This window comes from Bifidobacterium sp. UTCIF-39 (genome assembly GCF_006408715.1).
In the GTDB taxonomy this organism is placed as follows: Bacteria; Actinomycetota; Actinomycetes; order Actinomycetales; family Bifidobacteriaceae; genus Galliscardovia; species Galliscardovia tissieri.
Map to the genome: position 1 here is coordinate 1 of NZ_JEOG01000022.1, position 55,439 is coordinate 55,439.

General features: G+C 62.0%; 46 protein-coding genes. 18 read left to right on the forward strand and 28 right to left on the reverse strand.

Translation table 11 applies throughout. The features are described 5' to 3' along the window. Positions 1-124: 124 nt before the first annotated feature. The 7 genes from EP30_RS08800 to EP30_RS08830 all read left to right on the forward strand — a co-directional run bounded on the left by EP30_RS08800 (position 125) and on the right by EP30_RS08830 (position 6,665). On the forward strand, positions 125-811 hold the full coding sequence (locus tag EP30_RS08800; RefSeq protein ID WP_140557953.1) for an urease accessory protein UreE: 687 nt from the start codon (positions 125-127) through the stop codon (positions 809-811). Positions 812-892: 81 nt separating this feature from the next. Beyond that, a complete protein-coding gene (locus tag EP30_RS08805) occupies positions 893-1,747 on the forward strand; it encodes an urease accessory protein UreF (protein ID WP_140557955.1) in 855 nt (284 codons plus the stop codon). 99 nt (positions 1,748-1,846) lie between these two features. Then, positions 1,847-2,455, forward strand: a complete 609-nt coding sequence (gene ureG, locus EP30_RS08810) for an urease accessory protein UreG (RefSeq protein WP_140557957.1) — start codon at positions 1,847-1,849, stop codon at positions 2,453-2,455. 103 nt (positions 2,456-2,558) lie between these two features. After that, positions 2,559-3,578: an urease accessory protein UreD gene (locus EP30_RS08815; RefSeq protein WP_140557959.1), complete on the forward strand. Its 1,020-nt coding sequence runs from the start codon at positions 2,559-2,561 to the stop codon at positions 3,576-3,578. A 181-nt stretch (positions 3,579-3,759) separates the two neighbouring features. Further along, positions 3,760-4,293: an FMN-binding protein gene (locus tag EP30_RS08820; RefSeq protein ID WP_181160854.1), complete on the forward strand. Its 534-nt coding sequence runs from the start codon at positions 3,760-3,762 to the stop codon at positions 4,291-4,293. Between the two features lie 21 nt (positions 4,294-4,314). Next, positions 4,315-5,250 carry an FAD:protein FMN transferase gene (locus EP30_RS08825; RefSeq protein WP_181160855.1) on the forward strand — a complete coding sequence of 312 codons (936 nt, stop codon included), beginning with the start codon at positions 4,315-4,317 and terminating at the stop codon, positions 5,248-5,250. 92 nt (positions 5,251-5,342) lie between these two features. Continuing rightward, entirely contained in the window at positions 5,343-6,665 is a 1,323-nt protein-coding gene (locus EP30_RS08830; RefSeq protein ID WP_140557966.1) for a hypothetical protein, read from the forward strand. An 88-nt stretch (positions 6,666-6,753) separates the two neighbouring features. On the opposite strand, the gene ureC is transcribed toward EP30_RS08830, so the two are convergent. The 8 genes from ureC to EP30_RS08870 form a co-directional block, all read right to left on the reverse strand. Further along, complete coding sequence (gene ureC, locus EP30_RS08835) at positions 6,754-8,478, reverse strand: urease subunit alpha (RefSeq protein ID WP_140557968.1); 1,725 nt, start codon at positions 8,476-8,478, stop codon at positions 6,754-6,756. A gap of 21 nt (positions 8,479-8,499) precedes the next feature. After that, complete coding sequence (gene ureA, locus EP30_RS11175) at positions 8,500-9,180, reverse strand: urease subunit gamma (protein WP_094663853.1); 681 nt, start codon at positions 9,178-9,180, stop codon at positions 8,500-8,502. Positions 9,181-9,761: 581 nt separating this feature from the next. After that, complete coding sequence (locus EP30_RS08845; RefSeq protein ID WP_258185443.1) at positions 9,762-10,463, reverse strand: ATP-binding cassette domain-containing protein; 702 nt, start codon at positions 10,461-10,463, stop codon at positions 9,762-9,764. A gap of 226 nt (positions 10,464-10,689) precedes the next feature. Beyond that, the gene (gene urtD, locus EP30_RS08850) at positions 10,690-11,661 is read right to left on the reverse strand and encodes an urea ABC transporter ATP-binding protein UrtD (protein WP_258185444.1); all 972 of its coding nucleotides are present in this window, start codon (positions 11,659-11,661) and stop codon (positions 10,690-10,692) included. Next, complete coding sequence (urtC, locus tag EP30_RS08855) at positions 11,658-12,806, reverse strand: urea ABC transporter permease subunit UrtC (protein WP_140557970.1); 1,149 nt, start codon at positions 12,804-12,806, stop codon at positions 11,658-11,660. Before urtC ends, urtD begins: the two co-directional genes overlap by 4 nt. Positions 12,807-12,879: 73 nt before the next feature. Continuing rightward, on the reverse strand, positions 12,880-13,764 hold the full coding sequence (gene urtB, locus EP30_RS08860) for an urea ABC transporter permease subunit UrtB (RefSeq protein ID WP_140557971.1): 885 nt from the start codon (positions 13,762-13,764) through the stop codon (positions 12,880-12,882). Between the two features lie 16 nt (positions 13,765-13,780). Next, positions 13,781-15,127, reverse strand: a complete 1,347-nt coding sequence (urtA, locus tag EP30_RS08865) for an urea ABC transporter substrate-binding protein (RefSeq protein WP_219846808.1) — start codon at positions 15,125-15,127, stop codon at positions 13,781-13,783. Positions 15,128-15,752: 625 nt separating this feature from the next. After that, positions 15,753-17,315, reverse strand: a complete 1,563-nt coding sequence (locus EP30_RS08870) for a dicarboxylate/amino acid:cation symporter (RefSeq protein WP_140557972.1) — start codon at positions 17,313-17,315, stop codon at positions 15,753-15,755. Between the two features lie 303 nt (positions 17,316-17,618). Between EP30_RS08870 and EP30_RS08875 the strand changes: the two genes are divergently transcribed. Continuing rightward, positions 17,619-19,397, forward strand: a complete 1,779-nt coding sequence (locus EP30_RS08875) for a glycoside hydrolase family 13 protein (RefSeq protein ID WP_140557973.1) — start codon at positions 17,619-17,621, stop codon at positions 19,395-19,397. A gap of 107 nt (positions 19,398-19,504) precedes the next feature. On the opposite strand, the gene hemC is transcribed toward EP30_RS08875, so the two are convergent. The 4 genes from hemC to hemB all read right to left on the reverse strand — a co-directional run bounded on the left by hemC (position 19,505) and on the right by hemB (position 23,782). Beyond that, positions 19,505-20,515 carry a hydroxymethylbilane synthase gene (gene hemC, locus EP30_RS08880; RefSeq protein ID WP_140557974.1) on the reverse strand — a complete coding sequence of 337 codons (1,011 nt, stop codon included), beginning with the start codon at positions 20,513-20,515 and terminating at the stop codon, positions 19,505-19,507. Between the two features lie 181 nt (positions 20,516-20,696). Continuing rightward, positions 20,697-21,746 (reverse strand): LacI family DNA-binding transcriptional regulator, encoded by a 1,050-nt coding sequence (locus tag EP30_RS08885; RefSeq protein WP_140557975.1) that lies wholly within the window; start codon positions 21,744-21,746, stop codon positions 20,697-20,699. 121 nt (positions 21,747-21,867) lie between these two features. Next, the gene (locus tag EP30_RS08890) at positions 21,868-22,764 is read right to left on the reverse strand and encodes a uroporphyrinogen-III synthase (protein WP_140557977.1); all 897 of its coding nucleotides are present in this window, start codon (positions 22,762-22,764) and stop codon (positions 21,868-21,870) included. A 13-nt stretch (positions 22,765-22,777) separates the two neighbouring features. After that, positions 22,778-23,782 (reverse strand): porphobilinogen synthase, encoded by a 1,005-nt coding sequence (hemB, locus tag EP30_RS08895; protein ID WP_140557979.1) that lies wholly within the window; start codon positions 23,780-23,782, stop codon positions 22,778-22,780. Between the two features lie 254 nt (positions 23,783-24,036). On the opposite strand from hemB, the gene cobA reads away from it, so the two are divergent. Continuing rightward, the gene (gene cobA / locus EP30_RS08900) at positions 24,037-24,843 is read left to right on the forward strand and encodes a uroporphyrinogen-III C-methyltransferase (protein WP_140557981.1); all 807 of its coding nucleotides are present in this window, start codon (positions 24,037-24,039) and stop codon (positions 24,841-24,843) included. Then, a complete protein-coding gene (locus tag EP30_RS08905; protein WP_140557983.1) occupies positions 24,840-25,337 on the forward strand; it encodes a bifunctional precorrin-2 dehydrogenase/sirohydrochlorin ferrochelatase in 498 nt (165 codons plus the stop codon). The genes cobA and EP30_RS08905 overlap by 4 nt, the downstream gene beginning before the upstream one ends. 258 nt (positions 25,338-25,595) lie before the next feature. On the opposite strand, the gene EP30_RS08910 is transcribed toward EP30_RS08905, so the two are convergent. The 10 genes from EP30_RS08910 to EP30_RS08955 form a co-directional block, all read right to left on the reverse strand. Continuing rightward, positions 25,596-26,027: a hypothetical protein gene (locus EP30_RS08910; protein WP_140557986.1), complete on the reverse strand. Its 432-nt coding sequence runs from the start codon at positions 26,025-26,027 to the stop codon at positions 25,596-25,598. 43 nt (positions 26,028-26,070) lie between these two features. After that, positions 26,071-27,552, reverse strand: coding sequence for a YeiH family protein (locus EP30_RS08915; RefSeq protein WP_140557988.1), 1,482 nt, complete (start codon positions 27,550-27,552; stop codon positions 26,071-26,073). 441 nt (positions 27,553-27,993) lie between these two features. Continuing rightward, the gene (locus EP30_RS08920) at positions 27,994-28,734 is read right to left on the reverse strand and encodes an ABC transporter ATP-binding protein (protein ID WP_140557990.1); all 741 of its coding nucleotides are present in this window, start codon (positions 28,732-28,734) and stop codon (positions 27,994-27,996) included. Positions 28,735-28,818: 84 nt separating this feature from the next. Continuing rightward, positions 28,819-29,709, reverse strand: coding sequence for an ABC transporter permease (locus tag EP30_RS08925; protein WP_140557993.1), 891 nt, complete (start codon positions 29,707-29,709; stop codon positions 28,819-28,821). A gap of 6 nt (positions 29,710-29,715) precedes the next feature. Next, positions 29,716-30,783, reverse strand: coding sequence for an aliphatic sulfonate ABC transporter substrate-binding protein (locus EP30_RS08930; RefSeq protein ID WP_181160856.1), 1,068 nt, complete (start codon positions 30,781-30,783; stop codon positions 29,716-29,718). 369 nt (positions 30,784-31,152) lie between these two features. Then, positions 31,153-32,841 (reverse strand): ABC transporter ATP-binding protein, encoded by a 1,689-nt coding sequence (locus tag EP30_RS08935; RefSeq protein ID WP_140557999.1) that lies wholly within the window; start codon positions 32,839-32,841, stop codon positions 31,153-31,155. Beyond that, complete coding sequence (locus EP30_RS08940) at positions 32,838-33,749, reverse strand: ABC transporter permease (protein ID WP_094663819.1); 912 nt, start codon at positions 33,747-33,749, stop codon at positions 32,838-32,840. The genes EP30_RS08935 and EP30_RS08940 overlap by 4 nt, the downstream gene beginning before the upstream one ends. A 1-nt stretch (position 33,750) precedes the next feature. Continuing rightward, positions 33,751-34,716 (reverse strand): ABC transporter permease, encoded by a 966-nt coding sequence (locus EP30_RS08945; protein ID WP_140558002.1) that lies wholly within the window; start codon positions 34,714-34,716, stop codon positions 33,751-33,753. An 18-nt stretch (positions 34,717-34,734) separates the two neighbouring features. Then, positions 34,735-36,402, reverse strand: coding sequence for an ABC transporter substrate-binding protein (locus tag EP30_RS08950; protein WP_140558004.1), 1,668 nt, complete (start codon positions 36,400-36,402; stop codon positions 34,735-34,737). Between the two features lie 95 nt (positions 36,403-36,497). Next, on the reverse strand, positions 36,498-38,186 hold the full coding sequence (locus EP30_RS08955) for an amidohydrolase (protein WP_140558007.1): 1,689 nt from the start codon (positions 38,184-38,186) through the stop codon (positions 36,498-36,500). Positions 38,187-38,717: 531 nt separating this feature from the next. Between EP30_RS08955 and EP30_RS08960 the strand changes: the two genes are divergently transcribed. Together EP30_RS08960 and EP30_RS08965 are read left to right on the forward strand one after the other, a co-directional pair. Beyond that, entirely contained in the window at positions 38,718-41,198 is a 2,481-nt protein-coding gene (locus EP30_RS08960) for a pyruvate formate lyase family protein (RefSeq protein ID WP_140558009.1), read from the forward strand. A 177-nt stretch (positions 41,199-41,375) separates the two neighbouring features. After that, positions 41,376-42,410 (forward strand): glycyl-radical enzyme activating protein, encoded by a 1,035-nt coding sequence (locus tag EP30_RS08965; protein WP_219846811.1) that lies wholly within the window; start codon positions 41,376-41,378, stop codon positions 42,408-42,410. Positions 42,411-42,529: 119 nt separating this feature from the next. On the opposite strand, the gene EP30_RS08970 is transcribed toward EP30_RS08965, so the two are convergent. The 4 genes from EP30_RS08970 to EP30_RS08985 all read right to left on the reverse strand — a co-directional run bounded on the left by EP30_RS08970 (position 42,530) and on the right by EP30_RS08985 (position 46,687). After that, complete coding sequence (locus tag EP30_RS08970; protein ID WP_140558012.1) at positions 42,530-43,312, reverse strand: ABC transporter ATP-binding protein; 783 nt, start codon at positions 43,310-43,312, stop codon at positions 42,530-42,532. A 15-nt stretch (positions 43,313-43,327) separates the two neighbouring features. After that, positions 43,328-44,416, reverse strand: coding sequence for an ABC transporter substrate-binding protein (locus tag EP30_RS08975; RefSeq protein WP_140558014.1), 1,089 nt, complete (start codon positions 44,414-44,416; stop codon positions 43,328-43,330). A gap of 193 nt (positions 44,417-44,609) precedes the next feature. Continuing rightward, positions 44,610-45,509, reverse strand: coding sequence for an ABC transporter permease (locus tag EP30_RS08980; RefSeq protein ID WP_094663805.1), 900 nt, complete (start codon positions 45,507-45,509; stop codon positions 44,610-44,612). Further along, the gene (locus EP30_RS08985) at positions 45,506-46,687 is read right to left on the reverse strand and encodes an iron-containing alcohol dehydrogenase family protein (RefSeq protein ID WP_140558016.1); all 1,182 of its coding nucleotides are present in this window, start codon (positions 46,685-46,687) and stop codon (positions 45,506-45,508) included. The genes EP30_RS08980 and EP30_RS08985 overlap by 4 nt, the downstream gene beginning before the upstream one ends. Before the next feature lie 364 nt (positions 46,688-47,051). On the opposite strand from EP30_RS08985, the gene EP30_RS08990 reads away from it, so the two are divergent. Next, positions 47,052-48,398: an aminotransferase class III-fold pyridoxal phosphate-dependent enzyme gene (locus EP30_RS08990; protein WP_140558019.1), complete on the forward strand. Its 1,347-nt coding sequence runs from the start codon at positions 47,052-47,054 to the stop codon at positions 48,396-48,398. A gap of 568 nt (positions 48,399-48,966) precedes the next feature. Here EP30_RS08990 and EP30_RS08995 read toward each other — a convergent pair. Beyond that, entirely contained in the window at positions 48,967-49,947 is a 981-nt protein-coding gene (locus EP30_RS08995) for an NAD(P)/FAD-dependent oxidoreductase (protein WP_140558021.1), read from the reverse strand. A gap of 353 nt (positions 49,948-50,300) precedes the next feature. Here EP30_RS08995 and EP30_RS09000 point away from each other — a divergent pair, with 353 nt between their 5' ends. From EP30_RS09000 to EP30_RS09020, 5 genes are all read left to right on the forward strand, one after another. Further along, positions 50,301-51,932, forward strand: a complete 1,632-nt coding sequence (locus EP30_RS09000; RefSeq protein WP_094663795.1) for a nitrite/sulfite reductase — start codon at positions 50,301-50,303, stop codon at positions 51,930-51,932. Continuing rightward, entirely contained in the window at positions 51,932-52,378 is a 447-nt protein-coding gene (locus EP30_RS09005) for a flavodoxin domain-containing protein (RefSeq protein WP_140558024.1), read from the forward strand. The genes EP30_RS09000 and EP30_RS09005 overlap by 1 nt, the downstream gene beginning before the upstream one ends. A gap of 119 nt (positions 52,379-52,497) precedes the next feature. Then, entirely contained in the window at positions 52,498-53,202 is a 705-nt protein-coding gene (locus tag EP30_RS09010) for a sirohydrochlorin chelatase (RefSeq protein ID WP_140558026.1), read from the forward strand. Between the two features lie 56 nt (positions 53,203-53,258). After that, entirely contained in the window at positions 53,259-53,693 is a 435-nt protein-coding gene (locus tag EP30_RS09015; RefSeq protein WP_094663915.1) for a DUF4235 domain-containing protein, read from the forward strand. 117 nt (positions 53,694-53,810) lie between these two features. Next, positions 53,811-54,596 (forward strand): nitroreductase family protein, encoded by a 786-nt coding sequence (locus EP30_RS09020; RefSeq protein ID WP_140558029.1) that lies wholly within the window; start codon positions 53,811-53,813, stop codon positions 54,594-54,596. A 403-nt stretch (positions 54,597-54,999) separates the two neighbouring features. On the opposite strand, the gene EP30_RS11180 is transcribed toward EP30_RS09020, so the two are convergent. After that, a complete protein-coding gene (locus tag EP30_RS11180) occupies positions 55,000-55,251 on the reverse strand; it encodes a hypothetical protein (RefSeq protein ID WP_094663787.1) in 252 nt (83 codons plus the stop codon). Positions 55,252-55,439: the final 188 nt, after the last annotated feature.

Sequence of the window (55,439 nt, forward strand, 5' to 3'; positions counted from 1 at the left end):
TTTCCCCGTTACACGCATGTTTTTTTGAGCATTATTCTTGGCCGCGAAATGTGATGACAGCCGGCCGCGCACGCACGGCATGACTGTCGGGATACGGTGCGGATTTTCCGCGAAAGGCGGCGTCATGATCGCGAACAGCATCAGCGGCAACATCATCGAGAATCCTCCGAAGGACGGCAAGCTGAGCGTGCCAATCGACTTCGAATGGTTCGAGACCGACAAGAAGCGCATGGCCAAGGTGGCGGAGGACGGCACCGAGTTCGGCGTGATGGTCGGCCGCACGATCAAGGACGGCGATGTGCTGGCCGAGACGGGCGACAAGCGGTATTACACGAAGATCAAGTCGGCGCAGCTCATCGAGATTCCGGTGGATTCGATGAAGGAGATGGGGCGCCTCTGCTTTGAGCTGGGCAACCGCCATCTGAGTCTGAAGGTGGAGAACGACCGTGTGCTCGTGCCGTACGATCATCCGACGATGGAGTACACGAAGAAGATCGGCTATGAGCCGCACATCATCGAAGGCGGATTCGACGGCTTCCTGATCGTCAAGGCGCATGCCGGTTCGGGCACGATCATTCCCGGCACGAACAAGACGACCGGCGATCTGGCCGAGGAGGAGCAGGAGGCCGAGGCGGACAAGGACTGGGCAGCCGACGCCGGGCATGGGCACTCGCACGATCATGCGCACGAGCACGAGCACGGTCATGATCACGCCGGCCACGTCGATGGCGAATACGAAGTGAACGGCGTGCTGCACCGTCCCGACGGCTCGCACAGCCACGACGGCGGCAGGACCTGGCACACCCACTGATCCGCCAGGCGGGTCGGTCGTCCTTCCCGACCGCCGGCCCGCCTTCGGACCACCGGACCATCACACTCATCGAGGACCATCATGACCCGAAATGTTCGCACGCAAACACGCCCGGGTACCCGCTCTCATTCGTCGACAGCGGCCACCGCGCCGGGCGCGGGACCAACCGGCCTGTCGCCGGATGAGATCGAGGCACGGCATCTGGCCATGCTGCAGGTGTGCGACAGCGTGTTCCCGATCGGCGCGTTTGCACTGTCGAACGGCATGGAGACGTTTGTGCAGCGGGACTTTCTCCGCCGCGGTCCCGACTTCGAGCAGTATCTGAAGAACTATCTGGAGGTCGCTCCCTACAAGGAGATCGGCCAGATGGTGATCGCCGGACGGTACGCGCAGGATTCGCGGTTGTCCGAACGCGGTTTGGATACGCGGATCGAGGAGTTGGACGCGCTGTGTTCGGCGCTGCAGTCCGCGCGTGAGATTCGTGACGGCAGCGAGCGCATGTGCGCCCGTCTGATCAAGCTCGTGGAGAAGATGGACGCGAACGGGGCAGACTCCGACCCGACCGCCGACGGCGGCATCGAACGCAACAGTCCGCATCTGGCACGATATCGGCGTCTGATCGCCGACGGCCGCTGCCGCGGTCTGCACGCGATCGCAATGGGATTGTATGCGGCCGATCATGCGGCGAGTCTGCGCAGCGCGGCCGTCACGTACGGATATTCGCTGATCAGTGCGCTCACCATGTGCGCGGCGAAGGCGATTCCGCTCAGCCAGTATGCCGGTCAGGTGGCCTTGCACGATTCGTTCCCGAATCTGGTGCAGGCGGTCGACGTGGCGTTCACGCTCAAACCGGACGATCTGGGCATTTCCGGCGCGTATCTCGACATCGCCGCCATGCAGCACGAGACCCTGTATTCGAGGCTGTACATGAGCTGAATGAGCTCGGCACCCATCAACCATCACACAGCAAGCAACACAGCAACCAGCGCAACACAGCAACCAGCGCAACACAACAGCACAACAAAGGAGAACCTCATGTCTTACGTACGCATCGGCGTGGCCGGCCCTGTCGGCTCCGGCAAAACCGCATTGATCGAACGCCTGACCCGCAAGATGGCCGACGACTACAGCATCTGCGTGGTCACGAACGACATCTACACCAAGGAGGACGCCGAGTTCCTGATCGCGAACTCCCGTCTGCCCGAGGACCGCATCGTCGGCGTGGAGACGGGCGGATGCCCGCACACCGCCATCCGCGAGGACTGCTCGATGAACCTCGAGGCGTGCGAGGCGATGGCCGCCGCGCATCCGGATGTGGACATCATCTTCGTGGAGTCCGGCGGCGACAACCTCTCCGCCACGTTCAGCCCCGATCTCGCCGATGCGACGATCTACGTGATCGCCACCGACGAGGGCGACAAGATCCCGCGCAAGGGCGGCCCGGGCGTCACGCGTTCCGACCTGCTGGTGATCAACAAGGCCGATCTGGCACCGCTCGTGCACGCCGATCTGGACGTGATGGCCCGCGATTCCGAACGTATGCGCAACGGTCGTCCGTACATCTTCACCGATCTGATGGGCGGTTCCGGCGTGGACGACGTGATCAACTGGATCAAGAAGGACGTCCTGTTCGAGGGCAAGTAGTTCCAGAATTTCAGCCAGTTCCGTCGTAGCCATTCCCATCAGGGCCCATCCGTCAGGCGCGTCAGAACCGTCAGGGCCCATCATCGTCAGAAATCGAGAATCCATGCCCAGCAGCACCTTCCGTCTCGCCACCGCATTCCGCAATGGCCGCACGAAGATCGATGACGTCTATTTCGAGGCGCCGTTCAAGCTCATGAGCCCGTTCGTGCGCGGCCGTCACGCGGACTTCATCGTGATGCTCGCCTCGCCCGGTTTCCTCAAGGGCGACGAGGCGCACATCGAGTGCACGTTCGGTGCGGGCACGGATTCGACGATCAAGACGCAAAGCTACGAGAAGGTGCTGAACACGGCCGACGGATCGGCATCACGCACGATCGACCTGACCGCGTGCGGCGATGCGAAGGCGGTGTTCCTGCCGTTTCCGGTGATTCCGTTCGAAGGCAGCACGTTCGCGAACGTGTCGACCGCACGCATCAGCCCGGAATCGACGTTCGTGTACGCGGATGTGGTGACGTGCGGCCGCGTGGGCCGCGGTGAGCGCTGGATGATGAACCGGTTTTCGAATCGGCTGCGTGTGAGCGTGGATGAGTCGTTGGCGTCGGAGAAGTATCGGCAGGCATTACGCGGTGAGGCCAACGACTCCGATGACGGTCGTCCTCATCGCGGCCGTCCGCGCAAGCAGCCGGATCGTTCCCGTTTGGTGTTCGCCGATCGTCTGCTGCTCGAACCCGCCCGTTTCGATTACACGGAGATGGGCATGTGGCGCGAGTACACGCATTGCGGCGTGCTGTATGCGCATCTTCCCGAGACCGATCCCGGGTATGATCCGAATGCGCTGGACGATGTGCAGGCGTCACCGTATGCGGCGTCGGGAGGAGCTGCGTCCGGTTCCAAGGATCCCCGGTTGATCGCCGATCCGCGCAAGCGCATCGAAGCGACGCGCATGGCGGCCGAGGATGCGCTGATCACGCGGATTCGCGATTATGCCAAAACCGCGGAATCCCATGGTTTCCGAGGCGAATTCGGCGTCAGTCGTGTAGTGAACGGCGTGTGCGTGCGCGTACTGGCCATGCGCGGCGACGACGCCTTCGACCTCATCACGGCCATCGCCGATATGGTGTGACGCTGACGCGATGCATGCCAGACAATACTGAGAGATGGCTCACATTCGGCGTGTTTTTCAGCTGGCTCTCAGTTGATGTCAGAGAAGTGCCCAGACACCGTTTTTAGTCTCGCAGATGTTGGGAATACGCATCGCACTACGACTAGGGGTATCCGTGGTGCGGCATCATCGAAGGGACATCATGAACGCGACCATCACCCGTGCCGCGGTGGCCGTCATCGCGGGACTGGCCATCGTTGGCGACGCTTTCCTGCTATTCGTCAAACCGCATGCCGACGTCGGAGCTGCCTCGACGTCACAGTCCGGTACACTCGGCGCGTCAAGCGGTTCCGGGTCGACCGACTCAGACACTGACAATTCCAATAATTCGAACGATTCATCCGGCTCAACCGACTCGGATTCCGCAAGCGGTTCCGACGGCACGCTCACCGACGGCACCTACACCAGCGTCGCTTCACCGAACGAATATGGCGAAGTCCAGCTGCAGGTCGTCGTCAAGGGTGGGAAGATCACGACCGTGAACGCGATCACCTACCCGAATCACACCGATCGCTCCCGTTCGATCAGCGCGCAGGCCATTCCCGAACTCGCCGAGCGGGCGATCAGCAAGCAGAGCTCCGATATTCAATTCGTCAGCGGCGCGACCGAAACATCCACCGCATTCGTCAACTCCCTGCAGGACGCCATCAATCAGGCGCTGAACGCGAGCAAGTAGCGGACGCGAATGGGGAACGACATGATCAGAACAGTGAACGACAGGACCGATCAGCGCATCGACAATCCCACTGACGACATTGACAACACTGATAATCCGTGGATTATTCGCAGCCGGGTCGTTCATGCCATGACCGTACCGTTCACCATACAGATCGTGGGTCTACCACGACAGTCGGCGGAAGATCTCGACGACATGATGGATACGGCCGCGACCCGCATTGCCAATCATCTGCACGGTGTCGAAACGCGCTTCTCGCCGTTCAACGCTTGTTCCCTGGTGACCCGCGCCCGCCGCGGCGACTGGTCCGCCCTGCTGAACGATCCGGACTTCGCCGAGGTCTACGCACTGTGCACGCAGGCGAAACAGCTCACTGATGGCGCATTCGATCCGATGCACGACGGTGCCTACGACCCGACCGGCATCGTGAAGGGCTGGGCGATCCAGCGCGCGCATGAGCGGATACTCATGCCCCTGGTCCGTTCCAGACGATGTGCCGCGGCCGCGTTGGGCGGAGGTGGCGACATCCAGGCCGCCGTGCATGCGAACAGTGATTTCCAGTGGCGCATCGGCGTGCAGAATCCATTCGCCGTCGACGCCGGCACGACGCAAACCGGCGCTGCGCAGCAAACCGCTATGCCACACACCCCCGCACTGCGCGCGACCACACTGCGCACAATCACACTGCGCAACGGTGCCGTGGCCACCTCCGGCACCTATCGACGCGGCGAGCACATCACCCGAACCGCACACGATCTGGCACAGGCCACCGTGGTCGATGATCATCTGATCTTCGCCGACATGTGGGCCACGGCCGCCATCAGCGCCGGCGAGCGCCGTTTCCGCGAACTCACCGACCCGCACGGGCGTCTTCTTGCGGTGCTCGTACGCGCCGATCACACCATCGCGACCATCGGCGACAGTGACTCGCTCACTGCCGCTGATCGATACCGCTGACCAATGCCACTGACCAATTGCCGGAACCGCAAAACGCCACAGACACGCAGACACTCAGGAACACAGAACCGTACAACCACAGGGACCTCATCATGAACCGTCATCTCACCACCACCGTCACCTTGGCATGGGCCGTCGTGCTGTTTGTCGTGCCATTGCCGTTCCTCGCCGCGCTCGCCTACGGATTGCCGTCGTTGTACAGCGGCCAACTGTTCGGCATTGAACTTGGTGTGATCGCCTACACGTGGATGCTTGCGGCCGTCTATCTGGCGTGCCGTCCGCGCTGGGTGGATCGCACGGTCGGCCTGCCGCACATGATGATGATCCACGGCATTCTCGCGATTCTGGCGATCGGATTCGCGTTCGTTCATCAGAGCCTGCTGCCCGGTGCCGGGGCGCTGGTCGGACTGACCGGCCATGTTGGCCTGTACCTGTTCATCGCCGTGGCGGTCTGGTCGCTGGTGTTCATGGCCGGATGGCTGACCAGCCGGGTGCGCTGGCTGGCGAACGTCAAGCGCACGCTGGAGCGCGTGTTCCGTCATGAGATGAGCGTCTGGCTGCATCGGTTCAATCTGATCGCGATCGCCATCATCCTGATTCATGTGCATGTGATCGACTACATCGCCGCGATCAAGCCGTTCATTCTGCTGATCGATGCGGCGACCATCATCGTGTTCGCCTACTATGCGTGGAGCATGATCAACCGACACGCGTATGCATTGCGCGGACGGGTGATTGCGGTACGGCCGCTCGCCGATCGCGTGACCGAACTATCGGTCGGACTGGACGGCGATTCCGCACGAAACGCTCGCTGGCGACCGGGCGATTTCGCGTTCATCGCGTTCCCCGGCGAGCGCGGCATGCACGAATATCATCCGTTCTCCCTGACGAATTCGTATGATCCGAACGGTGGTTCCGCACCGCAGCCGATGATGTTCGCGATTCGTGCCGACGGTGATTTCACCACGCGCGTGGCGTCACTACAGCCGGGTACCGGCGTACGCGTGGTGCCGCCGTACGGCCGCTACGCCGAATTCGTCGATGAGCATCCCGCCAACGCGCCGCTGGTGCTGATCGGCGGTGGTATCGGCATCACTCCGCTGATCGGCGCGCTCACCGCCTACGCAGGCAAGGGCCGGGACGGTGGCCGCAATGTCGATTTCCTGTATACCGTCAGCAAGGATCGTGACGTCATCTATGGTCCGGAGCTGACGCGGTTCGGCGAGGATCATCCGAACGCCCGCGTGCGCATCAGTCTGCACCGCCCGGATGAGACGACGCTCACGCCCATGATCCGCCCCGGAGCCGTGTATCTGGTGGCGGGACCGCACGCCATGATCGTCGCCGTACGCAAGACGCTGCTCGCGCACGGCGTGCGTGCCGACGACATCTATTACGAGCCGTTCGCAATGTGATCGGCGGGCGAGGGTGACGGGCGGGGGTGACGGGCGACGGACGTCGGTGTCAGACGCCATCGCCCACCGACGCCCAGAACGCGCGATCTCAGAACAGGAAGTACCGCTGGGTGAGCGGCAGATCGTTCGCCGGATCGGAGTGCACGAGCTCGCCGTCCACGGTCACCTGGAACGTTTCCGGATTCACCTGGATGTCGGCCAACGTGTCGTTGAACTTCAGGTCCTTCTTGCCGATCGTGCGGCAGCCGTGCACGGGCAGCACCTGCCGGGCCAGACCGAGGCGGCCCTTGATGTCGTCGTCAATCGCCGCCTGCGAGACGAACGTGGCGCAACTCGAACCGAGCGCACGACCCAGCGCGCCGAACATGTCGCGGTAGTACACGGGTTCCGGCGTGGGGATCGACGCATTGGCGTCACCCATGCGCGAGTAGGCGATCGACCCGCCCTTGATCACCATCTCCGGCTTGGCCGCGAACATGGCCGGCTGCCAGATCACCAGATCGGCCATCTTGCCCACTTCGACCGATCCCACGTAGTCGGCGATGCCGTGTGTGATGGCCGGGTTGATCGTGTACTTGCTCACGTAGCGCTTGGCGCGGTAGTTGTCGTTGCGGTTGCCGTCGTGCGCATCCTCGGGAAGCGGGCCGCGCTGGATCTTCATCTTGTGCGCGGTCTGCCAGGTGCGTGTCACCACCTCGCCCACGCGGCCCATGGCCTGCGAGTCGGAGCTCATCATCGAGATGATGCCCATGTCGTGCAGCACGTCCTCCGCGCCGATCGTCTCGGGGCGGATTCGTGAATCGGCGAACGAGATGTCCTCCGGCACGTTGCGATCCAAGTGATGGCAGACCATCATCATGTCGAGATGCTCGTCCACCGTGTTGCGCGTGAACGGCATGGTCGGATTCGTGGAGCTGGGCAGCACGTTCGGGAATCCCGCCGCGCGGATGATGTCGGGGGCATGGCCGCCGCCCGCGCCTTCCGTGTGGTACGTGTGGATGGCCCGGCCCTTGAACGCGGCGATCGTGTCCTCCACGCAACCGCCCTCGTTGAGCGTGTCGGTGTGAATGGCCACCTGAATGTCCATCTCGTCGGCCACGCCAAGGCAGGTGTCGATCACGGCGGGGGTCGATCCCCAATCCTCGTGGATCTTGAGTCCGGCGGCACCGGCGCGGATCTGTTCGCGCAATGGTTCGGGGCTGGAGTCGTTGCCCTTGCCGAGGTAGGCGATGTTGACGGGCAGCGCTTCGGCGGCTTCGATCATGCGCGCCAGATGGAACGCGCCCGGATTGCAGGTGGTGGCGTTCGTGCCGTCGGCCGGGCCGGTGCCGCCGCCCACCATGGTGGTGATGCCGCCGGCGAGCGCGGTGCGCACCTGCTGCGGGGAGATGAAGTGGATGTGCGTGTCGAGTCCGCCCGCGGTGACGATCATGCCTTCGCCTGCGATGGCCTCGGTGCCGGAGCCGACGGCGAGTCCCGGCGTCACGCCGTCCATGGTCTGCGGGTTGCCGGCCTTGCCGATGGCGCTGATCCTGCCGTTCTTGATGCCGATGTCGGCCTTGTAGATGCCGGTGTAGTCGAGAATCAGCGCGTTGGTGATAACGGTGTCGGGCGATTCCGCGTCGAGCTGCACGGAGCTTTGGCCCATGCCGTCGCGGAATGATTTGCCGCCGCCGAATTTGAGTTCGTCGCCGTAGTTGGTGCAGTCGCGTTCGACTTCGATAATGAGGTTCGTGTCGCCGAGGCGTACGCGGTCGCCCGTGGTCGGGCCGAACATGCCGGCGTAGTCGCTGCGTGTGATCGTGGTGCTCATGATTGTGGTTTCTTTCCCCCGTCAGATTCCCAGGAATCCCTGATCGTGCGCCTTGGCAAATGCGGCGTCGCGCACCTGCGGATCGTCGAGCTTGCCGTCGACGAGTGCGCTGAATCCGTGGATCTCGCGCGTGCCGCCGATGTCGATGAGTCGTACGCGATGCGCTTCGCCCGGTTCAAAACGCACGGCCGTGCCCGCGGCGATGTCGAGACGCTTGCCGTATGCGGCCTTGCGATCGAATTTGAGATACTTGTTGACTTCGAAGAAGTGGAAGTGGGAGCCGATCTGGATGGGACGGTCGGCGGTGTTGACCACGTCGAGCTCGATGGCGTCACGGCCTTCGTTGAGCGTGAGGTCGCCGTCGGCGTAGAAGTATTCGCCGGGCTTGAGCTTTTCGGTGGTTTCGATGGGGTTGTGGATGGATACGAGCTTGGTGCCGTCGGGGAACGTGGCCTCGACCTCCACCACGTCGATCATCTCGGCCACGCCGTCCATCACGTCTTCGGGTTTGAGCAGCGTGCGCCCGTACTGCATGAGTTCGGCCACGGTCGCGCCTTCGCGCGCGCGTTCCACGCATTCGGAGCTGATCAGCGCCACGCATTCCGGATAGTTGAGTTTCACGCCACGGCTTTTGCGCTCCTTGGCAAGCTCCCCCGCCTGATGCAGCAGCAGTTTGTCGATCTCTCGCGGAGTAAGTCTCATCGGACCCCCATTCGTCCCGGTCGTTCCGGCAATGTCGAATCTGACAATCCGTCGTATCCGAATGTCGGGTATGTCAGGCATGTCAGGTAATTCTGTCGAATCGCGATCATCCTAGGACCGCAATAAGAACGACACGTTTCCACACGTGGCATACGGGGATGATGGTGGCAGAGAATGCTGCAACCCGTCATATTGTCATTCTCTGCCAAGGGGCGTGGTAGAGAATGCCATATACGGTGTTTTTTGTATTCCCTGCCACGGAAATCGGCTCCATACGCGATGCCATCGTGGCAGAGAATACATGATCCGGTCATTTGGTCATTCCGTGCCACGATGATTTGATAGCGCATTGGTACAGAATGATGATTCGGTCACATTGGTCATTCTCTGCCATGATCGCGTGGCAGAGAATGAGAATTCATGACATATACGCGTTCTTTGCCACGAAATGTGGCAGAGAACGAGAAACCACGGCCGTACTCCATTCTCTGCCAAAGACCGTGGCAGAGAATGACAATCATTGTGAATATTGCATTCTCTGCCACGCGCGAGCCATCGCGCACGCCCACTTACACGCCCATTCACACGCGCATGGCCTGCTTGGCCGCCTCGACCTGATCGGCACCGCCCTCACCACCGGCCACGAACCGTCCGGATGCGAGCACATGATACGTGTCGCAGCGTTCGACGGCGAACTGCACCTTCTGTTCGACCAGCACCACGCCGATGCCGCGATCCTCCACCATCGAACGGATGGATTTCTGGATGTCGGCCACGATGTTCGGCTGGATGCCTTCGGTCGGCTCGTCGAGGATCATGAGCTTCGGCCGCGTGATCAACGCCCTGGCGATCGACAGCTGCTGACGCTGGCCGCCGGACAGCAGACCGGCACGACGCCCCGCGAATTCCTTAAGCACGGGGAACGCGTCCACGGCTTCGTCGTAGCGGGCCTGTGCCTCGGAGCCGTACCGGTCGGACACCACGTGCAGGTTTTCGTCGACGGTCATGCCGCCGAATGACTGCTGTCCTTGCGGCACGAATGCCATGCCGAATCGGATGCGCTGGTTCGGTGACAGTTTCGTCACGTCGCGCCCGTCGAACGACACCGTACCCGCGCTCGCCGGCAGCAGGCCAAGGATCGCCTTGAGCAGTGTGGTCTTGCCGGCGCCGTTGTTGCCGATGATGCTGATCCACTGTCCGGCTTCCACGCTGAAGGTGATGTCGTTGACCACGGTCACCTTGCCGTACCCGGTACTGAGATTCTTCACTTCAAGCATTGCCATGATTGTTTTCCTTACTCGTTGCCCCACCGCTGACCGGAGGCGAATGATGCGTGCGACTTCAAGACGCGGAGAACGAAGGCGTACAACGGTACGTCAAGTCCTCCACAACGCAGAAGCCCCCTATCACAGCCTCCACCGGAGGCGAATGATGCGTGCGACTTCAAGGCGCAGAGAACGAAGGCGTACAACAGTACGTCAAGTTCTCCGCAACGCAGAAGGCGCTCCATCATTCGCCTCCGCCGAGGTAGATCCTGACGACCTCCTCGTTGTTCTGGATGTCTTCGACCGATCCTTCCGCGAGGATCTCGCCCTGGTTGAGGACGGTGACGGAGTCGGCGAAGCTGCGCATGAAGTCCATGTCGTGCTCGACGATGATGACGGTGCGGTTGCGGCTGCAACGTTTGAGGAGTTCGCCGGTTTGCTGGCGTTCTTCGGGGGTCATGCCAGCGACGGGTTCGTCGAGGAGGAGAAGGTGTGCGTCTTGGACGAGGAGCATGCCGATTTCGAGCCACTGCTTTTTGCCGTGGGGGAGGATGCCGGCAGGCTTGTAGGCGTCGGCGGTGAGACCGGTGACGTCGAGCATGTATTGGATGTTCTGGGAGACGCCTTTGACCTTTTTGAAGAGGTCGGCGGTTTTCTTGCGGAATCCTTCGGCGAGCTGGAGGTTTTCGAGGACGGAGAGTTCTTCGACGACGGAGGCGGTTTGGAAGGTGCGGCCGACGCCGAGTTTGACGATGTCGTTGGACTTGCGGCCGAGGAGCTGTTCGCCGCGGAAGGTGGCGGAGCCGGTGGCGGGGGTGAGGCCGGTGATGGCGTCGATGATGGTGGTTTTGCCGGCACCGTTGGGTCCGATGAGGAATCGCAGATCGCCGTGTTCGACGGTGAGGTCGAGGTTTTTGACGGCGACGAATCCGTCGAATTCGACGTGGAGGCCTTTGACTTCGAGATAGTCGCTCCATTGGCCGCCACGGTCGTCGAGGACGGCGAGTTCGTCCTTGAGATCTTCCATGCGTTTGCGTTCGGAGACGATTTCGTCTTTCATGCGGCTGACTTCGTCGCGCATGCGTCGGGCCTCGTCGCGCATCTGACGGGCCTCTTCGCGAAGCTGAGCAGCATCCATGTCGGTACTGGTGGTGTCGGCGACATCGGTGGTGTTGGTGGTCACGGTTGCCTCCTTGTGGTTGATGTCGTTGCTCATGCCTTCATCGCCTTGGCTGCGACGGGCGCGGCGGCCGCTGCACCGGCCGACACTGCGGCACCGGACGATCGGCCGGTGACTTTCTCGACGATCCATGGCCATACGCCCTTGAACTGGCCGAGTCCCATGGGCGCGAATGCGATGACGAGGATGAACATGAGGCCTTCGATGTAGGTCCATGCGGACGGGTAGGCGTCGGACAGCTGCGTTTCGGCGAAGCGGACGAGCAGCGTGCCGATCACGGGTCCGATCAGTGTGGTGCGGCCGCCGATGACCACGCCGGCGAGCATGAGGATCGACGGGGTCACGCCGATGTCGGACGGGGAGATGATGCCGACGACCGGCACGAACATCGCGCCGCCGATGCCGGCGAACATGGCCGCCAGCGAGAAGGCGAACACCTTGATCGATGCGGGGTTGTAGCCGAGGAACTTCATACGGTTTTCCTGATCGCGCACGCCGATGATCAGCTCGCCCATGAATGATCCGCGAATCCAGCGCACGATCAGCACCATGCCGAGCGTGAGGAACGCGCAGATGAAGTAGATCATGGTCTTGTTGGCGGGGTCGGTCAGATCGTATCCGAAGAATCCGGAGAAGTCACTCAGACCGTTCGCGCCGCCGGTGGTTTTGGATTGGCCGATCAGCAGTACGGAGAATGCGGCCACCAGCGCCTGCGACAGGATGGCGAAGTAGGCGCCGCGCACACCGCGGCCGAACACGAGGATGCCGAGGATGGCTGCGATCGCGCCGGGCACTACGGCCACGGAGATCGCGGCGATCACCGGGTTGCGGAACAGCTCCCAGAATCCGGGCAGCTGCGTGATGCCGTACTGGGCCATGAAGTCGGGCACTTCGCCCGGCCCGAGTTCCTCAAGCTTGAGGTGGATGGCCATCACGTAGGCGCCCAGACCGAAGAACATGCCCTGGCCGAGCGTCAGCATGCCGCCTTGTCCCCATGCCAGACCGATGCCCACGGCGACCATCGCGTAGCACAGGTATTTGGCGAGCAGTCCCAGACTGTAGGTGCTCAGCACGGCCGGCATCAGGAAGATCAGTACGATCGTTATGGCCGTGCCGAACCACGCCCGGTATTTGCCGATGAACGCTCCGGCCACGCCGGAGGAAGTCGTTGGTGCATTCATGTCAGTTCCCCTCTTTCACGTCGTTCATATTCGTGTCATTCATTCGTATTCGCACTCGTCTATCTGTCATCCGTTACGCCAGGTTTCTCGAACGGATCGAGACGAGGCCCTGCGGACGGAACTGCAGGAACACGACGACGATCAGGAACACCGACATCTGTGCGATCGACGACGAGGTGGGCAGCTCCACGGCGGACTGGCACAGGCCCAGCACGAACGATGCGATCACCGCGCCCTTGAGCTGGCCGACGCCGCCGGCGACGACCACGAGGAACGCCTGCACAATGAAGGTGGTGCCGAAGTTGTAGCTGATCGAGTTGAGCAGGCTCAGCGCCACACCGGCCACACCAGCGATGCCCGAGCCGATGAAGAACGTCACATGGTCCACGGCCTTGGTGGAGATGCCGGACACTTCGGCGAGTTCACGGCTTTCGGACGTGGCACGGATCTGACGGCCGAGCGGCGTGAGCTTGAGCACCGCGTACAGTGCGGCCACGCAGACCACGGCGAGGATGAAGATGAACAGTCGGGCGGCCGGGAAGCTGTAGCCGAAGATGGTCACCGGCTGGGTGAGTCCGGCCGGGGCCTGCGCGTATACGCCGGTCGCGCCGAAGATGTCTCGCGCCACCTGTTGCAGCACCAGCGATACGCCGAATGTGACGAGCAGCGTGTCGAGTGGACGTTCACGCATGCGTTCGAGCAGCAGAACGTCGAGCAGCAGGCCGAGCAGACCCGACACCACGAATCCGACGACGAGCGCCACGGCCAGGGCCACGGTCTTGCTGCCGATCACGGAACTCATCACGTAGGCGGTGTAGGCGCCGGCCATCATGAATTCGCCGTGCGCGTTGTTGATCACGCCCATCTGGCCGAATGCCAGCGACAGGCCAAGCGCGGCGAGCAGCAGGATCGATCCGTTTGACAATCCCGCAACGATCTGCGGAAACAGCATGTTCATGGTTGTTCTCTCTTCCTTACTCGCTCTTGGACGTGGAATCGGTGGCACCGGCGCTCAGGCTCTTCGCCCAGTCGTAGGTGGTCAGGTACGGGTCGGGCTTGATCGGCCCGTCGGATTTCCACACGGTGTGGATGAGCTTGTCCTTGCCGATCTTGCCGATGTACGACGTCTTGTAGATGTGGTGGTTCTTGCCGTCTACGGTGACCTTGCCCTCCGGCGCGTCGAACGTGACGCCGTCGGCGGCGGCCTTGACCTTGTCCACGTCGAACGACTTGGCCTTTTCGACCATCGCCTTCCACAGGTAGACGGAGGTGTAGGCGGATTCCATCGGATCGGAGGTGGGGCGGTTTTCGCCGTACTTGGCCTTGAAGTTCTTGACGAACGTCTTGTTGGTGGCGCTGTCGAGCGTCTGGTAGTAGTTCCATGCGGTGAGCTGACCTTCGACGTTGTCGACGCCGATCGACGCGACCTCCTCTTCGGCGATCGACATGGAGATCACAGGCGTGGATTCGGCGGTCAGGCCGGATGCCTTGTACTCCTTGAAGAACGCGACGTTGGAGTCGCCGTTGAGCGTGTTGACCACGGCGTCCGCGCCGGAAAACTTGAGTTTGTTCACGATCGTGGTGAAGTCGGTGGAGCCCATGGGCGTGTATTCCTCGCCGACGACCTCCATGCCGTTGCCTTCCGCATAGGCCTTGACCACGCGGTTGGCGGTCTGCGGGAACACGTAGTCGGAACCGACCAGGAACAGTTTCTTGTAGCCCTGCTCCTTGAGGTAGTCGAGCGCGGGCACGATCTGCTGGTTCGGTGCGGCACCCGAGTAGAAGATGTTCGGGCTGGCTTCCATGCCCTCATATTGCAGTGGGTAGAACAGCAGCGCGTTGTCCTCTTCGAAGACGGGCAGCATGGCCTTGCGGGAGCTGGACGTCCATCCGCCGAACACCGCGGCCACGCACTGCTTTTCGATCAATGTGCGCGCCTTTTCGGCGAAGGTGGCGGGTTCGGATTTGCCATCCTGCTGTTCGACTTCGATCTTCTTGCCGAGCACGCCACCGTCCGCGTTGATCTCGTCGACGGCCATGTGCAGTGAATCGCTTACGGTCTTCTCGGAGATCGCCATGGTGCCGGACAGCGAGTTGACGAAGCCGACCTTGATGGTGCTGCCGGATGTGTCCACGCAGGATGTGGTGCTGGTCGCACTGGCGGCGGTGGCGTCCAGCGCTTCCTTCTCGGCGACGGTGCGACCCCATCCGCACCCACCGAGGCTCATGATCGCGGCGACGGCCACTGCTGCTGCGCCGGCGCGCATCATGCCGGAACGTAGTCCGGCACGGCCGGCGTGGAATAGTGATGTTCTGGCCATGCGTTTCCTCTCCCCGTAATTCAACGATTGCAACGGGGAACAGCATGACAACGTTCGGCATCGAACGTGTTGCTCAAGTATTTCGTTTCGATCTCGAAGATGTCAGACATGTTACAGGACTGCCCTTGGTTTTCCCTATACATTGGCGATCACGGGCGGACGATCACTGTGGGACGGGTCAAGTCGGCGCTCACGCTCTCAGGTGGGCGCGGAAGGCCGGTGCATGATGTCCGACACACTCGGGCCGTTTGGCCTCGCTCCGGCGATTTGATTGCAAAGCATATCAAATCGCCTCCGCTGATACAGTCGGACATCATGCACCGGCCTTCCGCTCAGGTGGATGCGAAATAGACCGAATCGCGGTGGTGGATGTCGTTCCGTCAGGAATGGGGCGTTCCGTCAGGAATGAGTAGCTCTATCAGGGAGGGATAGCTCCTAGGAATGAGGGGCGTTCCGTCAGGTAGGGTACTGCTGCTAGGTATTTGGGCATTCCTTAGTGTGATCACACTAAGAGGGTGCGTGTCATACGGAATGGATTGGTATGAATATGGCGAGGGTCCGTGTGCGCTTGGCGACACGGACCCTGTTCGTTCATTACGCCGGCAACGGCGAGTGAATTCGGGCGTTACTTTTCCTCGGAGTGGCGGGCACCGGACTTGACCGGCAGGCGAACGCCGCACAGGTCTTCGCCTTGGCCGGCGAGCACGGCGCCGGGCGTGAAGTCCAGCGGGTTCGACGATGCGGAGGCGAACACGGATGCGGCGGAAACGCCCACCGCTCCCGCAGGGCTGGTTTCAGCCGTTGCGGTCGGGCCCGAAGTCACGCCGGCAACGGTACCGTGGGACATCTCGATCGCGTCTTCCTCTTCCTCGGCGAACGCCTTGCGCTGATAGTACAGGTCCTCGTCGAGCTGCTTTTCGCTGGCGGCCACGACCACGGCCGTGTTGGCGGCGCCGGCGACGTTGAGCGCGGTACGGCCCATGTCGACGATCTGCGAGATCGGCTGGGAGATCGCGATGAACGGGATCGGCAGTCCGGCGGCCGCGAACAGGGACGTCGCGGTGATCGTGGCGGTTCCGGGCACGCCGACCGTGCCAATCGACACCAGCAGCGCCAGCACCACGAGGAATCCGTACTGTGCCGGCGAGTACGCCAGTCCCTGCGCGTTCACGGCGAACACGGCGAGCAGTACGGGCCACACGCCCGCGCATCCGGGCATACCGAGGTTGGCACCAAGTCCGGCCACGAACGACGCGATGTCGCCGGGCACGCCCGCGCCACGCAGCTGGCGCACGGTCACCGGAATCGTGCCGATGCTGCTTTCGGAGGTGAACGCCACCACTCCCGTGGTCCAGAACGACTTGAAGAAGTACACCGGGTTGAGTCGGGTGGCGGCGGCCAGCACGAGCGGCTGCACCACGAACATCTGCAGGGCCATGGCGATGTACGCCACGACCAGCACCACGAGCAGCGGCAACAGGGCCGCCACATCACTGCCACTCACCGCCGCGGCGATGAGGGACAGCACGGCGTACGGCGTGAAGCCCACCACGATCTGCGTGGCGCGGGACATCACCACGTTGCCGGCGTCGATGAACGCCTTGAACGGCGCGATGGCTGCGCGGGCCCTGTCGGTGGAGCCGGCCGCGTTGTAGGCCACGGCCACGAGGATGGCGAAGACGACCACGGGCACCACCTGGTTTTCAGACCAGTTCGCGGCCAGATTCGTGGGGAACAGATTCACGATGGTGTCGATCACGGCCGGCACCTCACGCTGCTGGTAGTCGGTGGGCAGCGTGTACTGGAAGCCCTTGCCCACGCCGAACGCGAGCGCCAGGGCCAGTGTGATCGCCGCCGCGGTGAGGGTGTTGAGCAGCAGCAGGACTATGGTTTTGATGCCGATGTTGCGCAGTCGCACGGATTCGCCGAGGTTGGTGATGCTGGCGATGATGCTGAACAGCAGGAGCGGCACCACGATGGCGGAGATCACGTTGGACCATACGGTGCCGAACGCGGCCACGTAGTCGGTGTGTCCTTTGAAAATCACGCCCATGCCGATGCCCAGCACGGTGGCGAGCAGCACTCGTGTGGTGAATCCGGCCTTCTTCTTCACGCTCAGCGCCGCGATTCCCGCGAACAGGATGACGGTGACGCCGAGCGCCACCCAGTTGAGTGTCACGTCTGACATTGTTCTCCCCATGTCATGTGTTGTATGTCATGTGTTGTTGCCGATGTCGGCTCTGTTAGCCATAAGCATTCATGAGAGTTATACAGAAGTTTGCTTATAGGTCATGTCCGAGTGACGATTATTCACGATTTGCGAATCTGACACGCCGATATGTACGAACGTACACAATCGTCGTTCCGTCGCGATAGGATTAGAACGTTCAAATATGACGTAGTCCACATCCGGCACCGACACACCCTTACCGGCCATCGCCGACCGGTGGACAATCGGAATTACCGGACTTCTTGTACGGAAAGGACAGCAATGACCGCAAACAATCTCCACAACGACTGGTGGAAGCAGGCGGTGGTCTATCAGGTCTACCCCCGCAGCTTCAAGGACATGAACGGTGACGGCCTTGGCGACCTCAAGGGCGTGACCGACCGCATCGACTATCTCAGGGAACTCGGCGTGGACGCGATCTGGCTGAGTCCGTTTTACCCCTCCGAACTGCACGACGGCGGCTACGACGTGATCGACTACCGCAACGTGGACCCCCGCCTCGGCAGCATGGACGACTTCGACGAGATGGTGGCCCGCGCCCACGAGGCCGGCATCAAGATCGTGGTCGACATCGTTCCCAACCACAGCGCCGACAAGCACGTCTGGTTCCAGGCCGCCCTGAACGCCGCCCCCGGCAGCCCCGAACGCGACCGTTACATCTTCCGCGACGGACGCGGTGAGCACGGCGAACTGCCCCCGAACGACTGGCAGTCGATCTTCGGCGGTCCGGCTTGGGAGCGCGTGGCCGACGGCCAGTGGTATCTCCACCTGTTCGCCAAGCAGCAGCCCGACTTCAACTGGAAGAATCCCGAAGTCCACGAGGAGTTCCTCAAGACCCTGCGCTTCTGGTCCGACCACGGCACCGACGGATTCCGCGTGGACGTGGCACACGGCCTCGCCAAGGATCTGGAATCCAAGCCGCTCGTAGAACTCGGCAAATGGTCCACGCTCGACCAGTTCAACCCGAACGGCGACAACCCGCTCTTCGACCGCGCCGAAGTCCATGACATCTACCGCGAATGGCGCACCGTGTTCAACGAATACGATCCGCCGCGCTTCGCCGTGGCCGAAGCCTGGATCTCCCCCGAACATCAGGCCCTGTACGCCAGCCCGGACGAACTCGGCCAGATCTTCAACTTCGAATTCGCCAAGGCCGACTGGCGTCAGTCCGATCTGCGCGTCGCCATCGAGGACGGCATGGCCGCGGCCGAGCGCTCCGGCTCCACCACCACCTGGGTGATGAACAACCATGACGTGCCGCGTTCGGCCAGCCGATACGCGCTGCCGCAGGTGAAGACAAAGTTCTACCATCAGATGGCCGAGGCGTGGCTGCTGCGCAACGGCGAGTTCGTGGAGGAGGATCGCGCCGCCGGCACCCGTCGCGCCCGCGCGGCCGCGCTCATGGAACTCGGACTGCCTGGGTCCGCCTACATCTACCAGGGCGAGGAGCTCGGACTGTTCGAAGTGGCCGACATCCCATGGGATCGTCTGGAAGACCCCTACGCCTTCAATTCCGAACACCAGTTCACGGTGAAGGGCCGCGACGGCTGCCGTGTGCCGCTGCCATGGACCGCCGCCGACGAGCCGAAGCCGGCCGAATGGGACGAGAAGTTCGGCGATGGCACGACCGGCACGTTCGGGTTCGCACCAGCGCCGGGCGCACGCCCCGACGGCTCCCCCACAGCCGAACCGCATCTGCCGCAACCCCTGTGGTTCAAGGACTTCGCCGCCGATACGGAGGATTCCGACCCGGTATCCATGCTCAACCTGTATCGAGCCGCGCTCGCCCTGCGTCAGCGTCTGCTCACCCCGACCGGCGACACGTCGATCGCATGGCTGGACGATTTCGACACCGCCGAAGGCGGCACCGCGATCGCCTACAGCCGTCCGACCGCCGACAACCGCACGTTCGCCAGCGTGACGAACTTCGCCGACGAACCGCTGACCCTGCCCGCCGAGGCCGAGGTGCTGCTCGCCTCCGCCTCGCTCGACGACAACGGCCGCCTCCCCCAGGACGCCACCGCCTGGCTCGCGTTCTAGACAGCGCAGTTAAGCAGCCTCTCTGGGTGCAACCGGGTGATGACGCAGGTGATGACGTCCCTCGATATCACCTCAGCCTGCCCGGTTACACCCAGAACCCTAGAACCCTATGCCCGTACACCCGGATCGATAAGCGGAAGCACGCCCTGCTCGATGAATTCCTCGGCGACGGCACGTCCCACATGACCGGCGACCGTGCCGACATTGCGCTCCGTGAACATATGCGTGCCGTCCGGGGACGCGACCAACCCTTCAAAGGCCACGCATCGCTCATCCGTCTCCGGCGGCACCACCGCCATCGCATATGCTCCGATCGGGAACGTGCAGCTGCCACCCAGCGTGGTCATGAACTCCCGTTCCGTCAGGACCTCGTCACGCGTCACCGGATCATCGATCGCGGCCAGCAGATTCAGCGTCTCCCTGTCGCCGGCGCGGCATTCCACCACCATCGCGCCCTGACCGGCGGCCGGCAGCAGCACGCCCCTCAGCGACAGCCGATACAGTCCATCCAGTTCGGGATGACAGGCTCCGAGATATTCCGTTTCGGAGACCTCCGCGCCAGCTCCACCTTCCGCGCATGAAGGATACAGACGGTTCAACCCGGCCTCGGCTAGGATCACACCGTCAAGATGCTCGGTTTCGATCTTGCGTAGACGACTGTCGATGTTGCCGCGAATCGGTACGATCACCAGATCGGGACGGCGATGCAGCAGCTGCGCCTGCCGTCGCAGACTGTTCGTGCCGACGCGCGCTCCGATCGGCAGATCGTCGAAACGCTCATATGGCCGCGGGGAGATCAGGCAGTCGAACGGGGAATCGCGCTTGGGAAAGCATCCCAGCACCAGACCGTCGGGCAGCACCGGCTGCACATCCTTGAGACTGTGCGCGGCGAAATCGATCGTGCCGTCGAGCAGTTCGCGTTCGATCTCCTTGACGAACACCCCCTTGCCGCCGATGGTCTGCAGACTGGAGTTGAGATCCCGATCCCCCTGGGTGACGATCGGCTTCGGCGTGATGACGATATCCGGGAACCGTTTGCGCAGCGCGTCACAGACCAGCTCGGTCTGGCGTAATGCCAAGCGGCTTCGTCTCGTGCCGATGCGGAATTCACGTCCCATCCCGTCCCCCGTTCCAGCTTCGCCGCGCCATCCGTTCACGCCGGCAAGTTCGCATTCCAAATTCCGGCAGACCACTATAGCAGTCGCGCCAAGTCGGAATTGCCGCCCGGCTATACGAAGAACTTATGGGAGGAACCTATAGAAGGAATTATGGGAGACGCCACGAAACCAACGGACGAACTCACGCATACGTATCGTCGGTATTACGCGGAACCAGACTGGCCGGCGCGGTCTCATGCGCATCGTCGCCCAACGATTCCCCTGCGATCAGTCGCAACGCCTTGCGCGCCGCAGCCGCACCCATCGACTGCGGATTCTGCCGAATCGTGGTCAGCCCAAGTACGTCGGCATACGTGCTGTCGTCGAATCCGATGATCGAATAGTCGCGGGGCGTCCGTTTGCCGTATCGTTCGAGTCGCAACATGAGCGGGATGGCGATCATGTCGGCCTGACAGCAGATCGCATCGGGGAATGGATCGAGTTCCAGCAGACGGGCCAGAATCATGGACATCGTCTGCGGTGACGAGATGGCGGCGAGCGCCGATACATCGCGTGGGACACCGATCACCTGCCAGTCGAGTTCGACGCCTTCCGACCGCGCCGATTCACAGGCCCTTCGGAATCCCTGTTCACGTTGGTCGATGCTGGCGTGGAGCGTGCGTACCGCTTCAGCGCCCACGTAGGCGAGATGACGATGGCCGAGTTTGATGAGATGCTGGGCGGCCATGAACATGCCCTGTTCGTCGTCGATGGACACCGATGCGTCGAATCCGTCGACGTCCGGGGAGTTGATGCCGATGATCGGCACCTGTGCGCGCCCGAGCTGTTCGACCTCGTGCGGGTCGACGGCGAACGATGCGACGAAGATGGCGTCCACGTTGCGTCGGATCGGCAGTGTGCTGAAGAAGTGCTGACGGTTGCGTGCGGTGTCGATGTTCTGGAAGAGCGCGATGTCGTATCCGGCCGGGTGCAGCACGGATTCAAGTCCGGCGAGCACCGACGCGTTGAACCAGCTGGTGATGTCGTCGTTCATGAGCATTGCCACGCGGTTGGTGCGCCCGGATTTGAGGGTGGCCGCGGATCGGGAGATGTTGAAGTCGAGTTCGTCGGCCACGCGCATCACTTTGGCGCGCGTGCGTTCGCTCACCATGTCCGGTCTGGTAAACGCGCGTGACACCGTTGAGATGGAAACCCCCGCCTTGGCCGCCACATCCTGAATGGTCGCCTGCATCGTTCCTCGCTTCCTCGACGCCGAGTCGCTTGAACCTTCCGTCATTGTAGGCGGTCAGTGCCGACAGCGCCTTGCCGATCCACCGGCGCAGCCCGAAGTCCGGCCCTACGACCGCCCGGGTTCAGCCCTGCGATCGTCCGGCAAGATCACGTAGCATCCGGTCCAGAATCCGCCGGAGCACGTCGGTGTTGGTACGCGGGCAGATCACGATATTGCCATCCGCCTCGATGATGCGAGCAGTGCTGGGACCCAGCACATAATACGTTAGTTCATCGATAAAACTTTCTGGAGTGATGGCGATGATCCGTTGCAAACGTTGATATGCGGATGGGCTGGTCACCAGAACACGATCGATACGCATACGATTTTCGACTTGCCGATCACGTTCTTGCAATCTGGAATCGTCATGTCGTGCGGAAGTTAACGATCGCCGGAGCGATCGAACCGCATTCCGTTCGTCCGTCTCGTCCCATGCGTTGTCGTAGATACGGATCCGCGGAACAGGCGTCGACACCTCTGACGTGATCGGAGTGTGAGTATGATCGTCGGGCACATGCAGGTTGCCACACAGTTCGGTGATTCCGCCGACTGCATCACCGGCATCACCGACGCCGGCATCACGAATGCCGTCACCATCGCCAACGCCGTCACCGCCCGCATGCAATGCGGCGATCAGCCGGCTCAGCCCTCGATGGTTCTCCTCATCCGGTACCAGCACACGAACGATCCCGTCGTTCTGTGCCACGGCCTCCATCTTGCGGCTCAGTACGATCAGCGTGCCCTGCCATGCCGGTGCAAGCGTGGGGAGCAGATCGATCAGCGTGGTCAGCGCGAAATGACTGGTCACCACAAGATATCCGCTGCGCGCGATGCGCCGACGGTCCTGCGGCGACAACGGCACCGCGCGAAGATGCCGGAGCGGCAGGTAGATCGGCGGAGAGGCCGGAGTGGCCTGTTCAAGCCGGGCACGCAGATCCTCCGGAACGCTCCGCCGCGGATAGGTGATCAGTGCGGTCATGACGGACTCGCCGTCACCACGTACGGGCGTCGATGCGCGCCGCCACGTCCTTGGCGAAGTAGGTGATGATCAGGTCGGCGCCGGCGCGCTTGATACCGGTCAGCGTCTCCTTGACGATCCGGTTCTCGTCGATCCAGCCATTGGCCGCCGCGGCCTTGATCATCGCATACTCGCCGGAGACGTTGTATGCCACCAGCGGCAGATCGCTCGCATTACGCACCTCACGCACCACGTCAAGGAACGCCATCGCCGGCTTGACCATCAGGAAGTCCGCGCCCTCACGCTCATCGCTTGCCGCCTCACGCAACGCCTCCAGACGGTTCGCCGGATCCATCTGATATCCACTGCGGTCGCCGAACTGCGGAGCGCCGTCGGCGGCGTCACGGAACGGCCCGTAGAAACTCGACGCATACTTCACCGCATACGACATGATTGGCGTATTCACGAACCCGGCCGCATCAAGGCCGGCGCGGATCGCGGCCACGTATCCGTCCATCGCGTTCGACGGCGCGATGATGTCCGCGCCGGCCTTCGCCTGGCTCACTGCGATTCGGGTGATGTAGTCCAGCGATTCGTCGTTCACCACCTCACCGTCGCGCACGATGCCGCAGTGACCTGTGGACGTGTACTCGCACATGCAGTCGTCGGCGATCACCACCAGCTCCGGATGACGGGACTTGATCAGTCGGATGCCACGCTGCACGATGCCGTCGTCGCTCCACGCATCCGAACCGGTATCGTCCTTATGATCCGGAATGCCGAACACGATGACCGATTTGATGCCAAGCACCACGATCTCATCGATCCCGGCGGCCACGGCGTCCAGGCCGAAGCGCGAAATGCCCGGCATCGATGCGATCGGCTGACTGCCGCTGATCGTGGCATCGACGAACACCGGCATGATCAGGTCGTCCTTCGACACATGCGTCTCGCGTACCAGATCGCGCAGCACGGCGCTGGTGCGCAGACGACGATGCCGATCGAACTGCAGTGTGCTGATGGTGTTGTTCTCCGTCATATATCCCCCAATATGTCCAATATCGCTATCTGCGTTTTCCGAATCCCCAGCGTAACCGGTTCGGCGGGAATGCGTTGCGCCGGGTGTTGGAACGCCTATACCGGTTTGTTATGACGGCTGATAGAGCTCAATGATTGCAAGGATGGTGATGATTCCGGACGTTCCTCGCGGATTGCGCGGACAGGTATGTTGGAACGAGTGATTGACGGCGGCGCATACGGGCGTCGACAAACGGAAGGGACCAAGGGGAACCAATGGGCGGCAACGACGACGTGAAGGATGCGACCAATGCACGTATTGCGCGGCACGACGGCACCGACGACACGGGGCTGGTGTCGCTGGTCGGTGCCGGGCCGGGCGACCCGGAACTGCTGACATTGCGCGGCAAACGCCGGATCGAGGAGGCTGACGTGATCGTCTACGATCGACTCGTCAACCCTGAACTGCTCGATTTCACACGCGACGACGCCGAACGCATCGACGTGGGCAAATCCGCGCATCATCATCCGGTGAAGCAACGTGAGATCAACGATATGCTCGCCCGTCTCGCGCGTGACGGCAAGCGCGTGGTGCGGCTCAAATCCGGCGATCCGTTCGTGTTCGGACGCGGCGGCGAGGAGCAGCGGTATCTGCGCGACCGCGGTGTGCGCGTGGAGATCGTGCCCGGCATCACCAGCGCGATCGCGGGGCCGGCGGCCGTGGGCATTCCCGTAACGCACCGCGACTATGCGTCGAGCTTCCATGTGATCGCCGGGCATCGCAAACGCGAGGGGCATGAACTCGACTGGAACAACATCGCGCATATGGAGGGCACGCTCGTGTTCCTCATGGGCATGGAATCGCTTGACCGCATCACCGGTAATCTGATCGCCAACGGCAAGCCGGCCGATACGCCGATCGCCGTGATCCAGTGGGCCACGCGTGAACAGCAACGGGCCGTGCGCTCCGATCTCGCCGGCATCCGTGCGGCGGTGGATGAGGCCGGTCTGGGCGCGCCCGCGTTGATCGTGGTCGGCGGTGTGGCGTCGCTGCTGGACGAGACGCTGGCGGGCGAGCGATGACCGCGGAATTCCGTCAGCCGTATCCGGTGAATCTCGATATCCGCGGCAGACGGGCCGTGGTCGTGGGCGGCGGAACCGTGGCCGCGCGCAAGGTCATGTCGTTGTTGCATTCCGGCGCGCACGTGACGGTGATCAGCCCGACGATCGATCCGCGTATCGCCGAACAGGTGTCGGCCGGACGCGTGATCTGGGTGGATATGTCATACAAGTCTGGGGATAACTTCACAACCGACGACGATGCCGGTCGTGCGTTCATCATGATCGCCTGCACGGACGATCCGACGGTGAACGCGCAGGCCGCGAACGACGCCAGGGCGGCCGGGGTCCCCCTGATCAACAACGCCGCCGATCCCGCGCAATCGACCTTCGCCAACGTGGCCGTGACGGAACACGACGGCCTGATGCTCACGGTCTCCACATACGGCCAGAACCCGTCACGCGCACGCAGGGTGAAAGCGTTGCTGCACGACTGGCTCCAGCGGCTACCAGCATAAACGGCATAGCGGCCCAGATTCCCATCCACCCCAAATCCCTTTGCCCTCCACGCACCCGGCGGAACGTCGGCAAATATGGAAAGGGGTGCCCGGCATATGATGATCGACTGTATCAGCGGAGGTGATTTGATATGCTCTGCAATCAAATCGCCGGAGCGAGGCCAAACGGCCCGAGTGTGTCGATCATCATATGCCGGGCACCATAGCCCAGACACCAGTGCCCAAGTCCCAGCCAGCCAGCAGCTCAGACGAACCGCATCACAGCATCCCCCAGGAGCGGGCGTATTCCACGCGGATTTCGAAGTCGCCGTCGTCGAATCCCGCAGCCCGCAGCTCCTGTTCGAGCCGCTCGTAGGATTCGCCGTCGCGTTCGGCGCGCACGCCCTTCCATGAGATCGTGACCTGCCAGTCGTCCGCATCGCTGATCGACCGCAGTGCGCGCAGCACGCGTTCCACCACAGTCGCGCGTTCGACGCGTTTGCTGAGCGCCTCGGACGCCTCGTCCAGCGACAGTCGTGTGCGACGGAATGGTCCATCGAGGAAGGGAATGTCGACGATCACATGCCATACGACGGGCAGTCCGCCGTCGGCAGTCGCAGTGTTGTCGGCATTCGCGGCGTCGTCGGAATCGGCGACGGTCACCCGTTCGTCACCCACGGGTCGGGTCTTCAGCAGGGCTACGAAACTCATGAGTCTGCTCCTTCGTTATGGGATGGTTCGGGTCGAGGATTCGTCAGGCCACCGGGATGTTGGCCCAGAAGCCGGGCAGGATCACCGCGGAGAGGATGAATCCGAGGATGATGTTCACGATCGCGCCGATGCTGAATGCGGCGGCGGGCTTCCAGCCGAGCGAGGAAAGCTGGCCGAAGCGCGTGGTCAGACCGATCGACAGGAACGTGAAGGTGAACGCCCACGTGCGCAGTTCCTTGATCGGGGTGATCAGATCGCTGGTGACGCCACCGGATGCCGCGGTACCCGCCACCGCGATCACGATGGTGAGGAAGATCGAGGCGATGAAGAATCCGATCACGAACTTGGGGAAGCGGTGCCAGATCTGCGCCACGTCAAGCTTCTGCTTGGGCAGGGTGGCGGGGTCGCGGCCTTCGGCCTTGGCCTCCTTGATCTGGTCCTGACGGTCCCAGTAGGTCACGGCGATGAACGCGAGGATCAGGCACCACACGCCGATGAAGATATCGCGGCCGACCACCTTCATCAGGGTGAAGGCGGCGATGCCCTGCTCGCCGAAGCTGCTGGCCGCGGTCACGCCGGCCGCGTCGGCGAACTCGGAGGTGCCGACCCAGGCGCCGGCCACACCGTCGGGCAGACCGAACGCCTTGCCGAGTGCGGTGAGCAGGAAGATGGAGATGATGGCCCATACGACCACGATGGAGATCACCGCGGAGACGTGCTCCTTACGGCTCTTGACGGCACTACCCACGGCGATGCCCGCGGAGACGCCGCAGATGGAACCGCCGGCGCCGAGCGTGGCGGCGAAGCGCTTGTCGAGTCCGAACAGGCGGGTCGCGGCGAAGTAGATCACCAGGAAGGTGGATACGGCGATGAACGTGGCCTGCAGGAATGCGACCGGTCCGGCCTTGACGATGGTGGTGAACGGCAGGGTGGCACCGAGCAACACAATGCCGACCTTGACGAACAGTTCGGTGCGCAGCGCGCCGCCGAAGAACCGTTCGAGGTTGATCAGGTTGCCAAGCAGCAGGCCGATGACCAGCGCGACAAGCGGCGCCTCAAGATTGTAGGAGCTGGCGAACTTCGACGAGCTGAACACGTTGACGATGAAGCTCAGCACGAACAGTGCGAGGAATCCGCCGAGGAACGCCTGCACCTTGAGCCTGAGGAAGTACGCGGCCACGCCGAACACCACGGCGAACAGGGCGAACAGGGCGAACAGGGCGATGATGTTCGGCAGTCGCTGGATGAGTCCGGCCGCATGCGTGGTGACGCCGTTCTTGGTCACGTCGCCGCCGTTGAACAGGAACGCCCAATCACCCCAGCTGGGGATCTTGGCGGCGAACACGTTGAAGGTGCCGCCGAACGCCCAGATCACGAATCCGAGCACTACGATGCCGAGTCCGATGAACGTGGCCCACCAGTCCTCGCTGCCGAGGATCTTGCGTCCTTCGGCGGCCGCCGGGACCGCTTCCTTGACTCCACGCTTGGCGGTTTGCCTCACCGCCACCGGTTGTGATTGCGCCATGATGGTTTCCCCTTCTTCCTTGCACGACCGATGCCGATCCCCATCGGCATTGTCCGTGATCACATTCGGCGCCACGACGCCTGACTACCGCGGTACCGAACATCTTGTCTGTTGACTGACGTCAGCTTGTTGATGGTTTGTTAGTTGTGTTGCATTGATTGATGAATTGGCCGCAACGGAACGGATTCAGGTCTGATGCCACATCTGCGTATTGAATTCCCCCGACGCGTGTCCCCCACCGTCAAATGAATCCCGTCGTTGCGAAACGTTGCGTGGCAACCTTCGTTCCGTTGCGTAGTTCCGATGCTAACGACCCGACCTCATCCAACGCAAGCTTCGCGTTACAACAAAAATCCGCGCGTCGCCATCGGAATAATCAATAACGTCGCGCGGATCGGAAATCAGCCGTGATCAGGCACAGCCGGGCACAGGCTCACACGATCAAGCAAAGAATTCGGTGTAGATCGCGTCCTTGGCGCGGTTGAACGCATCGCCGACCCGCTTGCGCGGCGTGCCGAGATCAACGTGCTCCACGCGTTTGATCTCACCGGGATGCGGTTTCATCACCACCACGGTCTGTCCAAGGTACACGGCTTCGTCGATGTCATGCGTCACGATCACCATCGTGATGTGCTCGGCCTGCCAGATGCGCAGCAGCTGGTCCTGCAGCTTGATCTTGGTGATGGCATCGAGCGCGCCGAACGGTTCGTCGAGCAGTAGGATCTTCGGCCGGTTCGCCAGCGCGCGGGCGATGGCCACACGTTGCGCCATGCCGCCGGACAATTGCTTCGGCAGGGCCTTTTCAAAGCCGTTCAGCCCCACCAGATCGATGTATTCCTGAATGTAGTCGTCGTCGTGCTTACGATCGTCGGGCAGCGCGAATCGAATGTTGTCACGCACGGAGAACCATGGCAGCAGACGATGGTCCTGGAACACGAATCCCTTGTCACGGCCGGGCCCGGCGATGGGTTCGCCGTTCATCAGCGCCGTGCCCTCATAGTCGGTGTCAAGTCCGCCGATGATGCGCAGCAGCGTGGATTTTCCGCAGCCGGACGGGCCGATGATCGACGTGAATCCGCCGCGATCAAGCGACAGCGTCACGTCGTGCAACGCTTCGATCTCACCGTCGTCGGACGGGAAGGTCTTGGTGAGATTACGGATGTCGATGATGCTGTCGGTCATGATCGCAGGTCCGCCGCCTTCGTTGATGGTGATGTCGTCAATGTCGTCATCGCTGTCTCGTCATCGTCGTTCACGGACGACCGTTCACTGCCAGTTGACCACACGACGACGCTGCCACTGCACGAAGTCGTCCATGAACTTGCCGATCACGCCGATGATGAGCATGGCGAGGATCACCACGTCCGGGCGGGACATCGAACGGCCGTCGGACAGCATGAATCCCACGCCGGACGTGGCGCCGATCATCTCCGCGGCCACCACGCAGATCCACGCGCCGGACAGGCCCAGACGGATACCGGTGAGGATCTGCGGCAGCGCGGCGGGCACCACGACCTGACGGATGAACCGCCACTTGGGGATCTCATACACTTCGCCGAGTTCGAAATAGCGCTTGTCGATGCCCTTGATGCCGTCGACGATGTTGACGAACATGGGGAAGAACGCGCCGATGAAGATGATGTACACCTTGGAGTTCTCGCCGATGCCGAACCAGATGATCGCAAGCGGAATCCATGCGATGCCGGGGATAGGACGGAGGATCTGCATGACCAGATCGATCGCGCGCTCGAACCGGCGCGAGACGCCTGCGGCCACACCGAGCACTGCCGCGGCGACCAGGGCCACGAGGAATCCCTCCAGCACGCGGGCGATGCTCACCGCGATGTTCAGCCACAGTTCGCCGTTGGCCGCATATTCGACCGCGGCGCCCACGATCTGCTGCGGCGTCGCCATGGCGACGGACTGGCCGCCGCGGACCACGCCATACAGCGACCATGCCGCCACGAGGACGACGGGCAGCGCCAGATACAGCGCCCATCCGCCGATGCCTCGGGTCGCGGCGGAACGCCGTTTCGCAGTTGCCGTGTTCTTCGCGCCCGCCTGCGTGCGTGAATCCGGTCGCACGACGGTGGCGGACTTCGATTCGATGGCACCCGGACGGAGTGCCGACAATCCCGTAAGTACCTTTTCGACCATGACTGGTCACTCCTTCGTAGTGGCTGTGGTGAATGACGACGACGATGACGTTGATGACGCCGAAGACGACGTTGATACGGCGAGTTTGGTGTCGATGAGTGCGTTGACGTCCACCTGCGATTTGAGGATGCCATTGCGCCACGCGAAGTCGCTGACCTGCGTGACCGCGTCGATATCGTCCTGCTTGAGTTCGGTGGTGAACGTGAGATGGGTCCAGATCCGCTTGAGCATGGCGGCATCCACGCCGAAGTCCTTGGCCACGGCGGCCGACGCCTTGTCGGGGTCCTTGGCGATCAGATCGGCGCCGCGCTGCACGGCACGGTTGTAGGCGCGGATCACGTCCGGGTGCTGCTTCGCATAGTCGGCGGTCGCATAGCTGACCATGTTGCCGCGTTTCACGCCGGTGCCGTCGACGAGCACCTTGGCCGTGCCCTCGCTTTCCAGCTTGGTGATGTACTGCTCCCAGATCACGATGGCGTCCACGCCATGGCTCTGGATTGCGGCGACCTGATCCTCGGCGGACAGGTTCGCGGTCTGCACGTCGTCGAGCGTCAAGCCCTGTTCGGCGAGGCGCAGCGCCAGCAGATGCTGGGCGTACGATCCCGTGGCATAGCCGACTTTCTTCCCTTTGAGATCGGCGACGGATGTGATGGGCGAGTCAGTGGGCACCATGATGGCGAGCGCCTTCTCCCCGTAGGCCACGTTCGACACGATGGTCACGTTCTGCCCGGTGGATTTGGCGATGATGGCGGGGAGGTCGGCCGCGTAGCCGATGTCCTCGTTGCCGGAGGCCATGGCCTCGTTGACGAGCGGTCCGCTTTTGAACGAATCCCAGGTGTAGCTGGCATCGGCCTTGCCGAGTTCGTCCTTGAGGTAGCCGAGTTCGTGGGCCACCCACACGTCGGAGTACAGCGGGTAGGGTTGGGCGGCGATGCGCAGTGTGGTGGTGCCGCTGCCGTTGTCGCGCAGCGCCTTGGCACCGGCGTCGGCGATGAGTTCGCTGGGCCATGCGCATCCGGACAGGGACAGCATGAGCGTGAGCGAGAGCGCGGCCGCGGCGCAACGGCATGCCATGCGCACGCCGTGAAGCCGTCCGCGTATACCACTCCCGTTGCCTGTGCCCATCATGATCCCCTTACGATGTATGTCGCGCCGTCGTACCGGTCCCCTGCGACGAGCCGCGTTGCTCACCATTATCTCCGCGCAATATTGCCCATTCGAGTGAAATCAACGCTTTGGGGTAATCCAAAAATCTTGAGCCGTTTATCAACCGCTGAAATTTCAGCGGTTACGCGTGTATGGTCGCCGCCGCTCGATACGCCGTCCGGCATACCGTTCGATACGCGGCACCATACGGAAAATGGTCCGGCGGACGGGGATGTCCACCGGACCGTGCGGGGAGACTCCAACGACGTCGACGACGGCGATCTTCCCGGGAGACCGTCAACGCCCGGGGATGGCGTCGAGGAGCTTTCTGGTGTAGGCGCTGCGCGGATGGCCGAAGACGTCGTCCACGCTGCCATGTTCCACGATGTTGCCGCGCTCGAGGACGGCGATGTCGTCGGCCAGACCGGCGACGACGGCAAGATCGTGCGAAACGAACACGTAGGTGACGCCCAGCGCCTCCTGCAGTTCCTTGAGCAGGTCGAGGATCTGCGACTGCACGGAGACGTCGAGTGCGGAGACGGGTTCGTCGAGGAACAGGATCTTCGGGCTGATGGCGAGCGCCCGGGCGATGGCCACGCGCTGGCATTGGCCTCCGGAGAGTTCGGAGCCTTTGGCGTCGAGCAGCCGTTCGGGCAGGGAGACGCGGTCGAGCAGTTCGGCGATGCGTTGGTTGCGGCGTTGACGGTTGCCGTAGCCGAATGATCGCAACGGTTCGTCGATCACCTTGCGCACGGTGTAGTTCGGGTCGAGCGAGTCGAACGGGTTCTGCTGCACGAGCTGGAAGTTGCGTCGTTCGATGCGCAGCGCGCGGCCGTGCAGTTCGTGGATGTTGCGTCCGTCGACGAGCACGGTGCCGGATGTGGGTGCGGAGAGTGCGAGCGCGAGTCGCAGCAGCGTGGATTTTCCGGAACCGGATTCGCCGACGATGGCCAGCGTCCGTCCGGTGCGGGCGGTGAGCGATACGTGGTTCAGCGCGTTGAACGCCGCCCCTCGTCCGCCGCGTTCGTGGTACACCTTCGAGACGTCGTTCCAGCTCACGGCGATGTCGTCGGACGGGGTGGTCTCCGCGTCGGCCTGCTCACGCTCGTCGTCCTGCACGTTCTCGTTCACCTGGAACGCGGGTGCGCAGGAGATCAGATGCCGCGTGTATTCCTCGTGGGGATGGTCGAGCACCTGACGCGTCTCGCCGTGTTCGACCAGACGCCCGTTGTGGATGACCAGCAGTCGTTGTGTACGGTCGGAGGCGACCGCCAGATCGTGGGTGATCATCACGAGGGTGATGCCGCGCTTGCGTACCAGTGATTCAAGTACGTCGAGGATGCGTTTCTGCACGGTGACGTCGAGTGCGCTGGTGGGCTCGTCGGCGACGATGACCTCCGGTTCGCTGGCCAGGGCCTGGGCGATGAGCACACGCTGCTGCAGTCCGCCGGACAGTTCGTGCGGATATTGCCGGTAGCGCAGTTCGGGGCGGTCGATGCCGACTTCGGTGAACAGGTCGATGACGCGCTTCCGCGCATCGTCACGTGACTGTTCGGGATGGCGCAGCCGTACGATCTGTTCGGTCTGCTTGCCGACGGTCATGGTTGGGTCGAGGTTCGTTCGCGGGTCCTGCGGAACGAATCCGAGGACGCGGCCGCGAACCCGCCGCCATTGCCGTTCGTCGGCATGGGTGAAGTCCTCGCCGAACAGCGAGAAGGTGCCGGTGATGTCGGCGTTGTCGGGCAATATGCCGAGGAACGTGTCGACCAGGGTTGATTTTCCGGAGCCGGATTCGCCGACAATGCCGACGGTTTCGCCATGTCGGACGGCGAATGTCACATCGTTGACGGCGGTGACCGATCGGCGGGACGACCGGTAGGTCACGCTCAGATGCGAGACCTCGATGACCGTGTCATTACCGTCGTTCGTTGCGATTTTTCCCGTCGCGGTTCCAGCCGCCGTTGCCGTGGGTTCAGCACTGCTCATCGTTCACCTCGTTTCAGATTGTTCGCCAGCACGGTGGCGGACAGCACGGTCAGGACCACCACGAATCCGGGGATCAGCGATATCCACGGGCTGGTGATGAGATAGTTGCGACCGTCGTTGATCAGGGAGCCCCATTCGGCGGCCGGCGGTTTCGCACCGAAGCCGAGGAAGCTCAACGTGGCCACCGACATGATGACGGCGCCGAATTCAAGCATGGCGAGCACAGACACCGGTCCGAGCACGTTGCGCAGAATGTGCGAGAACACGATGCGCAACGGCGAGACGCCGGACACGACGGCCGCCTCCACGTAGGCGTGGTTCTTGATCTTCAGCGTCTGCGCACGAGTGGTGCGCGCGAAACCCGGAAGACTGGCCACGCCGATGGCGACCGCGACTGGCGTGGTGCCGAAGCCGATGGCCGTGACGATGGTGATGGACAGCAGCAACCCAGGAATGGACAGCAGCACGTCGACCGAACGCATGAGCGCGGTGTCCACGATGCCGCCGACGTAGGCGGATGCGATGCCGATGATGAGACCGCCCACCACGGCGATGGCCAATGACAGCAGGGACGCCGTCACGGTGGCGTGCGCGCCGTAGATGGTTCGCGAGAACAGGTCACGGCCAAGCTGGTCGGTGCCGAACCAGTGTTCGGCACTCGGCGCCTGGAACATGTGCACGGGGTCGGTGGCGTACGGATCCTTGCGGGCCACCACCGAAGGGAACAGCGAGGCGATCAGTATCACCACGGTGAACAGTCCCGCCAACGTGGTCGAGACGCTGCTGTGTGCGCGCAATCCGTTTCCGATCCTGCGCAACACAGTGGACACGGACTGACTGTATGACGATGTACTGTGCATGGATGTCTTCACCGATTCGAGTGATTCAAGTTGTATGGCGTTGCTCATCTCACACCTCCTTGGCGATATGGGAGATTCGCGGATCAAGTAACGGATAGATCAGATCGACCACCAGATTGACGACGACGAAGGCCGCGGCCGCAAGCAACACCACGCCCTGCACGACGGGAAAATCCTGATTCTGCACGGCCTGCTGGATCAGGAGGCCCACACCCTGGCGGGAGAACACGGTCTCCGCCACGATCGCGCCGTTCACCGTACCGCCCACGATCAGGCCAAGCATGGTCAGCGCCGGGAGCGAACCGTTCTTGATGACATGACCGATGACGATCGACCGACGGCTGAAACCGTGCGCCTTGGCCGCCACAATGAACGGCTCACGCATCACGGTGTCGAACCCATCCATGAGCAGTCGTGACAGCATGGCGCTCACGGGGATGGCCATGGTGACCACCGGCAGCACCATCGTCTTCCATCCGCTTTGCCCGATGGACGGCAGCAGCCCCAGCCAGAAGGAGAACACCTGCATGAGCAGCAGACCGATCCAGAAGGTCGGCACCGACACCGACAGTGTGGGCAGCGCCTGCAGGATCGCGCGGACGGTCTTCTGGCGGAAGTACGATGCGGCGAACGCGAGCGCGAACGCCACGACCACCGCCAGCAGTATGGCGAGCAGACTGACGGATATCGTCATGCCGAGTCGTGTCGCGATCAGCGAGGCCACGTTGGAACCGTACTGGTAGGAGGTGCCGAGGTCGCCGTGCAACGCGGCGAACAGCACCGTGAAATAATGCCGTACCGGCGATTCATCGAGTCCGAATTCGGAACGGACCTGGGCGATGGCGTTCGGATCACCCACGGCCTCCTGCATGCCTCGGGCCACCAGAATCGACTGTTCGACGTTCTTGGGCAGTAGGTTGAGGATCACATACGTCACCGTGTAGGCGGCCCAGAGCACCAGGACCGCCTGCCCGATACGCTTGGCGATATACACCGCATATCCTTTGGGATTCATGATTGCGCGCCCCACTCGTCACTTCGACAGCCACGTGTCGGTGAAATCGACGGTGGTCTCCACACCGAACCGGGTGCCATGCACCTTGTTGGATACGGCAAGATCCTGGGTGCGCTCGCTGAGCGGAATGGCCGCATAGTTCTCCTCGATGAACTTCTGGAACTTCGAGTACTGTTCCAGACGCGCCTCCTTGGTGGTGCCCTCGTCGGCCTGCTTGAGAATATCCTGGGCCTGCTTGAGCTTGTCGGGGGTCAGCGAGTGAACGCCGCTGTAGAAGGACGGCTGATCACTGTAGATGAGGTCGAACACGTTCGGATCGTTCTTGGCGTTGTAGGGCGTGGTCACGAAGTCGTAGTCGCCGCTCTGTACGCGCTTGAGATTCTCGCCTGCGGAGGGGTTGATGTCCACCTGAAGGTCGATGCCCACCTTGCGCAGCTCGTCGATCAGCAGCTCCTGGCCGGTGCGCTTGGTCGCATCGAACCATACGATCGTCAGCTTCTTGCCGTCCTTGTGACGGTAGCCGTCGTCGCCCTGCTTCCAGCCGGCCTCGTCGAGCAGTTTGTTGGCCTTGTCCACGTCGTAGGTGGTGGTGTCGGGCGATTTCACCAGTCCGACGCTGGTGGCGTCGTAGACGCTGCCGACCACCGGGTATCCTTCGCGGTACACCGTGGTGGCGTATGTGGCACGGTCGATGGCGTAGGAGAGCGCCTGACGCACCTTGATGTCGCTCAGCGGCTTGCCGTCCGCCACATTCGGGTAGATGTTGAACGCCTGTCCGGGGATGGAGTGCGACTGGATGGTGCCGCCGGCGGCCTTGATCTGCGCCACGGCGTTCCGCGTGAACTGTTCGGTGGTGGCGGCGTGGATGGCGTCGGCCTGTCCGCTGGAGAAGGTGCCGAGTCTCACGGATTCCTCGGGCACGTACGAGATCTCGATGGTGTCGAGGTAGGCGGCACCCTGATGCTTGGCGAGCTCACTGGTCGGCTTGTAGTCGGCGCGACGCTTCAGGATCGTCTTCGTGTTCGGATCGTACTGTTCCAGCGTGAACGGTCCCGTGCCGTACACGCCCTGGCCGGAGCAGCGCTGTGCGGCCGGAATGTCAAGCGACTTCGGCGCGATGATGCCGAACTTCGTCGACGCCGTGGAATTGAGGAACGCAAGGTTCGGTGTCGAGAACGTTACCGTCACCGTGTTGGCGTCCGTGGCCTCGGCCTTCTCCAGCGTGTTCAGCGACAGCACCTTGGAGATGGCCGCCTGCTTGGACAGCGATTCGATGTTCTTGACCACGGCGGCCGCGTCGAGCTTCTCACCATCCGAGAACGTGATGCCCTGCCTGATGTGGAACGTGTACGTCTTCGCGTCCTCGCTCACCTGCCAGTCGGAGGCGAGCCGCGGCACCAGCTTGCCCGTGTCCGGGTCCTGATCGGTGAGCGATTCCACATAGTTGCGCACCACCGTGCGCGGACCGGAGTCGGAGATGGCCTGGGACGGGTCGATGCACTGGCCGGTGTCCGGGAATTGGATGAGCCGCAGCGTGCCGCCCTGCTGAGGCGTTCCGGCATTGTCGCCGCCGCTCGCCGACGAGCTGCCGCATGCCGCGAGCGCCGCGATGGTGGCCACGGATGCGATTGCCGCGAATGCCTTGCCTATGCGACCGGACAACGGTCGATTCTTCCGATTGTTCATGATTGTTCCCCCTTCGTGTGCGACTCCCCAAAGCCGCGTGATGTTGTGGTTCCCCTATACGAGTGATGAATCTGATACGAGTGATGGGTGGCTGGTCAGCCGCGCGTCCAGACGGTACGGCCATTCTTGATGGTTTCCAGCACGTGAAGGCTGCGCAGGCTGTCGTCCGGAGCCCCGGTCTCGTCCAACGGCACCGACAGCGGGTTCTTCTCCAGAATCACCAGATCGGCGCGCTTGCCGGCCTCCAACGTGCCCTTGTCGCGCTCCTCGCCGTACTGGTATGCGGCGTTGGCGGTGATGGCACGCAATCCGTCAGCGACGCTCACCCGCTGGTCGAGATCGAGCTGGCGTCCGCTTCTGGTGCGTCGTGTGGCACCCGCCCAGACGGTGTCAAGCAGGTTCGGCTTGATGATCGGCGAATCGTTGTGGAACGTGTACCGCAGCCCCAGTCGTTTGGCGTCACCGGCGGCGGAGATTCGACCGCCTCGTCTGGCACCGAAGTTCTTCACATGCACGTCTCCCCAATACCAGGTATGCGCCACGAAGAACGATGGAATGCCGCCGAGTTTCTGCAGAAGTTCCAACTGGTCTTGACGGGCGAGCTGGCTGTGGATCATCACCGGACGCAGATCGTGCTTGCCGGGATTCGGCGAATCGTGCAGCGCTCGCTCGTAGGCGTCGAGGAACCGGTCGGATGCCGCGTCCCCGTTGGTGTGCACGATGAGCTGCAGATCGTTGTCGATGGTTTTGCGCGCGGCCTGGTAGACGGCCTCCTCGCTGACCGACGGGCCGCCACGGTATCCTTCTCCTTCCGGACCGGGCGTGTACGGCTCGGTCACCCATGCGGTACGCGCCTGCGGGGAGCCGTCCAACACGACTTTGAGACCGCCGATGCGCAGTCCATTGTGGTAGGTTTCGCCCACGTAGGTCGCGTAGTCGGCGAGCACGCCGTCGGAATCCCGACCACTGACCGGGTACGCGACCACGTCGAGGCGCAGACCGTGCGTATTGGCGAACCGGGCGAAATCCGCGAGCGGCTGCCGCCCGGAAGCCCCGTCCTGCGCCGTGGTGATGCCATTCGACAGGTAGACGTCCTGCGTGGCGTCGCCGAGCTCATCGAAGTCGACGACGCTGCGTTCCGCCGCTGCGGCGCGGATGCGCCAAGCCGCCCCCTCGGCCGCGTACCCGTTGATAAGCCCGTCCGCGTCGCGCCCGAAGGTGCCTCCGAATGGGTCGGGGTCGTCGAGATGGATGCCGCTGACCTCCAGCGCCTTCGTGTTGGCGGCGAGCACGTGACCGGAGACGTGGACCGCCACCACCGGAATGGTGGTGGACACGCGATCCAGATCATGACGTGTCGGATGCTTGCCGCCGGCAAGCGTGTTCTGGTCGTATCCGTTGCCGATGATGATGCCGCTGGCATCGATGTGACGCTGCTGTGCGAAGTCGCGCAGACGGTTCACGACATCGTCGATGTCCTTCGTATCGTGAAGATCGGCGGTGGTGAAATAGTGGGCGATGGCCGACAGATGGCCATGCGCGTCGACGAATCCGGGCAGCAGCGCGGCGCCGTCAAGATCACGTTCCTCCACGTTGTCGAATTCCTTGGCGCGAGAACGAGCCTCGTCCTCGTCGCCGACGAATACGATACGGCCTTCGGCATTCGTGAGCAGCGCCTGGGGCTTCGGTGCGTTCTCGAAGTCCGGCGTGGCGGTCAGGATGTCACCGCCCACGAACAGTCGCGGGCGGATTTCCTCGGTTTCGGAATACGGTTCATCAGACATGGTTTCCCCCTTACGTGATGTCGATGACTGATTCACGGAATCATGAAGGCGAATATCGAATATGCCGACGGCATCCCCTTGAGACCGTTGACCCTTCGTGTGCGATCGTGCCGGTGTGAATTCGAATACGGCTGAATTCATATCGGCACTGTGATGATTCCGTACGATGTCGCGGACCCCCATCCGCGTCGTCGTTGGTTGCCATACTAGCCGCACGAAGACGTCGCCTGAACCGAAATCGGCGGATTCGCTATAGCGGCTGGTTATGGCCGTCACGCATTCGCCATGGTTGTCCCGTTCTTTCACTTGTCATAACCGGCCCCTATAGAGAACGGCTATGCCTCACACGGCCTCATGCCTTGCAATTCCAATGGTTTCAAGGATCTATGAGCGCTCATAATCAATCCCTATAATCCCGTTCACCATTTTTCGCCCGCAGACGACTACCAGCCGGTACGCTGGAATGGATGTCGAATCGTTAAGGGATGAGCGGTCCGGCAGCCAACAATCGTCACACGATGGGAGACAATCTTGAGCACAGTCGTACTCTCTCCGCAGGAGACCCGTATCAAGGAGCAGATCGAACACCAGCCGGTCAAGCTCGAGCACCACACGCGAGCCAACGACATTCTGGCCCGCATTCGCGCGGAGAAACCGCACGTCGATGTGGAACGCGGACTGCTGTTCACCGAAAGCTTCCGTCAGACCGAAGGCGAGCCGCTCGTGCTGCGCTGGGCCAAGGCGCTCTACCACTACGCGGAAAAGGCCACCGTGTACATCGACCAGGATCAGCTGATCGTGGGCCGTGGCGGCAGCGAGGGCCGTTACGGACTGCTGTACCCGGAACTCGACGGCGATACGCTCGATCTGGCCATTCAGAAGCTGCCAACGCGTGAAAGCTCGCCGTTCGACATCAGCCCCGAGGACGCTCGCATCATCGTCGAGGAGATCGCCCCGTATTGGAAGGGCAAGACCTTCCACGAGGATCTGGCCAAGGCGCTGGGCCCGGAGACCATGAAGCTCACCTACAACCCCGACGAGGCGCTCACCTCCCGTTACGTGGTGAACGAGACCGCATCGTTCCGTTCGAGCCTGCAGTGGGTGCACGACTACGACATCGTGCTGAAGAAAGGCTTCGGCGGACTGCGTGCCGAGGCGCAGGAGCGTCTGGCGCAGCTCGACGAGTTCTCGCCGATCGACAACTGCGAGAAGCGCCCGTTCCTGGAGGCGGAGATCCTCACCGCGGACGCGATCATTCTGTGGGCCAACCGTCACGCCGACCTGGCCGAGCAGCTGGCCGTCGAGGAGTCCGATCCGAAGCGTGCCGCCGAACTGCGCCGCATCGCCGAAACCTGCCGCTGGGTGCCCGAGCACCCGGCCCGCACCTTCTACGAGGCCATGCAGAGCCAGTGGTTCACGCAGCTGTTCAGCCGCATCGAGCAGAAGACCGGCACCATCATCTCCAACGGCCGTATGGACCAGTACCTCTACCCGTTCTACAAGGCGGACAAGGAGGCCGGACGCATCACCGCCGACGAGGCGCAGGAGCTGTTCGAATGCATGTGGGTCGATATGGCCCAGTACATCGACCTGTACCTGTCCGACGCCGGTGGCGCGTTCAACGAGGGCTACGCACACTGGGAGGCGGTGACCATCGGAGGCCAGACCCCGGAGGGCTACGACGCCACCAACGAGCTCACCTACATTCTGCTCAAGTCCAAGCGCGAGTTCCCACTCAACTACCCGGATCTTGCCGCCCGCATCCACACCCGTTCCCCCAAGCGCTACCTGCGCGAGGTGGCGCTGACCATCAAGAGCGGCGAGGGCTTCCCGAAGCTGCTCAACGACGAGGACGTGGTGCCGCTGCTGCTCAGCAAGGGCGCCAAGTTCGATGAGGCGCTCGACTACTCCGTGTCCGGATGCGCCGAATGCCGTATGCCGAACCGCGACACCTACACCAGCCCGAACGCCTACATCAACTTCGCCGCCGCACTGGAAATGGTGATGTACAACGGCCGCATGCTCAAGTACGGCGACGAGGTGCTGGGCCTGGAGACCGGCGAATTCGAGGACTTCACGAGCTTCGACGACCTGTTCGCCGCGTTCCTCAAGCAGCAGAACAACCTGCTCAAGCACGCGTTCATCCAGCAGCATGAGATCATCCGCCTGCGCGCCGAGCACTTCGCCACCCCGCTGGGCTCCATGCTGCAGAAGCTGTGCCGCGACTCGTGCATCGACCTTCACCAGCCGAAGATCCCGGGAGGCATCGACCTTGGCTACCTCGAGTACATGGGCTATGCCACGGTGATCGACTCGCTTGCCGCCATCCGCAAGCTCGTATTCGAGGATCACGTGATCACCCTGCACGAGCTCAAGGAGGCGTGCGCACACGACTTCGAAGGCTACGAGGTGATCCGCCAGCTGCTGAAGAACGCCCCGTCCTACGGCAACGACGACCCGTACGCCGACGAGATCGGCAAGGTGCTCGACCGTACCGCGCAGGAATTCACCGCCAAGTACTCCGAACAGATCGGCGTGCACATGGACATCCGTCTGGTGCCGTTCACCAGCCACGTGCCGTTCGGCAAGGTGGTGTCGGCCACGCCTGACGGCCGTCGCGCCTACACGCCGCTGTCCGACGGATCCTCCGCCGCGCAAGGTGCCGATCACGAAGGCCCCACCGCGATCCTGCTGTCGAACTACCTGACCAAGAACTTCGACCACAACGAGCATGCCGGCCGACTGCTCAACATCAAGCTCTCCCCCGGCTGCGTGGCCGGCAAGGAAGGCACGGAGAAGCTCGTCGAGTTCATCGAGACCTGGCGCGACCTCAAGCTGTGGCACGTGCAGTTCAACGTGATGAACAACGAGACGCTGCGCGAGGCGCAGAAGCATCCGGAACTGTACCGGAACCTCATCGTGCGCATCGCCGGATACTCCGCGTTCTTCACCGAGCTGTCGAAGGATCTGCAGGACGAGCTCATCTCCCGCAACGAGCAGGAAGCCTTCTAAGACATCCTGATTCCACGCGCCGTGAGCGCCTCACACTCATATACATATATATAAATAAATACATATTTATATATATCGACTCATGGTTGTGGGATTCCCAGCCCCTGCGGTGGGAATCCCACAACCTTCTCCGGTCATTGCCATATTCCCGTTTCCAACACCACGCCCGAGGCTCCTATGCAATCGTCACTCGTCAGCCGCATCCTCGAGGATCGCAGCCGCTCCTCCAAGCCCACCGGCGAATGGCGCAAACTCATGCCCAAGGACTCGGCACTGGTGTTCAACATCCAGCACTATTCGCTGCACGACGGCCCGGGCATCCGCACCATCGTGTTTCTCAAAGGCTGCCCGCTACGCTGCCCGTGGTGCAGCAACCCCGAATCGCAGCGCTTCGGCCCCGAGGTCAGCTACGTGGCCGACAAATGCATCGCCGGCATGGGTTGCGACCGATGCGCACTGGCCTGCCCGGGAGCGGTGCGTACCGCACCGGGAACCGACACCATCACCCTCGACCACGAACGGCTCGACCGCCTCGATCTCAACGAGATCACCGCCTTCGCCAAAACCTGCCCTTCCAAGGCACTCACCCTGGAAGGCCGTCCCATGCGCGTGGACGAAATCCTCGACGTCGTGGAACGCGACGAAGTGTTCTTCGACCGCAGCGGCGGCGGTCTCACCGTATCCGGCGGCGAACCGCTCTCCCACCGGACGTTCCTCACCTCCCTGCTCGCCGGCGCCCACGATCGGGGCATCTCCACCGCCATCGAAACCTGCGGATACGCGCCCTACGCCTCGCTGGCCAGCGCCGCCGAACATCTGGACTACGTGCTGTTCGACATCAAATCCATGAACGATGCGAAACACCGCGAATGGACCGGCTTCGGCAACACCCGCATCCTCGACAACTTCCGCCGCCTCTGCGCCGACCATCCGGAAATCCCCAAACTGGTACGCACGCCGATCATCCCCGGCTTCAACGATTCACGCGAGGACGTGGCCGCCATTCTCGACTTCCTGCACGGACTGGGCGGTGCCGACGCGAACATCACCTATCAACCGTTGCGCTACCACCGTTTCGGTGAAGGCAAGTATCACGCCCTCGGCCGCAACTATCCGATGGGATCAGTCAAGCTCGACGACGACCTGTTCAACGCGATCCGCGACGATGCGCTCGCGTCCGGTCTGGCCGCCGAAGCCCTATACCACGACTGATCTCATGCACGGGAACTGGCGATCGTCGAGTTCTACGCAGAAACAATATTTTGGGGTATGAGCGTTGTTGTCACTCATACCCCAAATCGTCATAATGGAGAACTCGGCGACTACCGCTCTCACGCGTGAATCGCGGCGGAGATCCTCGTCTCCAGCGTGCGGAACTCATCGGTGTCCCGCACGGCGTCGATGTCCTCGGGGTGCTCCGGGTCGCGCGGCACGTCCACCGGGATGTCCATCAGCACCGTGCCCGGATGCGCACTCATCACCACCACGCGCGTACCGAGGAAGATCGCCTCGTCCACGCTGTGGGTGATGAAGAACACGGTCTTGCGCTGCTCCTGCCAGATGCGCCGCAACTCCACCTGCAGATTCTCCCTGGTCAGGGCGTCCAACGCGCCGAATGGCTCATCCATCAGCACCACGGCCGGGTCGGCGGCCAGCACTCGCGCGATCTGCGCGCGCTGCTGCATGCCGCCGGACAGCTCATATGGCTTGCGATCGGCCGCGTCGGACAATCCGACCATCGACAGATACTCATGGGCCACACGTTGACGTCGATCGGCGTCAACGCCCTGCATGCGCAGACCGAATTCCACGTTGCGTCGCACGTTCAGCCACGGATACAGCTGCGGCTTCTGGAACACCACACCGCGTTCGGGACTGGGTCCGCTCACCGAACGTCCGTCGATGAGGATCTCCCCTTCGGTGGGCTGGTCAAAGCCGGCGAGCATGCGCAGCAATGTGGTCTTGCCGCATCCGGACTGTCCCACCACGGTGATGAAGTCATGCGCGTTGATCGTCAGGTTGACGTCGTGCAGCGCGGTCACGTCCTCGCCGCGGTCGGTGTGGAATCGTTTGGTCACGCCTCGGATGGCGACGGCCGGTTGGGTATCGGTCATGGTTCTCCTACTCGCCTACTTGCTTGCCTTCTGAATCGCGTCGGTGTAGAGCGCCGAATCATAGCTGGATGCCACGGAGTCGAGTCCGCCTTGGCTCTTCAGGAACTCGGCGGTCTTGGAGAATACGCCGGGCAGATCATCAAAGGCCTTGGCCTGCTCCGCAGCGTCGAGATACGTGTACCCCTTGAGCTGCTGGCGCACCTGATCAGGCTTCACATTGAGCTGCACGGCGATGGAGTCCACGGCCTTGTCGTCGGCCTTCTTCACCTGCTGCACGGCGTGGTTCTCCACTGCGGTCCAGGTGTCAAGCACCGCCGGATTGTTCTTGATGAACGTGCTATCGGCAAGCTCCAGATCGTAGGTCGGCGCACCGGTCTTCGCGGTTTCGGCACTCGACGTCACCGTGGTGCCGCCCTTCTCCTTGAGCTGGCTCAGCACCGGGTCCCACACCCATGCGGCGTCGATCTCCTTGCGCTCCCACGCGGCCGGCATCTTGTCCGGATCAAGGTTCACCAGCTTCACGTCGGACTCGGTCAGGCCCGCCTCGCTCAGGGCCGACAGCAGGCTGAAGTGCGACGTCGATCCGAACGGCACGGCAATGGTCTTGCCCTTGAGATCCTTGATCGAGGACACGCCCTGCGCCTGCGTCACCAACGACTCGGCCTCACCGATCACATCGTTGATCCACACCACCTGCACCGGCAGGTTGAGCGGACCGCTCACGGCCTTCACCGACGGGCTGGACCCCAGCAGCGCGATGTCCAGAGACTTCGCGCCGAACGCCTGCAGCACATCGGCACCGGAGTTGAACTGGCTCCACTTGATGGTCGCCTTGGGCAGGCAGGACTCCAGCAGCTTCTGATCCTTCACCACCAGATCGGCGTTCGGAATGGCCTGCCATCCCACACGCACGGTTCCGGTGAAATCGTTGTTGACATCGGTCGGGCAGGCGCCGTTTGCCGACGATGCGTCGGTGTTGCCGGCCACCTGATCAGCCGTCTTCATACCGCCGCACGCCGTGAGCGACAATACCGCGGCCCCCGCCGCGATCACGGACAATGCCTTGCGCAGCCACGCATTCGATGATTTCGATGAAACGGGCATGGTTCTTCCCCCTTGTTGATAGTGATGTTGATTGCCATGCCGCACCTTGTGCCAACGACGCTTGTGCCAACGACACTTGCACCAAGGACAAGCCTCCGGCCAAAGGTGCGTTCAACCGTGGTCCGCAAACCCCCATTCACGAACCACGATCACAGATATTCGATGTGTTCGACGCCGCGAAACGGCTACCGCGCTACTCCTTGCCAACCCACGGCGTAAGCGCGCGGATCACCAGCTGGATCAGCCCGTCAAGCACCAGAGCGGCCACGCCGATCACCAGAATGCACGCGATGGTCAGCGGCGTGTTCATTTCGGTACCAGACAGGTAGGCGAGCGCGCCGATGCCCGGAATACCGTTGTTCAGCTCGGCCGCCACCACCGTGGTCCACGCGAATCCGACGGCCAGTCGAATGCCGTTGAGAATCGACGGCAGCGTGCTCGGGAACATCACATGCACCAGCAGCTGCAGTCGGTTCGCGCCCAACGAGAGCGCCGAATTCAGACGATCACGGTTCACGCTGGAGATACCGTCGATGGTGGCGAGCACGATCGGTGGGAACGCAGCGAGGAACAGCAGCCAGATCTTGGTGGTGTCGCCGATGCCGAACCAGACGATCAGCAGACCGATGTATCCCAGCGGCGGCAACGCACGGATGAAGTTGATGTACGGCATCACCAGCCGGTTGAGCACCGTCACGTTGGCGAGTACGAATCCGACGAGCACGCCGAATCCGATGGCGAGCGCCAATCCCACGCCGATACGCTCCAGGCTCATGAGCAGATGCTGCCACAGGAAGTACTGCTGCACACCGCAGACGATGCGATCGGAGCCGGCCGCGATCGGATTGCAGGTGTTCGCCTTCACGAACGCGTCCCACACCGCCGCCGGACTCGGCAGATACAGCGGGCTGACCAGCTTGGCCGCGGTCACCGCCCACCATGCGATCAGGAACGCCACCAGGGAGATCACCCCCTGCGCCTTGCTCACGGTCACCCGACCGTCGGATTTCACCGATCCGTTTCCTCCGGGCTGGCCGAATACGCTACGGATTCGCTCCGTCACCTTGGATGCAGGTATGCTTACGGCGGTCATTGACGTTCCTCTCGTTCGTTGTGCTTGTCTGCATTCGCCGCGCCGCCCGAGGCAAGCCCGCGATACAGGGCCAGTAGGTTGTCGTCGGTGATGACGACGGGATTGTTGTCAAGATTCGGATGATGACTGTCACGTACCAGCGCCGCAATGTCGGACTCACCAAGTCCGAGATCGGCGATGTTCTCGCGCAGCCCCAGCGTTCGCCGCAGATCGGCGATGGCGTCGGCCAGTCCGTCGGCGTCCCGATATCCCAGCGAACGCGCCAACGCATTCACCCGTCCTTCGGGGTCCGCCGCATTGATCCGCGTGAAGTAGTCAAGCGTGAGCGCGCACGCCTCGCCATGCGCGATGCCGTACCGGTTCGTCAGCGGGAACGAGCAGGCGTGACTGGACGTGGTCTTCGGCAGGGTGAACGCCAGTCCGGCCGTCACCGACGCCTCGCACATGCGCTCGCGCGCCTCCCGATCGTCCGGCGTGGTGAACGCCTTCGGCAGGAATTCGAATACGAGCCGGGCGGCATGCACGGCGAGCGCGTCACAGATCGGCTGATGACCCACACTCCAGTAGCCTTCGATGGCCTGGCTGAGTACGTCCATTCCCGTGCATGCGGTCACATATGGCGGCACGGTATAGGTGAGTTCCGGATCGATGATCGCCAGTTCCGGGTAGAACCCGTTGGACACGATGGGTTCCTTGACGCCCGCCGCACGATTGGTCAGCACGGAGACGCAGGTGACCTCACTGCCGGTGCCGGCTGTCGTCGGCACGGCGATCAGCGGCAGGTGGGTGAGTGGCAACGGCTTGCCGGTGCCGTGATAGTCCGTGATCGAACCGACCGATTCACGACTGCCCGCGCCGATCACGGACGCGGCCTTGGCAAGGTCGAGCGCGCTGCCGCCGCCGAGCGCCACGATGAATCCGATGTCCTGCGTGCGGATCAGTTCGGCACAGGCGTCCACTTCGGTCACGTCGGGGTTGGGGGAGAAGTCGCTGAACACGGCTTCGATCGTGCCGCGACCGTGGTCGAGCACGCGCTGGGCCAGACCGGAGCGCACACTGTGCCCGCCGGCCACGAGAAGCCCGCGATACAGTCCGCGTTCACGTGCGACCTCGCCGATTTCAGCCACGCGACCGGCACCGAACCGTATGTCGACCGGCTGCGTGTAGTTCCATTTCATATGACGATGCCTCCCCGAGAAACGGCGCCCGTCGGCCCTGTTCCTGACGTCGTGGAATACGAATACTGCTGTTGTGACGGACCGCACCGGAGGCATCCCCTCCTCCGACGCGGTCATGCGTGGGTTCCGGCGTGTCGTCGGAATCCGTATACCACAATATTCTCCTCAAATCGCGAAACATCAGAAAAACGAAAAAAGGCCTATAGGCATTCGCTATGACGGATTACTATTCCGCATAATCCTTGACATTCCGCGGTATTGACGACGTTTCGTCCGCGCGGAGTCGCCGCGTATACTGCCTATCAGCTCACGACGTCCGTGGGCGTTCCAATGATTTCAGTCCGGTTTCGGAAGGGGTTTCGATATGACGTTGACCGGCGAGGAAGTGGCACATCTTCACGAGCAGTATGTTCTGCAGCCGTGGGCGAAGCAGGGGGTGCCCGCCACACCCATCAAACGCGCCGAGGGCATCTACTTCTGGGATTACGACGGTAACCGGTACGCCGATATGAGCTCGCAGATGGTGTGTTCCAATCTCGGTCACCAGAACAAGGTGGTGGTCGAGGCGATCAAGCGTCAGGCCGACGAACTGTGCTATATCGCACCAAGTTTCGCCGTGGAGCCGCGCGGCAAGCTGGCCAAGCTGCTGGTCGACATCGCCGGGGCCGATCATTTCCAGCGGGTGTTCTTCACGCTGGGCGGTTCGGATTCCAATGAGAACGCCATCGAGATCGCCCGCTTCTATACCGGACGTCCGAAGATCCTCTCCTGCTATCGCTCCTATCATGGTTCCACGCTGGGCTCCGCGTTCGCGAGCGGCGACTGGCGTCGTTTCGCCTACGAGGTGGGCGGTGCAGCCCCGTCGTTCATTCATTTCCTCAATCCGAGTGTGTACGAGGACGGCTTCGATCGCACCGAGGAGGACGAGACCCGCTGCACACGCCAGTATCTGCGTCAGCTGGAGGAGCAGATCCGCTATGAGGGGCCGGAGACCATCGCGGCCGTGCTCATGGAGTCGATCGTGGGCGCGAACGGTGTGCTGATCCCGCCGAAGGGTTATATGGAAGGCGTGGCGAAGCTGTGCCGAGACAACGGCATCCTGCTCATCTGCGACGAGGTCATGGCCGGATTCGCGCGTTCCGGCAAGATGTTCACCTGGCAGAACTTCGATCTGGTTCCGGATCTCATCACCTTCGCCAAGGGCGTGACCGGTGCCACGGTGCCGCTTGGCGGCGTGATCGCCAGCAAGGAGATCTCCGCGTTCTTCGAGAACCATCCGCTGCCCTGTGGCCTGACCTATTCCGGGCATCCGCTTGCGTGCGCCGCCGGCGTGGCCGCCACCCAGTATTATCTGGACAACGACATCTGCGGCCATGTGAAGCAGTTGGAGGGCGTGCTCAAGCCCGCGCTCGAAGAGTTCGTCCAGCGTCACGCCTGCGTGGGCGAGGCACGCTGCATCGGTCTGTTCGCGGCGCTTACACTGGTGACCGACAAGAGCACGCGTGAACTCATGGCCCCGTACCATACGTCGAACGGCCGCATGCCCGCCATCTTCGCCGAGCTGAAGCGTCGTGGATTCTACACGTTCGGCCGCGAGTCGAACCTCAACGTCTGCCCGCCGCTCATCATCACCGAGGACGAACTGCGCGAACAGCTCGCCACGCTCGACGACGTCCTCACCTGGGCCGACCGCAAATTCTGCAACGCCTGATAACCGCATCCGACACCACGGGTATTACCGGACGTCTGGGTATAACCGGGTAGGTTAGCGGCGAAAAAGAAGGTGTTCGTGACATGGTTATACCCAGAGCCGGTGTTCATGACCCGGTTCGACCCAGAACGGACCGGGATTCGATTGGGGAAAGGTATTACGGGGCTGGCTTTGTGGCCTTCTGCTTATTGCGTGATAAGCCCCGACAACAATGGCATCTGGCTAGGAACACTTGAAAATGAAAATAGGTGCGGAAATTACAGAAGAAGACTTTACGCGGTTCCTAAAGAGTTTTGAATCGAATTTGGATAAGGACGAGACTCCAACAACATTCGGTTTCATTGAGTCTGTATGTCAAAGACTCTCCACCGTGGATCCTGACGGCAATCCGACATTCACAATGGAAACCCTATCTGCAGAGGTCATTCAGGCTCTTTACCACATCGAGATCAGGCTCAATTATCTAGAGCGCGAGAAGAACGCTCGAAAATCGGAATAGATCGCACGCTCTCACAAGGCGGGTGACCCTGCGTCAGGTCACCCGCCAGCCAACTACGAAAGCACCCGCTCAGCTATGCAGCGGCTGCTTTCGATCCGGATACAGCTGCTCGGCCAGATGGTTCACCGCACGCGGCACCTCGCCGAATCCCGCGGAGATGAGCTTCACCTTGCCCGGATAGTTCACCGCGTCACCTACGCCGTAGATGCCCGGCACGTCGGTTTCCAGATACTCGTTCACCTGCAGATCGCCGCGCTTGACCGGCAGCCCCCAATCGCGCAGCACATGGTTGTCGGAGGTGAACCCGTAGTTGACCAGCAGCGCGTCCACGTCGAGATCAAGCGTCTCATCGCTCTTGATCTTCGCCAGTTCGATATGCAGACCGTCCGGCGTGCCGGCCACGGTGGTGAACTTGTACGGGGTCAGGATCGCCACCGTGGATTCCTTGAGCCGGGTGACGCTGGATTCAAGCGCACGGAAGTTGTCACGACGATGGATGAGCACCACCTTTTCGGCGATCTGCTCCAGTTCGAGCGCCCAGTCGATCGCCGCGTCGCCGCCGCCCGCCACGGCCACGGTCTTGCCCTTGAAATCAGCCAGACGCTTGACGAAGTAGAACACCTTGCGTCCGTCGAGCTGCTCACGATCATAGTCGATGGCCAACGGACGCGGGCTGAACGCACCGCTACCGATGGCCACGATCACACTACGCGTATGGATCTCACGATTCGCCGTGCGCAGGATGAACGTGCCGTCGTCGAGACGTTCGAGTCCGGTTACCTCCTCGTTCGTGTGCACATCAATCCGATCACCGAACGATTCGATCTGCCGTTTGAGATTGGCGATGAGTTCCGCACCCGTTCCCGACACGAATCCGGCGATGTCGTGGATCGGCTTCTCCGGGTAGAGCGCCGCCACCTGACCGCCGAGTTCGGGCAGACTGTCGACCAGCTGTACATCAAGATTGCGCATGGCCGCATAGAACGCGGTGAACATGCCCACCGGCCCTCCCCCGATCACGGTCACATCGGTCAGCGTCTCATCGGTCATAATGGTTCCCCCTAGTGTTGTATATGACGCATTACGCACGCATTGTGCATGACGATAGCCGCCAGTATACGGATTCACCACCGTTGACGAAACACTGCCAACACTGCCGAAAACGTTGCAATTCCAACGATTGATAACGGTTCACAAATAGAACCGTCACCGTACTTTCTCACACCATACCGCTCTCGACATCACGTTTTCGTTGCAATTCCAACGGTTTTGGGCGCTATATGACCGTCGTGAGCCGTTTTGACAGTCCGCCACGCACATTTGTACGCTGTGAGCCATACGGCCGGCCACGCAACAGCGGCGGGGCCGCAGCCACTAGGGGTTTACGTTATTTTGGGGGTCACATGAGCTACACCGCCACCTGGGCAGACCAAAAGCTCAACGCCAACGAGATCAGCAAGCTGAACGAGGATGGCCTTGACGTATTCAAGGATCTGCCGGAACTGGTCAAGAAGCCGTTCTCGGAAGTCGACAAAAGCTACTACATGTACTTCAAGTACGCCGGACTGACGGTGCAGAAACCGCAGGACGAAGGCTACTTCATGATGCGCATCAAGATCCCCGGCGGCCGTGTGACCGTGAAGCAGGCGGATCATCTTGCGTGGATCGGCCGCAAGTACGGTCACGGCATCGTTGACCTGACCACCCGTCAGGCCGTGCAGTACCACTGGATTCCGTTCGCCGAACTCGTCGACATCTTCGCCGGCATCGAGGCCGTGGGCCTCACCACGGTGGGCGCCGAAGGCGACATCACGCGTAACATCATCGACAATCCGCTGTCCGGCATCGATCCCGACGAGCTGTTCGACACCCGTCAGACCGTGCTCGACGTATACCGTCGTTTCCAGGGCAACTACGACTATTCGAACCTGCCGCGCAAGTTCAAGATCTCGATCAGCAGCAACCGTCACAACTCGGGTAACGCGGAGATCAATGATCTGGCGTTCATCCCGGCCACCAAGCGCATCGGCCGTCACACGGTCAAGGGCTTCAACGTGAAGGTCGGCGGCGGTCTGGGCATGAAGCCGATGCTCGCCCAGCAGCTCAACATCTTCGTCACGCCCGACCGCGTGGCCGATCTCGCCGAAGTCGTCTGCCGTCTGTTCCGTGACTACGGCTACCGTCGCAGCCGTTCCAAGGCCAGGCTCAAGTTCCTGATCAAGGATTGGGGCGTCGAACAGTTCGAGGACAAGATCCGCGAATCGTTGCCCGATCTGCAGACCAAGGGCGTGTCCAAGGTCAAGGGTTGGACGAACGGCACCGCGCTCGGCGTGCATCGTCAGCTGCAGGACGGCTACTACTACGTAGGCGTCAGCGTACCGTCCGGCCGTATTCAGGCCGATGATTTCCAGGCGCTGATCGACGTGGCGCGCAAGTACGGCAAGGACGAGATCCGCTTCGACCACTGCCAGAATCTGATGATTCCGTGGATCAAGGAGGAGGATCTGCCCGCACTTGAGGCCGAGCCGATCTTCGAACGGTTCTCGATCCACCCGCGTCTGCTGGCCGACTACGGCACCACATGCACGGGCGCCGAGTACTGCAATCTGGCGAACGCGTACACCAAGACCGTGTTCAAGCCGCTGGTCGAGGAGCTCGACAAGCGTTTCAGCTTCGACACCCCGCTGAACATCACGCTCACGGGATGCGGCAACGGCTGCGCCCACCGTTCCATCGCCGATATCGGCATCGAAGGCGTGCACGCCCGTACGGCCGACCGTCAGCACACGGCGGGATACAAGCTGTCCGTGGGCGGTAGCCTGCTCGATGGAGGTCACTTCAACGAACAGCTGAAGGGTGTGGTCTCCGCCGAGCAGCTCACCGATGCGGTGGGCTCGCTACTCGCCGACTATCAGGACTCCCATGAGGGCAAGGAGTCGTTCTACGACTACTACCAGCGTGTGGGCACCGAACATTTTCAGGAAGTTTTCGACAATTATCTGGCAACCCTACCCGCAACGGAGGTACTGAAGTAATGAGCACCAAGATCATTTTCACGAGCGCGACCGGCAACACCAAGGAGGCCGTGGAACTGCTTGAGGAGGCCCTGCAGGATCTGGATCAGGACGTTGAGGTCTTCGACGCCGAGGACGGCGTGGAGGTCGACGAGTTCTTCGACGGTGCCGACAACTATGTCGTGGCCAGCTGGAGCGACGGCGACAACGGCGAAGTGCCCGGCGGTATCGTCGACTTCTACGACGATCTTGACGGATACGACCTGTCCGGCAAGAAGGTGGCCGTGCTCGGCACCGGCGACACCAGCTACCCGCACTTCTGCGCCGCCGTGGACATCTTCGAAAAGCTGCTCACGGCTGACGGTGCCGAACTGGCCGCTCCGTCCCTGAAGATCGAGCTCGCCCCCGACGACGACGCGATCGCCAAGATCAAGGATCTCGCCAAGACCCTCGCCGACGCGGACTGATCTCCCAGCCCGGCCTCGATCCCATCTCTCATCCCCACACTCATCCCCGTCACGGCTCCCTTCGATGGTGTTCATCACCGTCGAAGGGAGCCGTCAAGGTCTCACATCAAGGACTCATCATGACCACTGGATACCTCTACGTCCTGCACGGGCGCCGCGGAAAGATTCCCGAGTCAAACCTCGACCTGCTGAACAACTTCATTCAGCGTTCCGAGCAGATCGGTCGCATCTCATTTCTTGAGGGTGACGAGCAGACTCTGGAGGACGGCATTCGCGACCTGCAATCCCATGTCTCGCACCTGACGATCGTGCCGGTGCTGCTGTTTTCCGCCACGCATATGCGTTGGGATATTCCGCAGCGCACGCGCAAGGTACTCAAGCCTGGCGTCACATTGTCCGTCACCGAACCGTTGGCCACCACGCGCGCGGTGCGCGACTACCTGGTCGATCATCTGAGCAAGGCGGTCAACGAATATCCTAGGCGTCGTATTCTGCTGGTCGCGCATGGCACTCCGCACTTCCCCGAACCGTTCGACCAGTTGCAGGCGTTGGCCTCCGATGTCGAACGGCAGATCGGCGTGCCGATCATCTGCACGAATCACATCGGCCATCCGTTGATCGAGGAGACGCTGCGCGTCGATCCCGGCCCGTTGATCGTCGAGCGCCTGTTCCTCACCGACGGACGTCTTGCCAACAAGATCAAGGCCCGCGTCGAGGCGCTGACCTCCGACGCTGTATTCCTTCCCACGTTGGAGGATGATCCGGTCATTACCGCGGCTATTCAGGAGCGTCTTTCCGAGCTCGCCTTGGCCCCGGCGAACTAAACGAACTCGGCGTCCGCTGCCGTTCGGCCGTTGGAGATCGTGGAATAATGGTCATCATGACGGATTTCCAGACCAGCCCGAACGGCAATGTCGATCAGATCGTCGACGCCTTCGGACGTTTCGATGCAAAGGTGGATGCCATGCGTGAGCGTCGTCTCAACGATCCTGATTCGCTCGGCGACAAGATGCTGAAATTCGCCATCCCGTCCGTTGCCGGATTCATAGCCAGCAAGGCATTTCAATTGGTGTGGAACGGCCTCATGACCAAGCGTGCGTCGCAGCGCGCTGGACGTCATTCGGCCCAGTCCGCGGTGACGCGTGAGAATTCCGTTGGCACCGGCAAGCTCGGCGATGGCACCATCGATGAACAAGAAAGCCTGTTCATGAGCATCGCGTTCTCGGCGTTGTCCGCGGCATTGAGCGCCGTGGTCTCCCAGCTTTCCGATCGTGGATCCCAGGCCTTGGTGAATCGCCGTCACCGTCGCCGATAATCGTTAGACAATCGTTATCAATATCGCTGTGACACCGATCGCTGGACAGAGCACTCCCATGTTCTCCCAGCGAACAACGTTCAGTGTCGTCATACTGTGTTCTGCCACAATGGTGTCATGACAGAGCACACCTATGATCTTGACAATCCAACCATTCAGACGCTGCTGAACCGTCGTTCCATCCGCGCATTCGCCGACGAAGCCATTCCCGCCGACGTGATCGATACTCTGGAATCCGCGGCCCAGCACGCAGCATCCAGCCAGTACCTCAACGACTGGTCCGCAATCCGTATCACCGATCCCGCAATCGCCGCCAAACTCGCCGAAATCGGCCGCCAGCCCTATATCGCACAGGCTCCGCTGCTGTACGTGTTCGTTCTTGACGAGCATCGCAACGCGCTGATCGCCAAGGCCAAGGGTGTGGATATCGATTCCGACGAGTTCACACTGAACGGCAGCTACCGCTTCACCCAGGCGCAGAACGACGCCGTACTCGCCCTGCATGCCATGGAAACCGCCGCCTATTCACTTGGTCTGGGCTGCGTGATCCTCGGCTCGCTGCTCAACGATGTGGACGCGCTGATCGACCTGCTCCACCTGCCCAAGTACACCTACCCCGTGCTGGGGCTGGCAATGGGCGTTCCCGCTCAGGAGCCCAAGCTGAAGCCGCGTATGCCGAAGTCGGTACAGTTCTTCGAGAACGCCTACCCGGAGATTTCCGACGACGTGCTGTCCAAGATCGCCGATTTCGACGCCGACGTGCACCAGTACTACGATCTGCGCAACACGGATCGCCCGGTCGACGCCTTCAGCGATCAGATCGCAAAGAACTCCACCGCGAACATGGACGAACGTAAGGTCCAGCCGGCTGCTTCCCGTCAGGGATTCCGTCTCGACCGCTAGTTCGATCGTTCATCCTACGCGCATAACGCGCTTCATGACGGTAGCCGGTCAGGCGCGTACCGGCTACCGTTCGTTCTACGTGTATAGCGCGCTTTTCGTGCATCCATGCGTATCACAGTGGACACTCACCGTTCCTGCAATTGTCAACGTCGCAATTGCCGACATCGTCGAGTCCACTGTGATGCGATTCCATAGTTCAGTTCCCACGCCGAAAACCCCCATGGGACGTGGTTGGAGTCCACAGTGATGTTGCTCCACGTTCTTTGGCGTACCTCTGACAGCACAGCAGATGTGCTATTGCTGAAGACCACTGCAACGCTGTTCCACGGTCAACGATTGACCTCGATGTATGTATGACGGTATTGACGACTCCGTACTGATGACGAGATGACGATCGTCTCCGTTATTTACGACGTGGCTTGTATCCCTTTTTCCGCGAATGCGGTTTGACCTGCTGATTGAGTGGCACATGCACCCACGCATTGTCCGGTGAATGACTGGTCAGATGCCATGTTCCACAGTACTGGCAACGATACGTCCACAGTTCCGCTCCGCGTTCGATACGGCTCTGCTCGGCGGCTCGTTCCGCCTGGGCTTTGTCGTGATACATGATTTTCGACGAATTCGGGCATCGTTTCGGAGTGAAGAAGTGCATGCTCCGTATTATGCCCCGTCATACGGTCAATGACGAACCGCTAACATCACTAACCCCATAACCCGGGAATCGGTTGGTGAAGAGAGTGAGGAAGAAACAAAAAGAGAGGCTGTGGAGGGTGTTTTCAAGCCCCTTCGACAAATATGAAGAGAGGCTTTGGAGTGTTCCCCAAAGCCTCATGCAAAGAT

Bases quoted from the DNA above. Each gene is read 5' to 3' on its own strand.
- EP30_RS08800 (WP_140557953.1), top strand. From the start codon at position 125: ATGATCGCGAACAGCATCAGCGGCAACATCATCGAGAATCCTCCGAAG.
- EP30_RS08805 (WP_140557955.1), top strand. From the start codon at position 893: ATGACCCGAAATGTTCGCACGCAAACACGCCCGGGTACCCGCTCTCAT.
- ureG (WP_140557957.1), top strand. From the start codon at position 1,847: ATGTCTTACGTACGCATCGGCGTGGCCGGCCCTGTCGGCTCCGGCAAA.
- EP30_RS08815 (WP_140557959.1), top strand. From the start codon at position 2,559: ATGCCCAGCAGCACCTTCCGTCTCGCCACCGCATTCCGCAATGGCCGC.
- EP30_RS08820 (WP_181160854.1), top strand. From the start codon at position 3,760: ATGAACGCGACCATCACCCGTGCCGCGGTGGCCGTCATCGCGGGACTG.
- EP30_RS08825 (WP_181160855.1), top strand. From the start codon at position 4,315: ATGATCAGAACAGTGAACGACAGGACCGATCAGCGCATCGACAATCCC.
- EP30_RS08830 (WP_140557966.1), top strand. From the start codon at position 5,343: ATGAACCGTCATCTCACCACCACCGTCACCTTGGCATGGGCCGTCGTG.
- ureC (WP_140557968.1), bottom strand. From the start codon at position 8,478: ATGAGCACCACGATCACACGCAGCGACTACGCCGGCATGTTCGGCCCG.
- ureA (WP_094663853.1), bottom strand. From the start codon at position 9,180: ATGAGACTTACTCCGCGAGAGATCGACAAACTGCTGCTGCATCAGGCG.
- EP30_RS08845 (WP_258185443.1), bottom strand. From the start codon at position 10,463: ATGGCAATGCTTGAAGTGAAGAATCTCAGTACCGGGTACGGCAAGGTG.
- urtD (WP_258185444.1), bottom strand. From the start codon at position 11,661: ATGAGCAACGACATCAACCACAAGGAGGCAACCGTGACCACCAACACC.
- urtC (WP_140557970.1), bottom strand. From the start codon at position 12,806: ATGAATGCACCAACGACTTCCTCCGGCGTGGCCGGAGCGTTCATCGGC.
- urtB (WP_140557971.1), bottom strand. From the start codon at position 13,764: ATGAACATGCTGTTTCCGCAGATCGTTGCGGGATTGTCAAACGGATCG.
- urtA (WP_219846808.1), bottom strand. From the start codon at position 15,127: ATGGCCAGAACATCACTATTCCACGCCGGCCGTGCCGGACTACGTTCC.
- EP30_RS08870 (WP_140557972.1), bottom strand. From the start codon at position 17,315: ATGTCAGACGTGACACTCAACTGGGTGGCGCTCGGCGTCACCGTCATC.
- EP30_RS08875 (WP_140557973.1), top strand. From the start codon at position 17,619: ATGACCGCAAACAATCTCCACAACGACTGGTGGAAGCAGGCGGTGGTC.
- hemC (WP_140557974.1), bottom strand. From the start codon at position 20,515: ATGGGACGTGAATTCCGCATCGGCACGAGACGAAGCCGCTTGGCATTA.
- EP30_RS08885 (WP_140557975.1), bottom strand. From the start codon at position 21,746: ATGCAGGCGACCATTCAGGATGTGGCGGCCAAGGCGGGGGTTTCCATC.
- EP30_RS08890 (WP_140557977.1), bottom strand. From the start codon at position 22,764: ATGACCGCACTGATCACCTATCCGCGGCGGAGCGTTCCGGAGGATCTG.
- hemB (WP_140557979.1), bottom strand. From the start codon at position 23,782: ATGACGGAGAACAACACCATCAGCACACTGCAGTTCGATCGGCATCGT.
- cobA (WP_140557981.1), top strand. From the start codon at position 24,037: ATGGGCGGCAACGACGACGTGAAGGATGCGACCAATGCACGTATTGCG.
- EP30_RS08905 (WP_140557983.1), top strand. From the start codon at position 24,840: ATGACCGCGGAATTCCGTCAGCCGTATCCGGTGAATCTCGATATCCGC.
- EP30_RS08910 (WP_140557986.1), bottom strand. From the start codon at position 26,027: ATGAGTTTCGTAGCCCTGCTGAAGACCCGACCCGTGGGTGACGAACGG.
- EP30_RS08915 (WP_140557988.1), bottom strand. From the start codon at position 27,552: ATGGCGCAATCACAACCGGTGGCGGTGAGGCAAACCGCCAAGCGTGGA.
- EP30_RS08920 (WP_140557990.1), bottom strand. From the start codon at position 28,734: ATGACCGACAGCATCATCGACATCCGTAATCTCACCAAGACCTTCCCG.
- EP30_RS08925 (WP_140557993.1), bottom strand. From the start codon at position 29,709: ATGGTCGAAAAGGTACTTACGGGATTGTCGGCACTCCGTCCGGGTGCC.
- EP30_RS08930 (WP_181160856.1), bottom strand. From the start codon at position 30,783: ATGGCATGCCGTTGCGCCGCGGCCGCGCTCTCGCTCACGCTCATGCTG.
- EP30_RS08935 (WP_140557999.1), bottom strand. From the start codon at position 32,841: ATGAGCAGTGCTGAACCCACGGCAACGGCGGCTGGAACCGCGACGGGA.
- EP30_RS08940 (WP_094663819.1), bottom strand. From the start codon at position 33,749: ATGAGCAACGCCATACAACTTGAATCACTCGAATCGGTGAAGACATCC.
- EP30_RS08945 (WP_140558002.1), bottom strand. From the start codon at position 34,716: ATGAATCCCAAAGGATATGCGGTGTATATCGCCAAGCGTATCGGGCAG.
- EP30_RS08950 (WP_140558004.1), bottom strand. From the start codon at position 36,402: ATGAACAATCGGAAGAATCGACCGTTGTCCGGTCGCATAGGCAAGGCA.
- EP30_RS08955 (WP_140558007.1), bottom strand. From the start codon at position 38,186: ATGTCTGATGAACCGTATTCCGAAACCGAGGAAATCCGCCCGCGACTG.
- EP30_RS08965 (WP_219846811.1), top strand. From the start codon at position 41,376: ATGCAATCGTCACTCGTCAGCCGCATCCTCGAGGATCGCAGCCGCTCC.
- EP30_RS08970 (WP_140558012.1), bottom strand. From the start codon at position 43,312: ATGACCGATACCCAACCGGCCGTCGCCATCCGAGGCGTGACCAAACGA.
- EP30_RS08975 (WP_140558014.1), bottom strand. From the start codon at position 44,416: ATGCCCGTTTCATCGAAATCATCGAATGCGTGGCTGCGCAAGGCATTG.
- EP30_RS08980 (WP_094663805.1), bottom strand. From the start codon at position 45,509: ATGACCGCCGTAAGCATACCTGCATCCAAGGTGACGGAGCGAATCCGT.
- EP30_RS08985 (WP_140558016.1), bottom strand. From the start codon at position 46,687: ATGAAATGGAACTACACGCAGCCGGTCGACATACGGTTCGGTGCCGGT.
- EP30_RS08990 (WP_140558019.1), top strand. From the start codon at position 47,052: ATGACGTTGACCGGCGAGGAAGTGGCACATCTTCACGAGCAGTATGTT.
- EP30_RS08995 (WP_140558021.1), bottom strand. From the start codon at position 49,947: ATGACCGATGAGACGCTGACCGATGTGACCGTGATCGGGGGAGGGCCG.
- EP30_RS09000 (WP_094663795.1), top strand. From the start codon at position 50,301: ATGAGCTACACCGCCACCTGGGCAGACCAAAAGCTCAACGCCAACGAG.
- EP30_RS09005 (WP_140558024.1), top strand. From the start codon at position 51,932: ATGAGCACCAAGATCATTTTCACGAGCGCGACCGGCAACACCAAGGAG.
- EP30_RS09010 (WP_140558026.1), top strand. From the start codon at position 52,498: ATGACCACTGGATACCTCTACGTCCTGCACGGGCGCCGCGGAAAGATT.
- EP30_RS09015 (WP_094663915.1), top strand. From the start codon at position 53,259: ATGACGGATTTCCAGACCAGCCCGAACGGCAATGTCGATCAGATCGTC.
- EP30_RS09020 (WP_140558029.1), top strand. From the start codon at position 53,811: ATGACAGAGCACACCTATGATCTTGACAATCCAACCATTCAGACGCTG.
- EP30_RS11180 (WP_094663787.1), bottom strand. From the start codon at position 55,251: ATGCACTTCTTCACTCCGAAACGATGCCCGAATTCGTCGAAAATCATG.